Here is a 57369-nt window from a genome sequence, read left to right as displayed (position 1 = left end):
ACCACTGGCTGCACATCACTCAGTACCTGCTCGCCTTCCTTGGTCACGCGGAGCTGGCTGCGGCGGCCATCGGAGGGCAGAGGCACCGCCGCCAGCAGGCCGCGCTTGGTCAGCAGACTGATCATGCGCGCTACCGAGGCTTGGTCTTTGAAAACCCGATCGGCAATGTCGGCCTGGGTGAGGTCGTCGTGCTCCTGAATCACGCGTAGCACCAGCCACTGGTCGATGGTAATGGCAATACCGGCCCGGTCGATGTTGGCTTGCGCCAGCTTCCGGTACTGCCGGATGGCCTTATCGAGCGAGTAAAAGATGACACTGGAGAGCATAAAGGGAATTTCAGGAATGATAACCTATAGATGTATGATATATCATTGAAGTTGCTTTGCTGAGCAAAAAAATATTGGAGATGCTGTGCGCTCTGCCCACTAAGTCTGGTAATCCGTGGTTAATGGCTTTGGAGTACCCAACAAGAAATCCGGCGCCCAATACATCGGACGCCGGATACAGTGGCAGCAATTTGAAGGTTACTGACTGATGGCGCGGCGCTTTTCGTCCTCGGCGCCAGTGGCGCGCTTGCGGGCCGGTGCCACCTCGTTGCTGCCGAACCGGTAGGTGAAGGCCAGGGTAGCCACGCGGGTGTCCTGCGTGGAGCGGAAGGTTTCCTCGAAGACTACGTAGCGGGAGGTGGCCTGCACCGGTGCGGTATAGAGCAGGTCGGTGGCATTGGCCCGCAGTGTGGCGCGGCCGTCGAAAAAGCTTTTCTGGATGCCTATGCCCACCTGCCCGAAGGCATTCACTACCTGAAACGCATACCGCTCCCGGGAATGGTAGCTGCCATTGAGGTCGGCGGTCCAGCCCTTGCCCAGCGTAAATGTGCTGTTGGCATTCAGAATAGCGCCCGGCTGGCCGGCGGGTGGGGCTGTGTCGCCCAGGCTGCCCTCGAAATAGATGAAGAACAGCTCAGCATCGGCGTAGAGCTGCCACCATTTGGTGGGCGCCAGCGGGGCCGTAAGCGTGAAGGCGTAGTAGTGGCGCGTGCGCAGGTTCACGTCGGTGGCCGCTACCAGCAGGCTGGGCTGGGCCAGGTATACGCTCACGATGGGCTGGCGGGCGTAGGCGTAGCTCAGGCCGGTGACGTACTTCTGGCGCCAGGTGTAGGTCAGCTCGGCGCTGTAGTTGGTCTGGGGCAGCAGGTAGGGGTTGCCGGCGCGGTAGGAGGTAGCATCCACGAAGGAGCGAAAGGGGTTGAGCTGGTTGTAGGTGGGCCGGTCGAGGCGGCGGCTCAGCGAAAATCCCACGGCCTGCGTTTCCGAAAGCGTGCGGCTCAAGCTCAGGTTCGGAAAGAGCTGGAAATAGTGCCGGTCGAAGTTTTCGTTGCCAATGGTCTGCCGTCCGGTGGCGTTGGTTTGCTCGGCCCGCAGGCCGGCGGTCAGCGTCAGGGCAGGGCGGGTGCGGGTCAGGCTCAGATAAGCGGCATGGATATTCTCGTCGTAGCTGAAATCGTTCGACTGGTTTGTATCGAGGTAGGTAACGGCGTTTTCGGTGCGGTAGAATATCAGGCTGTTGTTTGACTGCACCCAGCTGGACTTGGCGCCGGCTTCCAGGCGCAGGCCCCGCGGCAACGGCCGCACGTAGTCGGCCTTCACCGACTGAATGGTGAGCGTGCCATCGTGGGTGCCAACAAGGGAAGCAGGAGTGCGAGCCGGTAGCGCGTAGGAGGTAGCCAGATTCAGCAGCCGCGTGATACCAAAGCGGGCCATATCGGCGTCGGCGGTCAGCTCCGGAGTGCCTGCTGAGTCGGGCCGGAACGTATGGCGGAGCGTCAGGTTGCCGGCTACATTGGGCGTGCGCAGATTGCGCAGGTTCCAGGAGCTGTAGCGGGCCGTGGAAGCATTCTGGGCGTTGAAAAACTCCGATGCGTTGGTGCCTTCCCACGGCGAGTTGCTGGCCAGGCCGCTGAGCATGGCGCCCAGCGTGGTTCGTTTGCCCGCAGTATAGTCCAGCCCCGTTTTCCAGGTGTGTGACTGCAGGTGGTTGCGCATTTCATTGAGCTGCTGGCTGCTGGTCTGCGCCTGCCCGTCCTGCAGATAGCGGCGGTTGAAGGTCAGGTTCTGGAAGTTGCGGCGGTCCGTGTAGGCGTAGGTGCCGTAGAGGTTGAAGTGGGCACTGCGATGATTCAGGGAAAAACCGGAAGTATGCTTGCCGTACTGGCCGCGGCCGTAGCTGGCATTCACGCTGCCATTGGTGCCGAAGCGCTGGTCTTTCTTGAGGTTGATGGCAATGATACCGGCACCGCCCTGGGCGTCGTATTTGGCCGGCGGGTTCGTTATCAGCTCGATAGTTTTCACCTGCTCGGCGGGCAGGGCACGCAGCATCGAGGCCAGCTCGGCACCGGTCATCGGTACTCGCTTGCCATCAATGAGCACCAGTACGCCCTGCTTGCCGCGCAGGCTCAGATTGTCGCTGCCGCTTACTGTCACGCCCGGTGCCCGGCCCAGCACCTCCAGCACCGTGTTGCCGGCAGCCAGCGTGTTGCCTTCCACATGCACAATCGTGCGGTCGGGCAGGCGTTCAAAAGCCGGCTTTTGCGCCGTCACGGTCACGCCGCGCAGTTGCTGGGCCGCGCTGGGCGTGAGCGTAACGACCAGCACTGGCCCCACGGCGGCACTGGTTTCCAGCGGCCCCGCCCAGGCCTGCCGGTAGCCGATATGTAGCACCGACAACAGGTAGCGGCCCGCCGCCGGCGGCATGAGCAGAAACTTGCCCTCCGCGTCGCTGAATTCGGTTTTAACGGCCACGGAATCGGTGGCACGGTGCAATACAACGGTAGCGTAGGCCAGGGGAAGGCCTGCGGCTGAGCGCACCACTCCCGGAATTGGAGCAGCAGGTATCTGGGCAGCAGAAACCTGAGGCAAAAAAAGCAGCGCTACTGAGAGGCGCCATATCCAGCCCAGAAAGCTGGTAGAAAAGCGTGTGTGCACAGTCCGGTGGTAAAAAAGTGGAGCGTGCAATAGGTGGCGTGTGGCGAGGCCTCGCAATTCCAGGGCTGGAAAGAAGCAAAGCCGGGTAGAGTATAGAGCGGTTAACTAAACTGTTTTGGGCCTTTACCAAGGCCCGCTTTTGAGTAGTGGAAGGAAAGATAGAAAGAAAGACCGATTTGGCCTCGCAGGTTTTGGGAAAACCGGCAGCCCAGTAGCACGCCGGAACTGAAGCTACATAGCCCAAACAAAACTACCCCGGCCCTAATGGACCGAGGTAGCTCGAAGGCAGTCTATAACAGCAGAACGACGACCTATTTCAGCGCATCCAGCGCTGCCCGCAACCGGGGCAGGGCTGCCTCAATAGATTCCAGCGAAGCGCCTCCCACTGACATCCGGAACCAGGGAGCCGTATCGGAGGTCCCGAAGGCACTGAACGGCACCAGCGCCAGCCGGGCTTCGCTGATGAGGTAGGAGGTCAGCTCCTTTGTGGTGCGTAGTACCTGCCCGGTCGCCGTGGTTTTGCCCAATACATCCAGCTTGGCCGTGAGGTAAATAGCGCCCATCGGCACGATGGAGTCGACGGGGTAGCCAGCGCCTTTTAGCTCCTGCAAACCATGGTGCAGGGTGTCGAGGCTGCGCTGGATGTTGTCCTTGAACTCGTCCACAAAACCGTCGACAGCCGGCGTATTCGGTAGAAACTTAGCTGTGGCTACCTGCTCGGCTTTCGGGGCCCAGGCTCCTACGTGGCCCAGAATGGACTTCATCTTATCGATGACCACCGCCGGCCCGAAGGCGTAGCCCACCCGCACGCCGGTAGCAGCCAGACATTTTGAGATGCCGTCGATGTAGATGACATAGTCGCGCAGCTCAGGGCGCAGGTTTACTGGGTCGAAGTGTCCGGTCTGGCCAAAGGTGAGCATCCAGTAAATCTGGTCGTAGAGCAGGTAAAGAGGCTTTTCGCCGGGCTGGCGGCGCTGGTTCTCCGCCACCACCAAGTCGCAGATGTCCGCCAGGTTTTCTTTGGTGAATACTGTGCCCGTGGGGTTGAGCGGCGAGCAGAGGGCCAGGAGCGTGGCGCCGGCCAAATGCGGAGCCAGCTCGGCGGCCGTAGGCATGAAGTTGTTTTCGGGCGAGGTTTCTACCATCACGGCCTCGGCGCCCGAGAGGTGACAGTAGTGGTTGTTATTCCAGCTCGGCACCGGAAATACTACTTTGTCGCCGGGGTCTACCACGGCGAGGTACGTGGCATAGATGAGAGGCCGGGAGCCACCCGCCACCAGTACGTCGTTGGGGGAATAGGCCAGGCCCAGCCGCTCCTTTGTGAAGGCGGTGGCAGCTTCGCGGAGCGCGGCTATGCCGTTGGCAGGCGGATAGTTGGTATGGCCGGCTTGATACGCTGCCGTAATTTCGTGCTGCAGCTCCGTCGGAATGGGGAAAATAGCCGGGTCGAAGTCACCGATGGTGAGGTTGCATATCTGCTCCCCCTTGCGGATCATGTCGTTGACTTCATTGCCGATTTTGATGATTTCGGAGCCGATAAGGCTGCCGGCCATTCGCGAAACTTGCATGAGGAAGGGGTTTGTGGTCGGCCAAAAGTAAGAGGTGCAGCGGCAAATGCTACGGCCAACGGTGCACAGTAGTGCGGATTTTGCTGAACGCTCTGCCTACCTTGCAGCCCATGCTGACTTTTGAACTTCCGACGCTGGCGGCGCTGCCCGCCGTAGCCGCCCAGGTGCGTGAGGCACTACAGGAGCACTCCATTGTGTGTTTCGAAGGCGAAATGGGGGCCGGCAAAACCACCTTCATCAAGGCGCTCTGCCAGAGTATGGGCGTGCAGGATGAGGTGAGTAGCCCCACTTTTGCGCTGGTAAACGAGTACCGCGACGCGCAGAATCAGCCCATTTACCACTTCGACTTCTACCGCCTCAATGAACCAGCCGAAGCAGTAGGCATCGGGGCGTTGGAGTACTTCGATTCCGGCTATCTTTGCCTGATAGAGTGGCCCAGCCGCATTGAGGCGCTGTTGCCACCAGAGCGGCTGCTCATCACCCTTCATGTCACCGGCGAAGAGTCTCGCACTCTTCAATTAGAAATTAAGAAATAAGGAATCAGACGGAGGCAGCGAGTTGTAAAGAATTCGTTTGTAAAATGCTGAATTTCAGATCTACTACTTTCTAATTCATACCTATCAGAGATGCCCGAAGCAGTACCACCCGGATTTGAGTCGTTGGCCACGAGCCGCGCCTACTTCACGCAGGAATCCATGCTGGCTGTGGAAACCCGGAAGCGTAAGCTGTTTATTGGGCTGCCCCGCGAAACCTCGCTGCAGGAAAACCGCATCTGCCTGACGCCGGAAGCCGTGAAGCATCTGGTGGAAGAAGGACACGAAATTGTGATGGAAAGCGGGGCCGGTGAACCCAGCAAGTACTCCGACCACGACTACTCCGAAGCCGGGGCCACTATTGCTTACTCGCAAAAAGAGGTATACGAAGCCGACCTCATCCTGAAAGTGGCGCCGCCCACCCACGACGAAATCGAGTTTCTGCGCTCCAATCAGACGCTGATATCGGCGCTGCAGTTTGGTACACTCACCTCCGAGTACGTTACGGCCCTCACGCGCAAAAAAATCAGCGCCATCAGCTTCGAGCTGATTAAGGACCCGAGCGGAGCGCGGCCGGTAGTGCGGGCCATGAGCGAAATAGCCGGCTCCACCGTCATGCTGATTGCGGCCGAATACTTGGCGCGCTCCAACGAAGGCAAAGGCATCATCTTGGGCGGTATCACGGGTGTGCCTCCGTCACAGGTCGTGATTCTGGGTGCAGGCACGGTAGCTGAGTACGCTGCCCGCGCTGCTACCGGACTAGGGGCTGAGGTAAAAGTGTTTGATAATCACTTGTATAAACTGCGGCGCCTGAAGCAGAATCTAGGTACACAGCTATACACCAGTACCCTCGATACATTTGCCTTGAGCCAGCAGATCCGGCGTGCCGATGTGGTGATTGGGGCCCTGAACGCCGAGGACGGCCGGGTGCCGTTTATGGTGCCCGAAAGCATGGTTTCCAGCATGGCGCCCGGCTCCGTCATCATCGATGTGAGCATCGACCAGGGTGGCTGCTTCGAGACGAGCGAAATGACCAGCCACAGCAAGCCCGTCTTCCGCAAGTACGACGTGATTCATTACTGCGTGCCCAACATTGCCAGCCGCGTGCCGCGTACTGCCACCAATGCTCTGAGTAACATCTTCACGCCCATTCTGCAGGAAATCAGCCAGCACGGTGGCATCAATGAGGTACTGTTCACGAATGAGCATTTCCGTAGCGGCGTCTACATCTACAAAGGGTCGCTCACCAACGCCACCATTGCCAAGCGCTTCAACATGCGCTATAAGGAACTGGGGCTGATGATTGCCGTGCGTAACTGACAGATGGTTTCGTACAGGCGGAGGGCACAATAGTCAGAAGTCCACCTCACACGTCGTCCGGAAGGCGGGAGAAATTCTGCAGCACATGAACAGCCAAACAGAAGCCGAACTGATAGCCCGGCCGGTACTGGAGTTTACTTCGCAGGAGCTTGCTCAGGCAATGAACCGGTCGTTTGAAGAGTACTTCGTGCCCTTCAACTTTGATGCTGCCAGCTTTGAGCGGCGCTTCCGGAGCGAGCATCTTGACCCCGCTGCCAGCCGGCTCTGGTTTAGGGGCGACCAACTGGTAGGAGTGGTATACCTGGCCCGGCGCGGCTGGACCTGCCGGGTAGCTGGTATGGGGCTAGTGAAGGAAGCGCGTAGCCAAGGCTATGGCCGGACCATGCTGCAAACCGCCATTGAAGAGGCCACGATGCGCGGTGACCGGGAAATGATGCTCGAAGTTTTCACTGAAAACGAGCCGGCTCGGCGCCTCTATGAGCGGCTGGGCTTCCGCAATACCCGCCACTTGCTCAGCTTTAGGCGTATGCCAGCCCCAATTTCCAACATGACTGCCCTTAGCGAACTGGACCCGCTAACGGTTGCGCGGCTGGTAACAACAGAGGGAGAACCGGACTTGCCTTGGATGTTCTCGGCCGAGACTCTTGCGGCTGCGGCGCCACCTGCGCGTGCTTTCCATTTGGCTCACAGCGCCTACGCTGTGGTGCGGCCGGAAGCTGAGCGCAGCCTGCTACTGACGTTGGTAGTGCCGCGTGGCCTACGTCGCCAAGGGTGGGCTACGCGCATGCTGCAGGCACTGGAGGCCGAATTCCCAGGCGTGCCGCTGGTAGCATCGTTGGTGCCGGAGGGGTCGGTGCGCGAAGTATTGCGGGCTGCCGGATGGGAACAGCAGCCCTTGTCGCTCTATGAAATGGTGCGGCCCTTAGGCTAGCCTGCAGAGGGCGTGGCCAGCAGTAGCGTTTTCCAGGCGTCCAGCAGGCGGCCTTCTTCCAAAATTTTCTTCCCTAGCACTACCAGTTCTTGGCGTTGCGCTGCTGGGTCGGCGGCGTGTTTGCTGAGCGTGTAGCTCACCAACGGGTCCTGCCGGAACGCCTGCACCTGCTCGGGAGTGGGTAGGGCCTGCTGCTCGATGTTGGCGAGGCGGCCCAGGTTGTTGCCGGTGAGCAGGTCGGAGGTGCGGATATGCTCCGGGAGCTGGTCGATGCCGATGCCTTTGTTGCGGTTGGGTTTGGGCACGATGAACAGGCTTTCGGGTAACACGCGGCTGTACCAGTCGCCGGCGAGGCGGGCCACAGCATCGAACTTATGCGGGTCGATGCCGGCACCATCGGCCAGTAGAATGTCCTGGCGGAAGTGGGCCTGCACCACCCGGCAAATCACGAGGTTGCCGCCGCCGTTGGAGTCGCCGATGGCAATAATCTGCTCCACCACGCACTCCAGCGACACCGGACACTCCGCCACGCGGGGCGGGCGCACTTTGTCGGAGGGCAGCTCCGTGAGGCCGGCTTTCACAAACTCATTCACGCCCCGCTCATACTCGGTGCTGGCCAACGACATCTGCTCCACCACCGCGTAGTCGCAGATATTAACCACGCATTCGGCCACTTCACGCACGTTGAAAAGCGTGTGCTTCTGGGTGTTGTCACGGACGCGGTTGGCAGGAGAGAAGATAAGTGTGGACGGGTTGGAGCTGAAGACGTTAAAGAACGAAAACGGGCTCAGGTTCACCTCGCCATCAGCCGAAACAGTGCTGACGAAAGCAATAGGCCGGGGCGCCACGGCCCCCAGTAGAAACTGGTGCCACTCGGGGCCGGGCAGCGTGCCGGGCGTGATGGTGCGGAAGGACATACGGTGGGAAGGATGCAGTAGTGAGAAAGTAAAGGTAAGGACGCAACACAGCAGAACCGAAGCGCCGCTCAGAGCACCCATTCGGCGGGCACTGCGGGCTTGCCTTGCACCGGAAGCTGCACAATAAACTCCGTGAACACACCTTCCTGGCTTTCCACGCGAAGAGTGCCGCCATGCCCGCGCGTAATGATGTCATAGCTGACGGCCAGGCCCAGGGTGGAGCTTTCGTTGACGGGCTTCGTAGTGAAAAAACGCTGAAAGATGCTGGCCTGCACGGCCTCCGAAATGCCGGACCCGTTGTCACGAATCCTGATTTCGACATACTCGCCCGCCTGCTCGGTGGTTAGGCTCACTTGCGGAACGTAGTCTTCCTCGCCCAGGCGCTGGCGCTGCTGCACGGCATAGAAAGCCGTGGTGAAAAGACTGACCAGTGCCCGCCCGATGTCCTGCCGCACAATGGGCACTTCCGGTAGATTGGAAGCAAAATGGGGCAGGAGGGCGGCATTGAAGCGCCGATTTTTGAGGCGCAGATCCTGGTAGGTAAGCCGCATGTACTCGTTGGCCAGCATGCTGAGGTCGGTGAGTTGGCGCTGGGCCGGGCTGCTGCTAGAATATTCGAGCATGCCTTCCACAATACCTTCGGCCCGCTGGCTGTGCTTCACGATATGGGCCTGATACTGGCTCAGATTCTGGAACATATCATCAATGATCTGCTGGTCGTCGATGGGCAGCAGCACCTTTGCCAGTTCCTCCCGAATCTCCTGGCACAGATTTACGCTGATGGCAGCGAAGTTCTTGACGCTGTTCATCGGGTTCTGAATTTCATGCGCCACCCCAGCCATCAACTCGCCCAGAGAAGCCATTTTTTCGCGTAGCAGCAACTGGCCCTGGGCCGCCCGCAGTTCCTGCAGCATCTGGGCCAGCCGGTCGCGCTGCTGGGTCAGCTCTCGTTTCTGTTGGCCAATCTGATCATTAAGGCTTTGTAGCTGCTGATTGGCCCGCTTCTGCTGCCGGATGTGGCGGGCCAGCAGCAGCGCCAGCAGCAGCAGCGCCGCCAAAGAGCCCCACAACACGTAGGTTCGCACATCGGCCGTAAAGCGCGTATTCTCATCCTCGAGCTGCCGCAGCCGCTGCTGCTCGGCAAAGCCGATGGCATCGAGCTGCTTGATACGCTGCGGATTGTAGAGGCTGTCCTGTGCCGTGAGCATAATGCGCAGGTATTTCAGCGTGCTGTCGTGCTGCCCTCGCTTCTCAAACGACTCGGAGAGCAGGCGGCTGGTGTGCAGCACTCCCAATATGAACGGCAGCGTCTGGCCCACAACCAGCGCCTTCCGGGCGTAGTAGTGGCTGGAATCGGGCTGCTGAGTGGTATGGTAAAGCTCGGCCAGATACTGGTAGGCCCGGCAACCGCTACGCCGGTCGTTTTCGGCGGCGGCAGCCCGGGCGCTGCTGTGGTAGTAGCGCACTGCTTCGGCCACGTGGCCCTGCGACGCCTGCAGCAGGCCCAGTTCCCGCAGCACGTACGGCAGCGGGTTGCCCCAGCAGCTCCAGCCGCGCGTTCGGGGGGCCGTGGTAAGGGTATAGGCGCGGTTCAGAAAGTAAGCGGCGGAGTCCAGCTGCCGCAGGCCTTCGTAGCTGGCTCCAATGTTGGTCAGCACGCTGATTAGCTGCGAATCGTCCTTAATCCGGCCCTGCTCATAGAGCTGCAGAGCCCGGAAATAGTAGCCCAGAGACGGCCGGAAATCGTCGAGAGCATAGTAAAGCAGGCCGGTCTGGTTGAGGGTGCGGGCTGTGCCTTCCGTATCGTGGCTGTCTTCGTTGAGCTGCAGCGCCTGCAGATTGATGCGGAGGGCGGCCGGCAGATTGCCCCGCTCGCTCATCAGAATGCCGATGCGCGACAGGCACCGCCCTTCGCCCTTGGCGTAGCCGATGCGCCGGGCCAGCCGGAGTCCGCGCAGGGCGTAGTAGCGCACCGAGTCAAAGCGGGAGTAGCGGTAGGAGGCGCTCAGGTCGGCGAGCAGCAGGACCCGGCGGGTGTCGGTGGAGGCCCGGGCCAGCGCCCGCCGCAGCAGGGGCGTCTGCGGGCTTTGGGCAGAAGCCCAGGTAGCCATCAGCAGCCAAAACACAAGCACCACCACCGGAAAGCGTACAATCATGCGTGAAGTTAAAAAGGTTGGCCGCATGCGCCACACTATAGTCTGTTCGTTGGGGATGGTTAGGGGGCCGGCGCGGTCCGTTATCTTCCGGCGCCTTTCCTGCTATCAGTTACTCCTACTGTTTATGCCGCGTACCGCTCTGCTGCTGTTCTTGCTCCTGAACGCCACCGTGGCCTCTGCCCGGTCGGCGGCCGATACTACGCGCCTGCGCCGCCACCTGCTGGCCCTCACCACCACGCCCGCGCCGCGCAACTACCAGCACCTGGCCAGCCTCAACCAGGCCGCCGACTACATCAAAGCGGAGCTACAGGCTGCCGGCGCCCGGCCCGCCGAGCAGCCCTATGAGGTGCAGGGCAGCATCTACCGGAACATTCTCGGCAGTTTCGGCCCCGAAACCGGCCCGCGGCTCATCATTGGAGCCCACTATGATGTGTGCGGGGAGCAGCCCGGCGCCGACGACAACGGCACGGGGGTGGCGGCGTTGCTGGAGCTGGCGCGCCTGCTGGGCCAGCAAAAGCAGTTGGCTTTCCGCATCGATTTGGTGGCGTACACGCTGGAGGAGCCGCCGTTTTTCCGGACCCGACAGATGGGCAGCTTCGTGCACGCCAAGTCCCTGCACGATGCCGGGGTGCCGGTGCGCGGCATGGTGGCGCTGGAAATGCTGGGCTACTACGACGACCAAAAAGGCAGCCAGGATTATCCGCTGGGTCCGCTGAAATGGATCTATGGCAGCCGCGGCAACTACGTAACGGTGGCGCAGAAATTTGGGAACGGCCGGTTCGGGCGGCAGTTTGCGCGGCGCTACAAAGGAGCGGCGGCCCTGCCCGTAAAGCGGTTCAAGGCGCCGGCCTGGCTGCCCGGCATTGACTTCTCCGACCACCTCAACTACTGGCAGTTCGACTATTCCGCCGTGCTGCTCACCGACACGGCTTTCTACCGCAACAAACACTACCACGAGCCTACCGATACGCTGGCTCGCCTGGATATGCGCCGCCTGGGACTGGCCGTAGATGCCGTGCTGGCCGTGGTGCTGGCTATGTAAGCACCGGAGTAGCCTGGCCCACCCACACCCAGCCGGTCTGCACTAGCATGCACTCACCACCCTCGCCGGATGGCCGGAGGCGGTTCGGTTTGCGAAGCGCCCAGGCGGGCCACCCGCCGGGGTAGTCGAACACATCCAATTCCACTTCCCTGGGGTGCGGGTGCCAAGTAAGCTGGTCGGCGCCTGGTAGCAACTGGTATTCCGCTGGTAGGGGAGGGCCCGCTGGATCGGGCTTGCCAAACAGGCTGTGGTACCACTCCCGCCGCTCCCGAATACCTGCTACCACCTGCGAGCTATGCGCAAAGTCGGAATCTACCAGCCAGATGGCCAGATAAAAAGGCTCTGGCTGAGCTCCTAGCTGCCGCTGCCAGTCGAAAAAGGTGGTGAGCAGATGCCGGGCAGCTAACTGCCGCACCCGTTGCGGAGGCTGCCGGTGGTGCCAGGGCCCGAGGCCTAGCTTATTGTAGTCGTAGCCATAGCGTTGCAGCCTTGGTTCTGAAAGTGGCGCCGCAATAACGCTTTGATGTACAAGATGTTTGAGGCGGCGTTTGCTGCCCCGTACCTTCCGGCGGCGTGTAAGGGTCATAGCTGACGAAGATAAAGGGCTTGTAATCGGGCAATACTTGCTAAGTTGGTATATCTTTACTAAAATGCTATAGGTTTATAGTAAGGACTTACTCACTGGTTATATGGCCCAGCTCAGCTGCCCCAAATGCGAATCGAAAGAAGCCACTAAAAGCGGCATTGTAGGCGGCCGGCAGCGGTATAAGTGCAAGAACTGCGGCTACCACTACTCGGTGGCCAAAACGGGCAAGGAAACCAGTCCGTACTACGTCATCAAGGCTTTGCAGCTGTACGTGGAGGGCGTGAGCTACCGCGAGATTGAGCGGCTGCTGGGAGTCAGTCACGTGTCGGTGATGAACTGGGTGAAGAAATACGGCGTGAAGGCCCCCCGCCAGACGGAGTATCATCCGACGTACAAAATCCTTAATCAGAAAGAATTGGCTGAGTTTTTTGCCCGGCCGGAAAACCTGAAAGGAGCGGGCATGATGGTGACTGAGCTGGGCGACAAATACATGATGATTCGCTGGGAACGGTTCCGGCAGGGGTAGCGCGGCTATAGGAATTAGCGGAAGTATAGCAGAAAAGTGACTTCCACGGTGGGATTTATCTATTTGGTGCTGTCGTCTGGTGCCGAAGAGGTGATGGGCGGCATCCTCTGATCTTTCTTCACCACTATTCCCACCACGTCCATGCAAAACGCCCGTTATGCCTTGGTGCTGAGTGCGCTTCTTTCGGGGAGCGGTGCCTTGGCCCAGGTGACGCCCCCGCTCCCAGGACAGCCTGGCCAGCCCGCGCCCCCGCCCGCCGCTCCGCTGCCTCCGGGCCAGCCGGCTCCTGCGGCCCAATCGTCGGTGCCGGTAGCGCCGCCGCCGGCTCCCACGGAATCGGTGCCGTACGGTGCCGGCATGAAGGTGAACCTCTCGCCCGATGGCTCCAAGTACCTGCGCTTCATTACCTGGCACCAGATCTGGACTCGCTACACCAAGAACAACACCGGTACGGAGCGCGCACCGGGCAAGCCCCAGGACGAGCAGGTGGACTTTGCCATTCGCCGTTCTCGTCTGATCATTCTGTCGCAGCTGAATCCGCGCTTTATGATCTATACCCACATCGGCATCAACAACCAGACGGCCGTGAGTGGGGGCTTCAATGCCGCCGCCGACGGCAAGAAGCCTCAGCTGTTCGTGCACGAGGCGGTGGTGGAGTACAAGCTGAACAAATACGTGAGCCTGGGCGTCGGCATGCACTACCAGAACGGCCTCTCGCGCATGACCCGCTCCAGCACGCTCAACTTCCTTACGCTGGACGCGCCGCTTACCAACTGGCCCGTCATCGAAACCATCGACCAGTTTGCGCGTGGTATCGGGGCCTACGCCAAGGGGCGGGCGGGCAAGCTCGATTACGCCTTCAGCGTGAACGAGTCGTTCCTGACCAACCAGGCCGCTAATGCCCTGAGCCTGGGCACGACCGTGGTCAGCGGCACCGGCACCAGCCAACTGGCCACCAGCACCGGCGTGAACCGGGCGCAGTACAATCCGCAGGGGACCAACCACATCTGGCAAGGCTACCTGAGCTACGAGTTCCTCGACCAGGAATCGAACCTGCTGCCTTTCAACGTGGGCACGTACCTGGGCACGAAGCGCGTGTTTAACGTGGGTGCCGGCTTCTTCTACAACCAGGACGGGATGGTGTCGAGGCCCACGGAAAGTACGGTGCAGGTGAACGGGTCGGGCTTCACGCCGGCCCAGATTGCCGCCATCGAAACCAAGAAGGACGACATCGTGCTGCTGTCGGCCGACGTGTTCTTCGACACGCCCCTCAACAAGGAAACCGGCACGGCCTTCACCGTTTACGGGGTGTACTACAACTACAATTTCGGGCCGAACCACGTCCGCTACATCGGGGCCGCCAACCCGGGTTACGGCTCCAATGCCCTGCGCGGCAATGCCGTGCCGCATTCGGGCACCGGCAATATCGGGTTTGTGGAAGCGGGCTACCTGCTGCCCAAGAATCTGCTCGGGCCCAAGGTGCGGGTGCAGCCCTACGCATCCTACATGCTGGCCGCCTATGAGGGCCTGCGCAAGCCCGACGGCGACATTCAGAACACCAACATCTTCGACGGCGGCGCCAACTTCTACCTCGACAGCCACAACGCCAAGTTCACGCTCAACTACCGCGCCCGGCCCGACTTCACCGACCAGACGCTTACGCCCGATGGCCCGGCCCGGGTAAACAGCGTGAAGTACCGCCCCGAAATCACGCTCCAGACGCAGATTTTCCTGTAGCCGCCCGCCGGCAGGAACAGAGGGCCTGCCAGTAGCTGCCTTTCAACACTATTCCAACACTCCCACCAATCAGTCATGAAAGAAAACCTACCTCAGCGCGACGCCGCGGCCTACGCCGGGGCCGCGCCCCTGACCAGTGGCACGCCCGACGATGCCATTGCGCACGACAACAACGCGGTTTCGACCAGCAAAATATGGCAGGTAATCACGGCTTCCTCGGTCGGGACCGTCATCGAGTGGTACGACTTCTACATCTTCGGGTCCTTGGCGGCCATCATCGGGCCGGTGCTGTTCGGCTCCACGGGCAAGATTGAGGACACCATTCTCGGCACGCTGGCCGTGTTCGGGGCGGGTTTCGTAGTCCGGCCGTTTGGGGCGCTGTTCTTTGGGCGCATCGGCGACATGATCGGGCGCAAGTACACGTTTCTGCTCACGCTGCTCATCATGGGCGGGGCCACGTTCGTGACGGGCCTGATTCCGAGCTACGACAAAATCGGTATTGCCGCGCCGGTTATCGTGACCATTCTGCGCCTGCTGCAGGGTCTGGCGCTGGGCGGCGAGTATGGCGGCGCTACCACCTACGTGGCCGAGCACTCCCCGGATAACAAGCGCGGCTACTACACCTCTTTCATCCAGATTACGGCCACAGCCGGCCTGCTGCTGAGCATTCTGGTGATTATTATCACGCGCAAAACCATGGGCGAAGTAGCCTTCAAGGAGTGGGGCTGGCGCATTCCGTTCCTGCTCTCAGGCCTGCTCGTTATTGCCTCGTACTACATCCGTCGTAAGCTGCATGAGTCGCCGCTGTTTGCCAAGGCCAAGTCGGAGGGCAAAACCAGCGCCAACCCGCTGCGCGAGTCGTTCGTGAACCCCGTAAACCGCCGTCTGGTCCTGATTTCGCTGTTTGGCGCTACCATGGGCCAGGGCGTAGTGTGGTACACCGGCCAGTTCTACGCCTACTCGTTCATGCAGAACACGCTGAAGCTGGATCTGGTGGACGCCAGCCTCGTGCTGTGTATTGCGCTGGTGCTGGCCACCCCGTTCTTCGTGTATTTCGGCTCGCTGTCTGACCGGATTGGCCGCAAGAAAATCATCATGATGGGCCTGCTCTGCGGGGCGCTGTTTACGTTCCCGATTTTCTACGGCCTCAAGCAGTTTGCCGGCCCCATTACGGAAGTAACGGCAGCCACCGTCGATGCTACCGGCAAATCCATTCCGGCCGTAATGAAGGCGCTGGACCCCAACCTGCCGGCCATGACGGCCCTCGTGTTCTGTCTCGTACTCTTCGTGACCATGGCGTACGGCCCGATTGCGGCGTATCTGGTAGAGCTGTTCCCGACCAAAGTGCGCTACACCTCGCTGTCGTTGCCCTACCACATCGGCAACGGTGTGTTCGGGGGCTTTGTGCCGCTGATTGCCACGGCCCTCACGCTGCGCGCCGCCGCCTCCGACACGGCGTTCATCAAGGAGCACAGCACCCTGGCCGGCCTCGTGTATCCGGTGGGCATTGCCCTGATCTGCTGGTTTATCGGGCAGGCGCTGATGAAGGACGTGCGCAACGTGAAGCTGATGGACGAAACGGCCGGCGACGCGAAATAGCCTGCGGGCTGCTTTCGAATAAAGTCCGCCGGGCCGTTGGTTCGGCGGACTTTATTATGTTGCTGCTGTGCTGCCACTCTTTCCTTCTTCGTCGCCTATGCCACCCATTTCCTCTCAGGAGCGCCCGGAGCAGCGGCGCGGCCAACGGCTGCTGTTCGTCTCGCTGCTGTTTGCAATACTGCTCAACTTCCCGCTGCTGGCCGTCTTCGACCACGATGGCCGGGTAGCCGGCATTCCGGTGCTCTACCTCTACGTGCTGCTGGCCTGGTGCGCGCTGGTACTGTTGACAGGCTGGCTGGTGAGGAGAATTAGTAATTAAGAATTGAATGAGTATTGCAGGTGCCAGGAGCCGCATAGGTATTTTGTAACCCCACTATACCACCCGACCAACGCCCGTTCACTCACCTTGAAGCCACCTTGAGAATTCTTAATTGCTAATTCTCAACTACTAATTCAAACCGCAATGCCCATCTGGCTCGTCATCGGCTTTTCGTTCGGCTACCTCGCCCTGTTGTTCGGGGTGGCGTATGCGGCGGAGCGGCGGGCCGGTTCGGGGCGGCGCAGTCTCGTCAGCAACCCCTACGTGTACGCCCTGAGCATGGCCGTGTACTGTACCGCCTGGACGTACTACGGCTCGGTGGGGCGGGCGGCGCATTTCGGGCTGGAGTTCGTGGGTATCTACCTCGGGCCTACGCTTATGGCCCCGGCGGCGTGGCTGGTGCTGCGCAAAATCATCCGCATCTGCCGGCTGCAGCGCCTCACCTCCATTGCCGACTTCATTTCGGCGCGCTACGGCAAAAGCGCTTCGCTCGGGGCCCTCGTAACGGTGGTGTGCGTACTGGGTATCGTGCCCTACATTTCGCTGCAGATTAAGGCCATTGCCGTTTCCTTCGACATCCTGACTAAGCCAATCAACACGTTGAGCCTGCCCGTGGAAGATGCCGCGGCGGCCGGCTCGGCGTTCTATACCACCGTGGCGCTGGCCTTCTTTACCATCATTTTCGGGGTGCGCTCCGTGGAAGCCACCGAGCGGCACGAGGGCATGGTGCTGGCCGTGGCGCTGGAAAGTCTGGTGAAGCTGGTGGCGTTTCTGGCGGCGGGCCTGTTCGTCACCTACGGGCTGTTCGATGGGTTTGCGGATGTGTTTGAGCGCGCCGCCGCCGTGCCCGACCTGAGCCGCCTGTTCACGCTGCACGGGGCCGGCACCAGCGGCGCGCAGTGGTTTACGCTCCTGATTCTGAGCATGGCCGCCATTCTGCTGCTGCCCCGCCAGTTTCAGGTGTCGGTGGTTGAGAATGTGAACGAGGACCACCTGCGCAAGGCCATGTGGCTGTTTCCGCTCTACCTCATCGTCATCAACCTGTTTGTGCTGCCGCTGGCCTTCGGCGGGCGGCTGCTGGAAGATACCGGCCGCCTCGACGCCGACACGTTTGTGCTGGCGCTGCCGCTGCAGGCCGGGCATCCGTGGCTGGCGCTGCTTATCTACCTGGGCGGGCTGTCGGCGGCTTCGTCCATGATTATCGTCGAAACCATTGCCCTGAGCGTGATGATGAGCAACCACCTGCTGATGCCCCTGCTGGTCCGGATTCCGACGGCCCGCGCGGAAGGGGCCCGCTGGTTTGCCTACCTCAGCCAGGTAGCCCTGCAGAGCCGCCGACTGGCCGTGGTGCTGGTGCTGCTGCTGGCCTATGGCTACTACGCGGCGGTGGGCCATCTGCTGCCATTGGTCAATATTGGGCTGGTGTCGTTTGCGGCGGTGGCGCAGTTCGTGCCGGTGGTGCTGGGCGGCCTCTACTGGAAGGGTGGCACCCGGCAGGGCGCCACAGCCGGCATTCTGGCGGGCTTTATGGTGTGGTTTTTTACGCTGGTGCTGCCCACTATGGTGGGGCCCGATCTGCTGCCCGAAACGGTACTGAATGAGGGCCTGTTTGGGCTGAGCTGGCTGCGGCCGTTTGCGCTGTTCGGCCTCGAAGGCCTCGACTACCTGTCGCACGGGCTGTTCTGGAGCTGGTTTTTCAATGTGGGGCTCTACGTGGGCGTGTCGCTGTTGCGCGAGCCCACGGCGCTGGAGCAGCACCAAGCTCATGTGTTCGTGGACGTGTTCCGCAACGGCAACGCGTTTGAAGGGCCCGCTGGCTGGCAAAGCGCCGCCCCGCTGCCCGACGTGCGCGCCCTGCTGACCGGGTTTCTGGGGAAAAAGCGTACCAACCAGGCCCTGCGTGCCTTCCAGGACCGTTTTCCGGATGCCCACGCCACCGACGACCTCACCCCGCCCCAGGCCGATCCGCGCCTGCTGGCCTACGCCGAAAAGCTGCTGGCCGGCTCCATCGGCCCCGCGTCGGCGCGGCTGCTGCTGCGCACGTCGGTAGCGGCCGAAGACATCAGCTTCGACAACGTGGTGGGGATTCTCAAGGAAAGCCAGCAGCTGCTCGAAGCCAACCGCCAGCTCCAGAAACAGCAGCGCCAGCTACAGCGCCTCACCCAGCAGCTGCAGGCCGCCTACGACCAGCTGCAGGAGCTGGACCAGCACAAAGACGAATTCCTCTACACCGTCACGCACGAGCTGCGCACCCCGCTCACCAGCATCCGGGCCCTGTCCGAAATCCTGTCCGACAACCCCGACCTGGAGGACGAGGAGCGGCAACGCTTCCTGCTCACCATCACCAAAGAATCGGAGCGGCTGAGCCGGCTGATTACGCTGGTGCTGGACCTGGAGAAGTTTGAGTCGGGGAAGGCGACGCTGGAAAAGAGCCCCGTGGACGTGGCCGACGTGATAACCGATGCCCTGGAAGCCGTGGGCCAGCTGCTGCGCGACAAGCAGATTCAGCTGGACCTGGCCGTGCCACCCGGCCTGCCCAGCCTGCCCGGCGACCGGGACCGGCTGATGCAGGTGCTCGTGAACCTGCTTTCCAACGCCGTCAAGTCGTGCCGCGCCGATGGCACCGGGCGCATTGAGGTAGTGGCCCAGGCCGATGCCGAAAGCCTGCGCATCTGGGTGCAGGACAACGGCAAGGGCATTGCGCCCGAGTTTCACCAACTCATCTTCGACAAGTTTTTCCAGGCCCGCAACCAGACCACGCGCAAGCCTGAAGGCTCCGGCCTGGGCCTGGCCATCACCCGCAAAATAGTAGAGCTGCACGCCGGCCGCATCTGGGTCGAGAGCCAGCCCGACCAGGGCGCGCGCTTCTCCATTGAGCTGCCCGTGAAAGAATAAGCAACCCGCACCGCTCGCACCACTCAACCCGCCCAACCCGCTCCAAACTGCCCATCTACCCGAAAACAAACGAACTGCTCATGCCGACGCCCCACATTCTCATTGTCGATGACGAGCCCAACATTGTGATGTCGCTCGAATTTCTGATGCGCAAAAGTGGCTACCAGGTCAGTATTGCGCGCAACGGCACCGAGGCCCTGGAAGCCGTTGACCACACCGCCTTCGACGTGGTGCTGCTCGATATTATGATGCCCGATGTGGATGGCTACCAGGTGTGCCGCCATATCCGGCAGCACCCCGGCCGCACCAGCACCCGCGTCATTTTCCTGTCGGCCAAAAGCAAGGAGGCCGATATCCAGAAGGGCTACGAAGTGGGGGCCGACCTCTACATTCCCAAGCCGTTCAGCACCCGCCAGCTCATGGAAAAAGTAAAAGAGCTGCTCGTTACGCCCGCCTGACCCCGCGCCGCCGCCCGTCTCATCCCATTTCCCACGCTGCTATGAAACCCGCTACTTCCTACGCTGCCGCCCACGCCGCCAGCCTCGCCGACCCTGCTGCCTTCTGGGCCGGGCAGGCCCGGCAGCTGGCCTGGTTCCGGGAGCCGCCCCGCCCCGTCCTGAGCCAGGATGCTGCCACCGGCTTTTACCGCTGGTTTCGGGGCGGGCAGCTCAATACCGCCTGGCTCTGCCTTGACTACCACGTGCAGAACGGCCGCGCTGAACAGCCGGCCCTGCTCTACGACTCGCCCGTAACCGGCACCAAGCGCGCCTATACCTACCGTGAGCTGCTGGACCTGACGGCCCGGTTTGCGGGCGGCCTGCGCGAGTTGGGCGTAGTGAAGGGCGACCGGGTCATTATTTACATGCCCAACGTGCCCGAGGCCGTAGTGGCCATGCTGGCCTGCGCCCGGCTGGGAGCGGTGCATTCGGTGGTGTTCGGGGGCTTTGCGCCGCCCGAGCTGGCCATCCGCATTGATGACGCCCGGCCCCGCGTGCTCATCTGTGCCTCTGCGGGCATGGAGTTCGACAAGCCCGTGCCCTACAAGCCGCTCGTGGATGCCGCCGTGGCGCACGCCACCCACAAACCCGACTACGTGGTGGTGCTCCAGCGCGACTTTTGCCCCGCCACCCTGCGGCCGCACCCCGCCAACGACCACCCGTTGTCCTCCGAACCCAACCCGTCAGGTTCCGAAGGCCTCCGGTTGTCCTCCGAAGGCAACCGGATAGGTTCGGAGGACCATCGGACCACTTCAGAGGACCATCAGATGTCCTCCGAGCACAACCAGATAGGTTCGAAGGACCATCCAACCACTTCGGAGGACAACCGGACCACTTCAGAGGACCACCGGACCACTTCGGAGGACCATCAGATGTCCTCGAAGGATAACCGGCCGGGGCCCCGCGACGTGGATTTTGGGGAGTTGCTGCGGGCTGCGCCGGTGGAGGCCGTGCCGCTCGATGCCACCGACCCGCTCTACATCCTCTACACCTCCGGCACCACCGGCAAGCCCAAAGGCGTGGTGCGCGACAACGGCGGCCACGCCGTGGCCCTCAAGTACAGCATGTCGGCCATCTACGGGCTGCAGCCCGGCGAAACCCTGTTCACCGGCTCCGATATCGGCTGGGCCGTGGGCCACAGCTACATCGTGTACGGGCCGCTGCTGCACGGCTGCACCACCATTCTGTTCGAGGGCAAGCCCGTGCGCACCCCCGATGCCGGCACGTTCTGGCGCCTGCTCGCCGAGTACAAGGCCAGCGTGATGTTCACGGCGCCTACTGCCATCCGGGCCATCAAGAAGGAAGACCCCGACGGGGCCCTGGTGCGCCACTACGACCTGAGCCACCTGCACCGGCTGTTTCTGGCCGGCGAGCGGTGCGACCCCGCCACCTACGAGTGGGCCGGCCGCACGCTGGGCGTGCCCGTGATTGACCACTGGTGGCAGACCGAGTCGGGGTGGCCGATGCTGGCTACGCTCACCGGCCTTGCTGCTATGCCCGCGCCCGTGCCCGGCAGCGCCGGCCACCCCGTGCCCGGCTACGATGTGCAGATTCTGGACGAAGCCGGCCAGCCCGTACCGGCCGGTACCACCGGCCTGGTGGCGGTGCGCCTGCCACTGCCCCCCGGCTGCCTGCCCACGCTATGGCAGGATGATGCCCGTTTCCAGCGCGGCTACCTCGATACGTTTCCCGGCTATTACCTCTCCGGCGATGGCGGCTACCGTGCCCCCGACGGCCACCTGTTCATCATGGGCCGCGTCGATGACGTCATCAACGTGGCCGGGCACCGCTTCAGCACCGGCGAAATGGAGGAAATCCTAGCCTCGCATCCGGCCGTGGCCGAGTGCGCCGTGCTGGGCATTGCGTGCGAGCTGCGGGGCCAGCGTCCGGTGGGCCTAGTGGTGCTGAAAGACGGCCAGACGGTGGGAGAGGAGCAACTGGAGCAGGAACTCGTAAGCCAGATCCGCAACTACATCGGGGCGGTGGCCAGCTTCCGGCAGGCGGCCGTGGTGAAGCGGCTGCCCAAAACCCGTTCCGGCAAAATCCTGCGCAAAACCCTGCGCCAGCTGGCCGATGGCGAGCAGTTCAGCGTACCTTCCACCATCGATGACCCCGCTATACTGGCGGAAATCGGGGCTGTGCTCCAGCGCCGGGGCATCGGTCAGGCCTTTGAGCAGCCAAACCTGTCCTCCTGAGCGGAGCGCATCAAGCGGCGACGAAGGACCTTATCACGCCGGAACGATTCCGTGCAGCGGGATAAGGGCCTTCGCAAGCTCAGGATGACACCCCCATTCACCTGTCACGATTCACCTGTCACCCGTCACCTGTCACGATTCACCTCATCACCCATCATCTTTCTCCCATGCCCGAAACTCCTGCCAAACACCCCCGCATCCGTAGCATCGAAGGCTACCACGAGGCCTACCACCTCAGCATTCACCACCCCGAAGAGTTCTGGGCCTCGGTAGCCGCGCCCTTCACGTGGCGGCGCAAATGGGACAAAGTGATGAGCTCCGACATGGCCAGCGGCCACAACAAGTGGTTTGAGGGCGCCCGTCTCAACATCACGGAAAACTGCCTCGACCGCCACCTGGCCTCGCGCGGCAACAAGCTGGCCCTCATCTACGAGCCCAACGACCCCAAAACCCGCCACCTGCGCCTTACCTACCGCGAGCTGCACCAGGAAGTCTGCAAATTCGCCAACGTGCTGCACAACAACGGCGTGGAAAAAGGCGACCGGGTGTGCCTTTACATGCCCATGATTCCGCAGCTGGCCATTGCGGTGCTGGCCTGCGCCCGCATCGGGGCCGTGCACTCGGTGATATTCGCCGGCTTTTCGGCCACGGCCATTGCCGACCGGGTGAATGATGCCCAGGCTACCGTGGTGCTCACCGCCGATGGCCTGAACCGCGGCGCCAAGCAGATTCCGGTGAAGCGCGTGGTGGATGAGGCCCTGGAAACCTGCCCCGGCGTTCGCCGCGTGATTGTGGTGGAGCACCTGGGCTGGCCCGTGCACATGGAGGAAGGCCGCGACGTATGGTACCACGAGGAAGCCGCCGACGTGCCCAAAACCTGTCCGGCCGAAGAAATGGACGCCGAAGACCCGCTGTTCATTCTCTACACGTCGGGCAGCACCGGTAAGCCCAAAGGGGTGGTACACTCTACTGCCGGCTATATGGTCTGGACCGACTACACGTTCCGCAACGTGTTTCAGGTAGAAGAAAACGACGTGTACTGGTGCACCGCTGACGTAGGTTGGGTAACAGGCCACTCGTACCTGCTCTACGGCCCGCTGCTGGCCGGCAGCACCTCGCTCATGTTCGAGGGCATCCCCACGTATCCGGATGCCGGCCGCTTCTGGGAAGTCATCGACAAGCACTCGGTCAGCATCTTCTACACCGCGCCCACGGCTATCCGCAGCCTCATGGCCGCCCCCCTCGACAACGTGCTCAGCTACTCGCTCGATTCGCTGCGGGTGCTCGGCTCAGTGGGCGAGCCGATCAATGAAGAAGCCTGGTACTGGTACTACCAGCACGTGGGCAAAGAGCGCTGCCCGGTGGTGGATACGTGGTGGCAGACGGAAACCGGCGGCATTATGATATCGGCCATGGCGGGCATTACACCCTCGGTGCCGGCCCGCGCCGGCCTGCCGCTGCCCGGCGTGCTGCCCGTGCTGCTCAACCAGGATGGCTCCGAAATCGAGGGCAACGACCAGGAAGGCTACCTGGCCATCAAGCAAAGCTGGCCCGGTATCATCCGTACTACCTGGGGTGACCATGAGCGTGCCCGCCAGACCTACTTCACGCCGTATCCCGGCTACTATTTCACCGGCGACGGCGCCCGCCGCGACGAGCAGGGCCTGTACCGCATCATCGGCCGCGTCGATGATGTGATAAACGTGTCGGGCCACCGTTTCGGGACTGCAGAAATCGAAAACGCCATCAACCAGAACTCGCATGTGGTGGAAAGCGCCGTGGTGGGCTACCCGCACGATGTGAAGGGGCAGGGCATCTACGCCTACGTCATCTGCCACGAGGGCGCGGTCAGCAAAGAGGCCGATAAGGTGCACATAGAGGCCAGCATCATCGAAACCATCGTGGCGGAAATCGGCAAGATTGCCAAGCCCGATAAGATTCAGATTGTGACGGGCCTGCCCAAAACCCGCTCCGGCAAGATCATGCGCCGCATCCTGCGTAAAGTGGCCGAAGGCGAAACCAGCAGCCTCGGCGATACCTCTACGCTGCTCGACCCAGCCGTAGTAGATGAGATTATAGCTGGCAAGAAGTAGGCCTGTACCTACCTCACGAAAGCAAAAGAGCCCTCTGCTGGTAGCAGAGGGCTCTTTTGCTTTCGTGAGGTAGCCAGCTAAAGGCGGCTAGTAGCGGCTGAGGTAGTCTTTCTTTTTAGATTTCTTTTTGCTTTTGCCGGAGCTGAGCAGCGCCACAACGCCGGCAGTAGCCAGCGCAATAGTGGCCATTTTGGTGATAAAAGCCGTGCGGTTGTGCTTCCACTCTACTGGGTAGCCTTTCTCGGCGTAGATGTTGGGTACATGGCCGTGCATGAGGTCATCCACCACGCCTTCCACCACGCTTACGCGGTCAGCAACTACCAAGGGTAGCCAGTGGCGGTAGCGGTTTTCGCTATACTTGAAGGCCGCCCGCCGAATCATGCCACTCAGGCCCTTAGGCGGCACAGTAGTGCCATATACTGCCGATATATTGGGACGCTCAATGGAGCGGAGCTTCTCCACTTGGTGGGTAGGCTGCAGTGTGGGCCGGTGCTTGTTGTCGGGGTCTTCGCCCACGTTCATCCGGTCCCGCATCGGGTAGGTGGGGTCGTTCTTCGGGTCAGCGTCTATGCCCCAGCCTTTGATCTGCTTAGGATCTATTGTTTTGTTTTTCATGGTCGGGCAGAATTACTGGTTGGCGGTAGGGGGAAGGAGCACGGTCTTGATGCAGTTGTCCAGCTTGGCGGAGAACATACGGTAGCCATCGGCCACTTCTTCCAGGGGCAGGCGGTGTGTAATCAGGCCTTTTGGGTTGATAATACCGTTCTGCACGTGGTCAATCAGGCGCGGGAGCAGGCGCTTCACCGACGCCTGGTTGGCCCGGATAGTAAGCCCCTTGTTCAGCACGTTGCCAATCGGCACGAGGTTATCAGTAGGGCCATATACGCCCACAATGCTCACCACGCCGCCTTTCTTCACCGAGTTGATGGCCCAGTGCAGCGCCGTGGCCGAGCCCGCCTGCAGCAGTAGCTTGCGGCCCGTAATGGTCTGCATAGTGTTGCCAGCGGCTTCGGCGCCTACAGCGTCAATCACGCAGTCAGCGCCCATCCAGTCCGTAATTTTCTTGATGAACACCACCGGGTCGTTCATTTCCTTGAAGTTGTAGGCCTCGCAGTACGAGTAGTTGCGGGCAAACTCCAGGCGGTAATCTTCCTGGTCGATGATGATGACGCGGCCCGCCCCGAAAAGCCAGGCGCAACGTGCGGCCATAATGCCGATGGGGCCTGCTCCGAATACCACCACCGTGTCGCCGGTCTGGATGCCGGCCATTTCGGCGGCCTGGTAGCCGGTTGGCACCACGTCGGTGAGCAGCACAGCATCATCCAGGTCCATATCAGCCGGAATGACGGTGGGGCCCACGTTGGCGTAGGGAACCCGCGCGTATTCCGCCTGGCCGCCATCGAAGCCACCCGCCGTGTGCGAGTACCCGAAAATTGCGCCTACGGCCGTAGCCTCGGTATTTGATTCGTGGCAGTTGCCGAACATGCCCTGCCGGCAGAAGTGACACTCGCCGCAGGCAATGTTGAACGGTACCAGCACCCGGTCGCCGGTTTTAACCTTCGTCACTTCGGAGCCGACTTCCACTACTTCTCCCACAAACTCGTGGCCAAAAGTAGAGCCCACGCGGGTATCGGGCACGTTGCCGTTGTATAAGTGCAGGTCAGACCCGCAGATGCACGTGCGCAAGACCCGGACAATGGCATCCTGCGGGTGCTTTATTTCGGGCATTGGTTTCTGAACGGCTCGGACCCTCTTGGGGCCACGATATTCCATTGCTAGCATAAGGCTGGGGCTTTAGATTCGGATGACAGTAGTAAGGGGTGCGGAGTTTTGCAGGGAGCTTGCCGAAGCCGGCTGCTCCCAAGAATACCTCCTGCAGCCGTTTAAATTGTACTGCCCTGCCTATTCAAAGTTGCGCCAACGCCTATATGAACTTCTAAATACGTATTTGCACTCACCGCCGCGGTATAAATACGTAGTGCAGACCTTTGCTCTCATGAGCTACAAGCGCAACTGCCCCGCTTCCTTGGGAAACGGGGCAGTTGTTGAGACTGTGTAGCGGAGCGCTAGAGCACTGGGGACGGCAGTATTTTGCCTGTCACCTCGCCGAACCCAATGCGCAGACCGTCCCGCTCGCAGTAGCCGCGCATGGTCACGGTGTCGCCGTCGAGCAGGAACTTACGCTCCGAGCCGTCGGCCAAGGGCAGGGGGCGGGTGCCGCGCCAGGCCAGCTCCAGCATGGAGCCCAGCGAGTCGGGCGTAGGGCCCGAGATAGTGCCCGAGGCGTATAGGTCGCCGACCTGCAGGTTGCAGCCATTGGAAGCCTGGTGCGTGATCTGCTGCGCCATGCTCCAATACATCAGCCCGAAATTGCTGTGCGAAACAGTAGTCTCAGGCCCGCCTTCGGGCTGAATGGCCACTTCCAGGTTCACGTCGAAGTTGTGCTTATCCAGCTGGCGCAGGTAGAGCAGCGGCTCAGGTTCCTGCACAGGCCCAGCCACCCGGAACGGCTCCAGCGCATCAAGCGTCACAACCCACGGCGACACGCTGCTGCCGAAGCTCTTGCCCAGAAATGGCCCCAGCGGCACGTATTCCCAGCTCTGAATGTCGCGGGCGCTCCAGTCGTTGAACAGCACCAGCCCGAAGATGTGGTCTTCAGCATTCTGAATCGGTACTGTGTCGCCGAGCTGCGTGCCTTTGCCCACGATGAAGCCTACTTCCAGCTCAAAGTCCAGCTGCTGCGACGGGCCAAAGGTGGGCGCGGCGGCATCAGGAGCCTTGCGCTGCCCATTGGGCCGCCGGATATCGGTGCCCGACACAACGATGCTACTGGCCCGGCCGTGGTAGCCGATGGGAATGTGGCGCCAGTTGGGCAGCAAGGCGTTGGCCGGGTCGCGGAACATGATGCCCACGTTGGTGGCGTGCTCGATGCTGCTATAGAAATCGGTGTAGTTGTGAGGCTTCACGGGGCGTAGCATCTGCACCTCGCTCTGGCGCAGCAGGCACTCGCGCATTACCTCATCGGCGCGCAGGGCGGCGTTGTCGTGGCGCAGCAGCTCCGAGACGCGCTGGCGCACGGCCCGCCACGCCGGCCGGCCCAGCGCAATGAACTGGTTGAGGGAGCGGCGCCGGAACACCTTGGGCATCTTGGCCCCCAGCTCCAGATCCTCGAAAAAGCCGAACTGCGACACGGCGTACAAATCCAGCACGTACTCGCCAATGGCCACGCCCAGTCGCGGGCCGCGCTCCTCCGTCTCAAACACGCCAAACGGCAGGTTCTGAATAGGGAAGTCGCTGCCGGGGGCAATATCAATCCAGGAGTGCAGAGCGGGGTCGTTGGGGTTAGCCATTCGGTAGATAGTTGGTGGTAGGAGCGGTAAAGGTAACGGGGCCGGCGGAATGCGGGTACGAGAGGCAGAATCCTACGGAGCCGCTATATTGTGCCGCAGCTCATGATACAAATTGCCTCAACTGCTACAGCAGGGTTAGTTTAGGTTATATAACGCTCGTTGTACTTATAACCGAAGCATAGGTTCGACAGAGTTTCGACAGTAGAACTTTGGCTGTTACTTTTATATACTCACGCTATGAAGATGGAAAAAGCAAATTTGATACTATCAATTTGGGGTGCAGGGTTAGCGACTGTGCTTGGTATAATTGAGTTCATAAAGTTCCGCAGAGATCATAGGATAAAATTGATCATAATTTCAACTGTGGAATTGCCATTTGATCAGCTCCAAATATCAATAGTGAATGACGGTCCAAAGCCTGCTACAATTACTCATTATTCAATAAAATTTGGTGCTACATTTTCTTCTTCGGCTGATTTAATATTTAAGCAAATTGATGTTGAAAAAAAGGTGTCTGAAAGTGATAAGTGGACTGTTGTTATTAAGAGTATAGAAATCATAAATGAATTTAAAAGACTGGGTTTGGCACAAAAGCCGTTCTGTAGACTTTGGGCTTCTGTTCAACTCTCAAATGGAAAAACAATCTGGGATAATGTCTATATCAACCCCCAAGTAATTGGAAGGCAATACTATGAGAAAGCTGAACAGTTCATAGCGACTGATCTGTTTTTAGGCTTAGAGCAAATGAATAGTGAATTTTATTCAATTGGTATAAAATGAAGTGCTTATTAAAGCAGTAGCCAACAACTGTTTTACGTTAGTGGGTGCGATGGAATGCAGTACTGGGAACAGTAATGCTGTTCAACATCAGTTTCGGTATAAGGAACGTAGCTGAACAATAGAATAAATTTTTCACTTCGGTTTTTTATCGGTTTTGCGTTCGGCTTGACATTTGGGAAACGTAAAGCCGAACGCAAAACTCAAAAATGCTAGCCTTCAAATTAGCAACCGAGCCATAATAACCACAGCGCCCCGCCCCAACCGGAAAACCGGCAGGAGCGGGGCGCTGCTGTGTGTAACCTAAGAAACTTAAAACTGCGGAGTAGGCACCGGCGCAGGCGACTGAGGGTGGCCGGTCTGGCCGGCGGGCTGGGCCGACATGGGCGTGAGGTTGATGGCCTCCACTGCCCGGATTTCGGGCACGGCTTTCTTCACTGATTCCTCCACGCCAGCCTTTAGCGTCATCGGCGACATGGGGCAGGTGCCGCAGGCACCGAGTAGCTCCAGCTGGAGCACCATGTCGTCGGAAATGCCCAGCACGCGCACGTTGCCTCCATCGGCGGCCAGATAGGGCCGGATGGTGTCCAGGGCCTGCTCGATGCGGGGCAGGAGCGGATGATCTTCTACAGCAGCGGAATGCGTCATGAAAGGAAAAGTAACGCTGAGGGTATTGAATTAGCGGGGCTGCCGGGGCAGACAGCGTGTAAAAGTACTGCTTTTGGCAGGGATACCCGAAACACGAATCGTTTCGGTAAAGTTGCCGGAACTAGCGAGGAGCTTCGGTTTGCGCCGAAATGCTGCCCCTCGCTACTCCCTTAGGATTGCATCTGTACTACCTGGGTGCGTGGCGCAATGGCATTGCGGATGCTCACCTGACGGGCCAGTTCCTCGGCCAGCTGGGCAAAGACGGCGGCGGCCGGCGTGTTTTCCTGCAGGATGGCCGGCGTGCCCAGGTCGCCGTTTTCGCGGATGCTCTGCACCAGCGGAATCTGGCCCAGCATTGGTACCTGGTGCTTTTCAGCCAGCGCTACACCGCCGCCTTCCCCGAAGATGAAATACTTGTTGTCGGGCAGTTCGGCGGGCGTAAACCAGGCCATGTTCTCCACGATGCCCAGTACCGGCACGTTGATCTGAGGCAACCGGAACATCTGCAGGCCCTTCTCGGCATCAGCCAGCGCTACTTTCTGCGGCGTGGTCACGATGAGCGAGCCGGTGACGGGCACGGTCTGCACCATGGTCAGGTGAATGTCGGAGGTTCCGGGAGGCATGTCGAGGAGCAGGTAGTCCAGCTCGCCCCAGTCTACTTCCGTGATGAACTGCTTCAGCGCCGACGAGGCCATCGGACCGCGCCACACAATAGCCGACTCGGCGGGGGCCAGGAAACCGATGCTCATCAGCTTCACGCCGTGCGCTTCCACCGGCTGAATCAGGTTTTTGCCATCGGGACCCTGAAAGACGTGCGGGCGGGCGTCCATCACGCCGAACATGAGCGGCATGCTGGGACCCGAAATATCGGCATCCACGAGGCCCACTTTGGCGCCGGTTTTGGCTAGCGCAATGGCCAGGTTTGCCGTCACGGTGCTTTTGCCCACGCCGCCCTTGCCCGAGGCAATAGCAATGATATTCTTGACGCCAGGCAGCAGGTCGCGGTTCTGGCGCATGCTCGTCACGCGCGAAGTCATCACAATAACTACCTCGGCCTCCGCATCTACCATCGTATGGATGGCCCGCTCGCAGGCGTCGTGAATAAGCTGTTTGAGCGGGCAGGCCGGCGTGGTCAGGACGACCGTAAAGGATACTCGGTTGCCGTCAATTGCCACGTCCTCAATCATGTTGAGCGTGACGAGGTCTTTGCCCAGGTCGGGCTCCTCCACATAGCTCAGGGCCTTGAGGACGGCTTCTTTGGTGATGGGTGCCATGGGATAGTCAGTCGGGAAAATGCGGGTGCAATGCGCAAAGATAACCCGGAAACCGAAGCTGAAGTTGTGCGGCCACTTGCCGGACCGCCGCCGCAGGCAGGATTTCTGTTCGGGCCATACAACCAGCCAGTGAGTATTGCCCTCTATCCGGCAGCTGGCCCTGTAATTCGGTGGAAAGCCGGTATTCTTGCGCGTTCTATTTCTACACTTCAGTTTCCTTATGCTCGTTTCTTCTCGTTTTCGGCGCTACTGTCTGCGCGGAACTGGTGCCCTGCTGCTGGCTGCCACCTTCAGTTCTGGTGCGCACGCGCAAACGCCCACCGATACCACGTTCCAGCGCCTATTGCGCCAAAATCAGTTCAGCCTCACGCAAACGGGCACTCAATTCAGTGGGCCAGGATGGGACAAGCTGCAGCAGGATATTCGCAAAACTGCCTTGGTACTGGTAGGTGAAGACCACGGCATGGCCCAGATTCCGGCCTTCACGCAGGCTGTGGCACAAGTGCTGAAACCTAAAGTGTATGTAGCCGAAATCGACAAGTATCAGGCTCAGGACCTGACCCGCCTGACCGCGCAGCCGGGCTTGCCCACGGCGTTTGTGCAGCAGTACCCAATGAGCCTGTCGTTTTATAGCTGGGCCGAGGAGTTTGAGCTGGCGCGGGCGCTGCGGGCACAGAATACGGCGTTGGTGGGCATAGAGCAACTCGGGTTTGCCTCCACGGGCCGCACGCTAATGCTGATGGCCGAGCAGGTGAAAAGTAAATCCACCCGTGCCTTCCTGCAGCAGCAAGCCACCGCCATTCAAGCCCACGACCGAGCGGCCCTGATAGCCGCCGACTACGGCAAAATTACCATCAACGGCATGCGCTCCACGCTGCTGGACAGCTTGCGGAAAATGACCAGCACCGAGCCGGTAGCGGTGCGCCAGCTGCTGCAGGACCTGGAGGCCAGCGTGAATATTTTCAAGGTCAATGCCTCCGGTAAGCCCGGTGGTCATCAAACGCGCATCAACCTGATGAAACGCAACCTATTGCAGGAGCTGGCGCCGTATCAGAAGGCCGGGCAGCCGCTGCCGCCCATGCTGTTTAAGTTTGGAGCTTATCATCTGGGGCGGGGCCGCAGCATCTGGGGCGACATCTACGACGTGGGCAACGTGGCCGTGAACCTGGCCGACGCGCACGACCAGAAAACGCTGCACATCTTCGTGATGGGCAAACAAGGCAAAAAAGTAACTGGCCAAAACCCAGTGGATTTCAGCAAAAACGCCACCAGCTACACCGCCGCCGACGAAGCCATGCTCAAACCGTTTATGGCTGCCACGCCAGCCGGCGCAGCCTGGCAGGTGTATGATATGCGCCCCTTGCGCCGGGCCATGCTCTATAAAGCAATGCCCGTAGCCGACCAGGAATTGCAAGCCACCATCCTAGGCTACGATTACGTTGTCATCATCCCCGAAACCACTGCCAGCCGGAATTATTAACGTCATAAAGTAAAGCACATCTAAAAGCACGTCATGCTGAGCTTGCCGAAGCATCTCTACCTCTGGCTATTTACTACTGTTGCAACGAAGCGGTAGAGATGCTTCGGCAAGCTCAGCATGACACGCTGTTGTTGTAGGAGGGTGTTCGCACGATGCGGCAGAAACTTCGCCGGACTTCCTGCCTACCTTTGCGGGTAGTATGGCCCGCATTCCCAAAGAACTAGTTGATCAGATAATTCACCAAGCCGACATTGTGGAGGTGGTGGGCGACTTCGTGAGTTTGAAGCGCAAGGGCCAGAATATGTGGGCCTGCTGCCCATTTCACCACGAAAAGTCGCCGAGCTTCTCGGTGGCGCCGGCCAAGGGGCTGTATAAGTGCTTCGGCTGCGGCAAGGCGGGCGGGGTGGTGCAGTTCATCATGGACATTGAGGGCACCAGCTACGTGGAGGCCCTGAAATACCTGGCCAAAAAGTACGGCATCGAGGTTCAGGAAGAGGAAAAGACGCCCGAGCAGCAGCTCGCTCAAAACGAAAAAGACTCGCAGTTCATCGTTTCGAACTGGGCTAAGGACCACTACCACCACCTGCTGCTCAACACCGACGAGGGCCAGAGCATCGGGCTGAGCTACCTGCGCCAGCGCGGCCTCAACCAGACCACCATCAAGACCTTTGAGTTGGGCTACTCGCTTGATCAGTGGGATGACCTGCTCAAAACTGCTCAAAAGGCCGGCTACGAGCAGAAATACCTGGAGAAAACCGGCCTCGTCATTCGCCGCGAAGACGACCAGGGCCAGGACACCGGCCGCCGCTACGACCGGTTCCGGGGCCGCGTGATGTTCCCGATTCATAACGTGTCGGGCCGCGTGATTGGGTTTGGGGCGCGCACGCTCAAGCCCAACGACAAGACGGCCAAGTACCTGAACTCGCCGGAGTCGGAAATCTACCACAAGTCGGATGTGCTGTACGGGCTCTACCAAGGCCGGCAGGCCATCCGGACGGAGGAGCTGTGCTACCTCGTGGAAGGCTACCTCGACGTGCTGAGTCTGCACCAAGGCGACATCAAAAACGTGGTGGCCTCGTCGGGTACCTCGCTCACTGATGGGCAGATTCGCCTCCTGAAGCGCTACACCGACAACGTAACGGTGCTCTACGACGGCGACGCGGCCGGCATCCGGGCCTCGCTGCGGGGTATTGACATGCTGCTGGAAGGCGGCCTGAACGTGCGCGTGGTGCTGTTCCCGGACGGCGACGACCCCGACAGCTACATCCGCAAAGTCGGCGACCAGAAGTTCCGGGAGCATCTGGAGCAGGCCAGCCAGGACTTCATCCAGTTCAAAACTGAACTGGTAAGCCGCGAGGCCGCTCAGGACCCGGTGAAGAAGGCCGAAGCTATCCGGGAGGTGCTGCAAAGCATTGCCAAAGTGCCCGACCCGATTAAGCGGCAGGTGTTTCTGCAGCAGACCTCGCAGGCTTTCGGGATTGATGAGCAGGTGCTTATCACGGAATACAATAAGCTGGTGCGCAACGCTTCCGGCAAGGCGGCCGGCGGCAACAGCGGCGGTGGGAGTGGAGGCAGCACCTCGGCGGGCAGCAACGTAAGCAGTCCGGGCACCGCGCCGGCTTCGCGCCCGGCTCCGCGGCCCATGAGTCCCGAAGAGGAGGCCGAGGCGCTGATGTACGGCGCGTCGCCGGAAGACCTGATGGGCGGGGGCGGCGACTTGCAGACCCTCACCCGCGAGGACCTGGAGCCCGTGCCCGACGTGCTGGAACAATGCGAGCGGGAAGTGGTGCGTCTGCTGCTGCTGTATTCGGCGCAGCCGCTGGCCCCAGAAGTAGCCGTGGCGCAATACCTGCTCCAGCAGCTCGACGACACCTCTTTCAAAACGGGCATCTATGCCGACCTGATGTACTTGTGTCGGCAGGAGCTGGAGCAGGGCCGCTGGCCCGAAGTGCGTACCCTCATCCAGCACAACCGCTCCGATATCCGGAGCATGGTAGCGGAGCTGGCCACGGAAAAGTACGAGCTGAGCCCCAATTGGACCACCCACCAGATTCATGTGCCCCGGGAGCTGGACCTGCTCCAGACCGCCTGCGACAACGCCATTCTGCGCCTCAACAAGGTGAACGTGGAGCGTGAGCTGGCCATCCGGCTGGAAGCCCTGCGCCACCCCCTCGATGATGATACCATGATGGAGCACCTGCAAACCATCCGGCTGCTCAAGCAGATGGACAACCAACTAGCCAATTTGCTGGGCACGGTCATTCCGCGCGGCGCCTAGCCGGCTTGTTTTTGGCGGTTTGTTTGTGATTTTTGGTGCTTGAAACTGGAGCTACCAGGCCAAAGTCGCCCAAAGCCCAACCGACTACCCAATTCCCCCTCAGTGCACATTCTGCAACTCTGTCCGCGCGTTCCGTATCCGCCCACCGATGGCGGGGCTATTGCCATGTACGATGTGGCGGCGGGCCTCGTGCGGGCCGGCCACCGCGTCACGGTGCTGGCCCTGAACACGCCCAAACACCACCAGCCCGCCGATGCCCTCAACCATCTGGGCCCCAACCTGCGCCTAGTAGCCGTGGACGTCGATACGCGCCTCTCCCCGGTGAAAGCCCTGCGTAACTTGATGAGCAGCAGCCTTCCTTATAACGTGGAGCGGTTTGTGAGCGAAGAAGCCGCCACCCAGCTTACCGAGATTCTGCGTACGCAGCCTATTGACGTGGTCCAGATGGAAGGCTCGTTCGTGGCGTGGTACGTGGATGTGGTGCGGCGCGTGGCACCCGGTGTGCCGGTGCTGCTGCGGGCGCACAACGTAGAGTACACCATCTGGCAGATGCTGGCCAGCCGCGAACGGAACCCGCTGAAGCGCTTCTACCTGCGCCATCTGGCCAGCCGCGTGCAGCAGTTCGAGCACGACTACCTGCCTCGCTTCGATGCGGTGGCGGCCATCACGGAGCCCGACCAGCAGCGTCTGCGCCACATGGGTTGCAAAGAACCGGTGGTATTTGTGCCGGCCGGGGTGCACCTGGAGCGTTTTCAGCCCGATCCGGCCATCCGGCCCAAGCCCCGCACGCTGTTTATGATTGGCTCCTTCGACTGGCTGCCGAATCAGGAAGGGCTCGACTGGTTTCTGGCCGAGGTGTGGCCGAAGGCGCACGCGCTGTATCCGGAGCTGGAGCTGCATCTGGCCGGCAAGCAGATGCCGGCCCGGTTCCGGGAGTTGCAGCAGCATGGCATCACGGTGCACGGCTTCGTAGAGTCAGCGGCGGCCTTTATGCAACAGTACGATATTATGCTGGTGCCGCTGCTGAGCGGCGGCGGCATGCGCATCAAGATTATCGAAGGCATGGCCCTGGGCAAATGCATTCTGAGCACTACACTGGGAGCCGAAGGCATTCATGCCCGCGACGGCTACGACATCGTGCTGCGCGATGAGCCCGCCGCCTGGCTGGAAGTGCTGGGCCGCTACTATGAAGGCCACCTGCCCACCGACCTGATCGGCCAGGAAGCCGCCCATACCATCCGGCGGCTTTACGACAACCGCCGCATTGTGGAGAGCTTCCTGGACCTGTACACCATCCTGACGCCTGTACGCGTATGACACTGACCGCGGCCCTCGCGGCCGGCGTACTCTGGGGCAGTCTGCTGCTGGTGGCCCACACCTACGTGCTGTTTCCGCTGCTGCTGGCCCGGCTGGCCCGCACGCGCCGCCAGAATCAGCAGGTGTTTGCGCCAGATGCCCCGGACCTGCCTGCCGTGGATATTCTGCTGGCCGTGTACAATGAGGAGCAGGTGATTGAGGAGAAAATCCGCTCCACTTTCGCCACCACCTACCCGCTCCACAAGCTCACCTTCTACATCGGCTCCGACAACTCACAGGACCGTACTAATGCGCTGGTGGAGCGGCTGGCCGCCAAGCATCCGCAGTTGCGGTTCCGGCCGTTTGGGCAGCGCACCGGCAAGCCCGGCGTAATTGAGGCGCTGGCTCGCGAGGCTACCGCGCCGGTGCTGGTACTCACAGATGCCAATGTGTTTTTCGCCCCCGATACCCTGTATCAACTGGTGAAGCACTTTCGCAATCCGGTAATCGGGCAGGTAGGCGGCAACATCCTCAACCCAGACCACCGCCAGGAAGGCATATCGGGTCAGGAAAAGGCCTATCTGGAGCGCGAAAACCTCATCAAGTATCAGGAAGGCGTTGTATGGGGCGCTATGATTGGTGCTTTCGGGGGCTGCTTCGCGGTGCGGCGTGCCTGCTACCATCCGGCCCCGGCTTCGTTTCTGGTGGATGACTTCTTTATTTCCATGGCCGTGCTGCAGGACGGCTACCAGGCCATCAACGAGCTGGAGGCCGTGTGCTACGAAGACGTGTCGGACAGGCTGCCGGAGGAGTTCCGGCGTAAGGCGCGCATCTCGGCCGGCAACTTCCAGAACCTGCTGGCTTTCCGGCGCCTGCTGTGGCCGCCGTGGCGCGGCGTGAGCTTTGCCTTCTGGTCGCATAAGGTGCTGCGCTGGCTCACGCCGCTGCTGCTGCTGCTCATGCTGCTGGCCAACTCGGTATTGGTGCTGCAGGGCGGCGGCTGGTTCTACCAATTGATGCTGGCCGGGCAGATAGGCGTGCCGCTGCTGTTGCTGCTCGATGCCGGCCTGCGCCGCTTGGGCACTCATTCGCGCCTGTTGCGCTTTATCACGCACTTCTACAGCATGAATGCCGCGTTGCTGGTGGGCCTGTGGCGCTTTCTGCGTGGCGTGCGCACCACGGTCTGGGAGCCCACGCAACGGTTTCAGAAGAGCAAGTAGTCCTGCCTGCTCGGCAAGTCCGTGGCCGATGCGGCTCTACTGTCTGCCTGATGGGGCCAAGGTGAAGTTGGGCCTTATCAGGCAGAACGCGAATCTCGGCAGTTCCCATTTTCGCAATCTGCGTTTGCGTAACTTCGCGGCACTGTTGCTGGTTGTAGCAGCAGCTTCGCGCCGGTTCCCGCCGGAACAACCAACTCCGCGAAGTCCCATTCATCTGTTTTAATCCGCTATGCTGGATTCCATTGAAGAGGCCATTGCCGATATCCGCGCCGGAAAGGTGGTGGTAGTAGTGGACGACGAAGACCGTGAAAACGAAGGCGACTTCATCTGCGCTGCCCGTTGCGCTACGCCGGAAGTCATCAATTTCATGGCCACCCACGGCCGCGGCCTGGTGTGCGCCCCGCTCATCGAAGACCGTTGCGAAGCCCTGGGCCTGGAGCTGATGGTAGGCCGTAACACGGCGCTACACGCCACGCCCTTCACCGTGAGCATCGACCTGCTGAAAAACGGCGTGACCACCGGCATTTCAGCCTCCGACCGCAGCAAAACCATCCTGGCCCTTATCGACCCCGACACCAAGCCAGAGGAGCTGGGAAAGCCGGGCCATATTTTCCCACTGAAGGCCCGGAAAGAAGGCGTACTGCGCCGCGCCGGCCACACCGAAGCCGCCATCGACCTGTCGCGCCTCGCGGGCTTCGAGCCGGCCGGCGTGCTGGTGGAAATTCTGAAGGAAGATGGCGAAATGGCCCGCCTGCCGGAGCTGCGCGAAATAGCCACGAAATGGGGCCTGAAGCTGATTTCGGTGCAGGACCTCATCAAGTACCGTCTCGAAAAGGAAAGCCTCATCACTCGCGACATTTCGGTGCAGATGCCTACCCAGTGGGGCGACTTTGAACTGGTGGCCTACACCCAGCGCACCAATGGGGCCCAGCATCTGGCCCTGGTAAAAGGCGACATCAGCGGCCCCGAGCCGGTGCTGGCCCGCGTGCACAGCTCCTGCGTTACGGGCGACATTTTCGGGAGCTGCCGCTGCGACTGTGGTCCGCAATTGCACCGCGCCATGGCTCAGATTGAGCGAGAAGGCCGTGGGGTGGTGGTTTATATGAACCAGGAAGGCCGGGGCATCGGACTGCTCAATAAGCTGCGGGCCTACAAGCTGCAGGAGCAGGGCCGCGACACCGTGGAAGCCAACCTGGAGCTGGGTTTCGGGATGGATGAGCGCGACTACGGCGTGGGCGCGCAGATTCTGCGCGACCTGGGCGTTTCGAAGATGCGCCTGCTCACCAACAACCCCCGCAAGCGTACAGGCCTCATCGGCTACGGCCTCGAAATCGTGGACACGATGCCCATAGAAATCGAGCCCAATCAGCACAACGAGACGTACCTGACCACCAAGCGCGACAAGCTGGGGCACACCATCCTGAGCAAAGACAGGGGCCCGCACCCGGCCCAGACGGCCGCCGAAATGCTGCCTACAGAGTAGCAGGAGCCAGTGTAGTCTGCTTTGTCTCCATGAAAACGCCCAGAGCTGGAAAGGCTATGGGCGTTTTTTGTGTGGGCGTATTACCGTAGCGTGGGCTGCGCACTTTCTTGTTTGGTGGCGTGTATAGGAAGTATAGCTACAAGGTGTCTTCTGTATATCTTGGGTAGTCTGAAAACGGACCGGCGCATGATGAAATGGTAAAAGCCGGCCTTGCGCTTATCTTGTCCCACCGCCCCGTTCCTATGAAACCCACCTATTTACTCGTCCTGCTGGTGCTGGCCGCCCAACTCCTAACCATTCTGCCGGCACAGGCCCAGAGCCAGCGCCCTATGGTACAGGAGTTTGCTGGCAGCACCATTCTGCTCGCCAACGGCGATACGCTACGGGGCCCTGTTACGCTGCGCCGCGACCAGGACGTGTTGCTTATGGCCCAGCCCGATGGGACCATTACCACCCTGTCGGCTGTTTCCATCAACAGCTTTGCGGTGAAGGGAGAAGAAGTAGACAGCCGCCGCGGCAGCGGCTACTACGACAATTTCTATGATGCGCGCAATGGCTATTTCTATGGCAACCCCATGTACGGGGTGCCTCGGATGCGGCCGGAAACGGAGAATCTGAACCGGGTGCGTGTATTCCGCACCTTTCGCTGGAACCGCGGAAACGACTACAGTGACTTCAAGTCGCCGGCGTTTTTCGAGCAGCTCAGCAATGGCCCCCGGATGCTGCTGCGGCGTGAGTCGCTGGTAGAGCGCACCGTCAACAACGGCCCTTACGGGTATGGCGGTGGCTACGGCTACGGCGGCGGGCGTTACCTCAGCTCCTTCACGCAGGTAAAAGACGATTTCTACCTAGCCACGCCGGCGGGGGGCATTATTCCGCTGCGCAACCCCAAAAAGGACTTGCTGGCCGTGTTTCAGGCCCAGGCGAAGCAGCTGGAGCAATATGCCAAAGACAACAAGCTCAGCTTCACGGTAGCCCGCGAGTTGGCCTTCATCGTGAACTACGCCAACTCGCTGGTGAAGGAATAAGCCGGGTTGGCGGTGTGGCGGGTTGGAGGATTAGAGCATACTGAATCCACTGACCCACCATGCCACCAACCCGCTACCGTCTACAGGTCGCGGCTGCGCAGCACCAAGTAGCTCAGGCCCCAAAATAGCGCCGTGTAGGCCAACGCCAGCGGCAGCGCCTGCGTCGGGAGCAGTGCCAGCGAAGGGCCGGCCACGGTATCCATCAGCTCCTGGCCGGGCATGGGTGTGAGGCTGTTGAAGATTTTGGCTGGCAGATAGCGGTCCAGCTCATCAGGCAGCGAAAGGCGCAGCAGCGGCTCCGCCACCCACAGATACAGCAGAAACACCAGAATGGCGGCTCCACTGCGGCGCACGAGCACGGCCACCAGCGCCGCCAATGACAGTAGTCCCAGCACCTGCACGCCATAGAGCAGCACGGTCGGCAGCCCGGCGGCGGCCTGATCGGCGGTGCCGGCGGCGCGCGTCAGGCCAAAGTAGAAGCCTATGCCCACTACCACCAGCGCCGCAAAGCCAGCCAGCAGCCCTGACACGGCGAGCTTGCCCTGTACCAGCTCGCCTACGGATGCTCCGTCGATGACCTGCTGGCGGAAGGTGCGGAACTGAAATTCGTCGGTGATAAGAATGATGAACAGCACGCCCAGCAGCATGGTAAAGTAGCTGGCCACGTACGCCAGCTTGCTCCACAGCGCCGGAAACACGTACAACGACTCGCCCAGTTTCTGGCCGTTCACTGTCAGGCTGCCACCGGCCGACACAAACAGCAGCAACAGTACCGCGTAGGCCAGCAGAATAATCCAGACGGTACGATAAGGAAGAATCTTGCGAAGTTCGGCGCGGAAAAGCATAGGAATTATGGTTGGATGCTGATGGTCAGTTGTTCGTTGCTGGCAGGTAGAGTTGTCACTTGCCAGTAGGTCGGGGGGGGGGGATGGATGGTTCTGAAAGCAGAAGGTTTCTCCTTTGCAATCAGCAACCGGCAATCAACCACCCGCTACTACCGGGTTAGCTCAAGAAACTGCGCCTCCAGGCTGCGGTGGCGGATTTCGAGGCCGGCCAGCACAATACCCTGCTCAAACAAGGCCCGATTGACATCGGCCGGACCATGGCTGGCCGCAACAGCGGCGCTCAAGATGCCGCCGGTTTCCGGGCGCACATCCGATACCCACGGCAGGGCGGCCAGCGCCTGCTGCACCAGCGCGGCCGGAGTGTCGGGAGCAGGCCGGAGCAGCACCCGGTCGGCGGTGGCCAGGATGTTGCTGACCGGCCCGGCTGCCCGAAGCTCGCCGCGCTGCAGCACCGCTACGTGGGTGCATACTTTCTCTATCTCATCGAGCAGGTGGCTGGCCAGAATGATGGTTTTGCCCTCGGCTGCCAGGCGCTGCACCAAGCTGCGCACTTCGGCAATGCCCTGCGGATCGAGGCCGTTGGTAGGCTCATCGAGCACCAATACTTCGGGGCTGCCGAGCAGGGTAGAGGCCAGGGCCAGCCGCTGCTTCATGCCCAGCGAAAAGCCCCGGAACGCGTCGTGCTGGCGCGTGCCCAGGCCCACGGCGTCCAGTGCCTGATCTACGCTACGCGTATCGGCCTGCTTCACGTCGGCGGCCAGCAGCAGGTTTTGGCGGGCCGAAAGGTAGGGGAAGAAGTTGGGCGTTTCGAGCAGCGCTCCAATGCGGCGGCGGTTAGCGGCCGTCGGTTCCTGCCCAAACCAGCGCACCGTGCCGCTCGAAGCCCGCAGCACGCCCAGCGCAATGCCCAGCGTAGTGGTTTTGCCGCTGCCATTCGGGCCCAGCAGGCCATACACGCTGCCCGGCTCCACCTGCAGCGTCAGGCCCTTTAATGCCGTAGTGCCGCCGTAGGTTTTGGAAAGGTTTTCAAGTTCGAGGATGGGCATGTGGGCAAGCTAGAGAGAAGAGAGAGGAGGTTGCAATATCAGACCGTCATTTCGCACGTTAGAACGTCATTCCGAGCGCAGCCGAGGGATCTCGCGTGTTGAGCTGAGGTTGTGGTGGTACTTATTACCACACTAGCGAGATTCCTCGGCTGCGCTCGGAATGACTTCAAGCGGCGGCCAATCGGCGCCTTACTCCACCGTCGGGAGCGGGCCGCCCAGCCAGCGGGCCACGGGGTAGCGCAGGTGGGTCTTTTCGTAGTTCGGCGACTGGCGGTATACCCAATCCAACTGGGCCGCGCCGCTGGCCGCGAAGGCCGGGTTTTGCTGCTTGAGTTTTTCCAGCCGTTCCCGTAGCGCTGGGTCCTGGCGGAGTAGGGTGGCCGCTACATCCTCGAACACGTAGTCGGAGAAATACTCTTTCTGCTGCAGAATGCCGTCGAAAAAGCCCCAGGCAAAAAATGAGTCGGTGGCCTGCGGCTCCAGCGTTTCGATGAGGTAGCGGGCCGCGGGCTGGTCGAGCAGCGCCACGTAGTCGCCCTGGCGGAAGGCCAGCGGCTGCTGGGTGGGGCGCACTTCTACTGCAGTGTGCAGGTAGTGGCCTTCGTAGGGCCGCTGGCCGGTTTTGTAGTCCTGGATGTGGTAGACTTCGGCCGTGAGCGTGGTGTCGCGGCGCAGGCGGCGCAGCTGCACGCCCGAGAGGCGCAGGCGCTCCAGCACCTCGCCCCAGGCCTGCGGAATGAGGTAGGCCGCCGGCCGCTGCACCTGCACAGTGGGCCGGAACGTGTTGTAGTAGGGAATCTGCCGGGAGAAAGGCGCTTTCCGGTCGTAGTAGAGGCGGGACTGGCCGCTCACGTCGCTGGGTTTCATGCGGCCCTCGTAGCCCAGAAACATGGTTTTTTCGGCGGCAGTAGTGTCCAGCTTCCAGGCCAGTGGGAAGGTGGCTTGCGTTTGCTGCTGCTGCCGGGCGTCGGTGCGGGCCTGAGCCAGCGCGTCTTTCTGCTGCGCCACGGCCTGTACCAGCAGCTCCAGGAAATCGTACTGGGCCTTCACGCGGGGCGCATACGCCTTCAGCATGTGCGTTTCCGTCACGAAGCCGATGGTGTTGAACAGCGTGGTATAGCCGGTGGAGTAGCGGGGCGTTTCCAGAAACCCCGTCAGCCCCCGCGCATCCGGCGTGCGGCCCTGGAAGTCCACGTAGGGCGTCATCGGGGTTTTGCGCTTGGCCATGCCGCCGTAGAGGGCGGGCAGCAGTTGGCTGCGCATATACTGGCTCAGGGCCGGGTGCAGTTTGTCGGGCTGCGTGGCAATGAGCGTCATGGTGTGCTGGTAGTCGGCGCCGTTGGAGGTGTGCGTGTCCACGAACACATCGGGCTGCCAGCGCTGAAACAGTTGCGCAAACGAGCGGGCATTGCGCGAATCCTGCTTGATGTAGTCCCGATTCAGGTCGAGGTTGCGGGCGTTGCCGCGGAAGCCGTACGATTCGGGCCCGTTCTGGTTGGTGCGGGTCGTGGAGTTACGGTTCAGCGAGCCATCCACGTTATAAATCGGGATGATAACCAGTGTGATGTCCGTGAGCTGCTGCCGGAGCTTTTTCTGCTGCACATAGTCGCGGGCCAGCATCATGGCGGCGTCAATACCTTCTGGCTCGCCGGGGTGAATGCCGTTCTGGATAAACACCACGCGGCGCCCTTTGGCCCGCACCGAAGCCGGGTCGGCGTCGCCGTCGAGGCTGACCACGACTTCGTGCAGCGGCAGGCCGTTGTCGGAGAAGCCGGCCGCGCGCATCGTTATTTCGGGGTAGGCGGCATCCAGCTTCTGATAGTAGCGGATGCACTCGGCGTAGGTAGTGGTGGTGGTGCCGTTGCCCAGCTCGTAGGGCGTGCGCCAGTCGGTTTTCGGCGGAGCCGAGGTCAGCAGGAGGGTAGAAAGCAGAACGGAGAGCATGCGGCAAAGGAAGGAAAACCAAATGGCTTCCGGTGCATGCAGCGTCTCATTCCGGCTAAATCAGATAAACAGTGCCGCCGATTAATACAGCCGCCGCAGCGTGCGCGACGGAAACAGCATCTGGTCGAGGCTGTAGCGGCCGGGACCGGTGAACAGCAGCCCCAGAAACAGAAACGCCGATTCCAGCGCGTGCGAATAAGCCCCGAAGGCATCACCAGAGCTGACGTGCATGATGGTGGCCATCATCATGGTGCCCAGCAGCAAGGCGCAGGCCAGCCGAAAAAACAGGCCCAGGGCCAGCAGCTGCCCACCTACTGCTTCTGCTACGGCGGCCAGAAACCCCCAGAACACGGGCGCAAAGTCCAGCCCCACCAGCTTCATGACGCCTCCTACCTGTGCCCACATTTCCGGGCCACCAACGAGCTTGGGGTAGCCATGAATGGTGAACATGACCCCGATACCTACTCGCAGAAGCAGCAGACCAAAATCGTGGGTGCGGTAGCGGTTTTCAAACAGAACCATAGGGCGTACAGGAGGCCGGCGTGACGAATTGGGTAAGGCCGCAGAAAGGAATACGGCTTGCGTTGGCAAAGTACAAGAAATATCATGTACTACAATCCCTTGCCCGCGTCCTCTACTGGTAAAGTAATACCCCTGTAATGCGGGCGGCGGGCGGTATGTCGGCGGAACTCATTTCCTCGGGGTGCTTGTCGGGTAGTGAGTTCGGGTCGATGACCCAGGCTATCTTCACCTCGCCCGATACGGCGGCAAACCCGGCGGGCGTGTTGCGGACTTTGGTGAGGCCCAGATTCTGGCGGGCCGCCCCAAACGGCGAGCCTACCCCGATGCCTTCGGCCGTGCGGTATTGCGGGTCGTAGAGGCGGATGCGGCGCAGCCGGTAGCCAGTGGCCGAGTCGCCGATGAGGTGCAGGATGGAGGCCGGAGCATTGGGCTGCTGGGCGTCGCGCATCTCGTAGGCCGGCCGCAGCGTGCCTTGGTCATTGTAGGTGGTAGCACGGAGCAGGGCCGGCGAAATCAGCTTTTTGATCTGGGCTTCGCGCATTCCCAGTCGCAGCCGCCCGGCCTGCCCGGGACTGATAAGATGCAGAGAGTCAGGAAGGAGGGCCCCTGCGGACGTGCCCGGCTTCTTTTCTACCGCCGTTGACCCGGACCGGAGGGCCGACGGGTCGGTGGCGCCGGCAGGAGGCACGAAGGGCGGGGCGCCGGACTCAGAAGCGGTGCGGGAGTCGCAGGCGGTGAGCAGGCTGGTCAGTAGGGCCACGGAAAGCGCCGGTACAAACAGGGATATTCGGTTCAGCATCCTCTGCATACGGCCACAGCCGCGTGTGCGTTAGCCCGGCTGGCCGTTCGGCTGGCTGGTTGCTGTACGCCGCGGGCCGCCGCCCATCGGCTGCGTACCTTTGGCATCCATTCCGTTCACCACACTGTTCTGCCCGTGACTAGCACAAACCGCAAACCGCTGATTCTGATTTCCAACGACGACGGTATTACTGCGCCCGGCATTGCCACGCTGGTACGCGTGATGCGCCGCATCGGTGAAGTGGTGGTGGTAGCCCCCAACTCGCCGCAGTCCGGCATGGGCCACGCCATTACCATCGGTACTTCGCTGCGCCTCGACCCTAGCACCATTTTCGAGGGCATTGAGTCATATGAGTGCAGCGGCACGCCTGCCGACTGCGTGAAGCTGGCCAAGCACCACGTGCTGAAGGACCGCCAGCCCGACCTGGTGGTGTCCGGTATCAACCACGGGTCCAACTCGTCGGTGAACGTACTGTACTCGGGCACGATGTCGGCGGCCATTGAGGCCGCTATTGAAGGGCTGCCGGCCATCGGGTTTTCGCTCTGCGAATATGGCCACAACGCCGATTTTGAGCATGCCGAAGCCTGGGTAGAGCACATTGCCCGGCAGGCGCTGGAACACGGCGTTCCGACCGGAACGGCTCTGAACGTTAATATTCCCAAGAAGTCGGAGGCGCCTATTGCCGGTATCCGGATCTGCCGCCAGGCCCGCGCCAAATGGCAGGAGGAGTTCGACCTGCGCCACGACCCGTACAAGCGCCCTTATTACTGGCTGATCGGCGAATTCGTGAACCTCGACCAGGGCACCGATACCGACGAGTGGGCGCTGGCCAACAACTTCGTCTCCATCGTGCCCTGCCAGTTCGATCTGACGGCGCATCACGTCATCGGGAATATGAATGCCGGCTGGCAGCTCGGCCCCAGCCTTCCGGTTCAGGAGAAGCCTGCGCCACACCTGGGCAGCGCCACGCCCGCTCTCGGCGAGTCGGCGGAAGGGCTGGGGTAAGGGACAGGAAAAGCAAACGCCGCCCGTTGAACCCACGCAGGGTTTGGCGGGCGGCGTTTTCATTGGTTTTCAGCCAGCCAGGTGGTATGTTGCTGTCGTCGGGCTGCTATCTTTCGCGCTAGGTAGCTCGGTAATAGCAGTCTGCGGGTGATGATGAACAGGATAATGCGCTTCGGTGTACTGGTGCTCGGCCTGCTGGCGGGCAGCGTGGCCGGGTTTGGGCAGCCAGCTGGCAGCGGTAGCCCGTCAGCGGCTGAGCTGAAGAAAAATATTGCTCTCGTTTCCAGCAAGGGCGAGGAGGATGGCGGCTTGCTGATTGCCAAAACGGCCCGGCAGGTAGCCCTCTACCTGTTATTCCACGAGCTTTCGGCTGCCGAGGCCAGGAAGCTAGGCTTGTATTTGTCCGTTGACTCGAAAGATGCCGCGCAGTTTCGGGTATATCTATTCAACTACCATTCGGGTGGCACTCGTGGGCAGGTGAATGTGCCTGTGATGCAGTGGAAAAACCAGGCAGGGCAGCTTTTTTCCTATGCGCCGGCGCTGGAAGCCGGGTTTTATGAAATCCACAAGCTGAAAAGCTCCGGCCGAAAGCTCTATCTGCTGCTGGCCGACGAGCAGGGCAGCAGCCGCTGCATGCAGCGAATCGCATACGTGATGGAGCTGAAGGGAAATTATCTGCTACTCGACGCGCCAGCCTTCGACCAAAGTCCTTATCTAAGCCTGTGCGACGTGTCGATGGAGTTTGACGTCCGTCAGCAGCTATTACGCCTCGATGTAACCGAGTTTGACTTCGAGTATTATGAGCCTCAGGATGAACCCCGCCGGTTACTGGCGCGCTGGGGCTTTCGAAGCCTGGAGGCTACTCCCCGGCTGACGCTGAAATTCAACGGGCAGCGTTTTACTAAGCCATAGGCCCCCATTGGTTTTCCTGCGGAAGCAACAGCTGGCTTACTGTGCCTTACAGGCGGGGGTGCTGCGAAGTTGGCGGCCCCGGCCGGACGCGCCGCAGGGCCTGCCCGGTTGTGCGGTGCAGTACGGGCACATTGCCGTGGGCAATAACAGTGTGTGGCGCGGGGGGCCTATGCGTCAGGAGCCAGCCCAGCAGCAGTATAGCAGCCAGCCCCAGCAATAGCAGCAGACTCGTTTTCATGAGGTGGCAGGAAACAGGTGGAAACACGAAGCTACCTGCTTCTGCATGAAGACTATATGAGGAATTTGGCTTCAGCTAGCTGCCGCCGACTGCTGGCCCGCGCCAAATTCCAGCACGAACGTCGTGCCTTTGCTCACTTCTGAGGTAGCCGTGAGCGTAGCTTCGTGGAAGGTGGCAATAGTGAGGGCAATGGGCAGGCCCAGGCCGTAGCCTTCGGGGGCCGCCGCGCCGGCCGCCTGAAACCGCCGGAACCGGTCGAAAAGATGCGGCAGGTTTTCGGGCGCAATACCGGGGCCCGTGTCGGCTACGGCCAAGCGGTAGCCGTGGCCGGGGAGGGGCTGGCCGGTTACGGTGATGTTGCCACCCCAGCGGTTGTACTTGATGGCGTTGCTGACCAAATTGAACAGGAGCGTAAACAGGAGCGTGTGGTTGCCGCGGGTCAGCACGTAGTCGGGCTCCAGCTGCACGCGCAGGTGCAATTCGCGCTGGGCCAGCCGGTCATCCAACTCGTTGATTACCTCGGCCAGCACCGCCGAAAGCGACACGGTGTCCTCGCGCAGGTACTGCTCATTTTCGATATTGGCAATGAGCAGCAGCGTCCGGACGGTGTTGCGCAGGCGATACAGCGTTTTCTGCGAATCCACGATTTTGAGCGAGTGCGCATGGCTGAGCTCGGGGTCCTGCAGCATGTTCTCGAACCTCGACTGCAGAATACTGACCGGCGTCAGCAGCTCGTGCGACACATTGCTCATAAACTCCCGCTCCTTTTCAAACGCCGATTGGATCTGGCGCATCATTTCGTTGAGGCTGTCGTCGAGGCGGCGGAAGTCGGTGGTGGAGGTGGGAATGGGGGCAAACGGAAAAGCCGAAGGGTGGCGCACGTTGCGCAGCTTGCGCGTAATCAGCTCACCCAGGGGCCGCAGCAGAAAGCGCGCAAAGGCGGCATCCGTCGCAATGGTCAGCAGGGCCCCGATGATAAGCACCCACAGCGCCAGCCGCCGCAGCGTATCTTCCAGCAGCTCCACCGTGGCCAGCGACGAGCCGATTTCGAGCCGGTAGGGGCGGCCCTGGGCCAGGAAACGGTAGCTCAGAATCCGGAAGTCTTCCACTTGCTTATCCACCTGCCGCTGCTCATCGAAAACTTTTTCCTCTGGCAGCGCCACGGCCGGGCCCTGTTCCGGAGTGAGCGTAATGTATTCCTGCTTCAGAATATTGTAGTCGGCATAAGCCTCATCCTGCTCCTGCCGCACAAAAGCGGCCAGTCCGTCGCGGGCAATGAGGCTTAGAACTTCCTGTTTCTTCTCATGTAGGCGCTGGTCGGTGTGCGACACGGCCACCCGGCTCACTACCGGCGGAATCACCAGTGCCCCCAGTAGCACCAGCAGCAGCTTTGAGAGGGCATTAAAGAGGGCGAGTTTCGCTTCTAAGCGCATAGCCGGATGGTGGAGTGAGGGCTGCTTCGCTCACTAAGCGAGAATTGGAGGGGCCACAAAGGGCTGTGTTGCTGGACGGGCGGCAGTAGCAGATGACGGCCGCCTACTCCGCCACCCGATAGCCGATACCGCGCACCGTTTCCAAAAAATCGGCGGGGGCGAAGGGCGTGAGTTTCTTGCGGATGTTCTTGATGTGCACATCAATGTAATTGGAATCGGAGTCGTCTTCCAGCACGTTGCCCCAGAGGTGCTCCCCCAGCTGCAGGCGCGTCAGAACCCGGTTTTTGTGCAGCACTAGGTAGTGGAGCAGGTCAAACTCCTTTTTGGTGAGCGGCACTTCCTGCTCGCCGTGGCGCAGCACGCGTCCCGTTACATCCATCTGAAAGCCCTGCCCAAACGCAACCTCCTGGCGCTTCAACCCAAACTTACGGCGCGTGATGGCCTGCATTCGGCTCTGCAGCTCCAGTAGCGAGAAGGGCTTGGGCAGATAATCGTCGGCGCCCAAGTCGAGGCCTTTGATCCGGTCGTCTAGGTCGCCGCGGGCCGTAAGAATGATAAATGAGGCTTCCTGCTGGTCGTTTTGGCGGGCTTCGCGGAGCAGGGTCAGGCCGTCGCCGTCCGGCAGGCCCAGGTCCAGCAGCACAAAGTCGTAGCTGTTCACGAAGACCTTTTCGGACGCATCGGCGAAGGAAAAGGCGGAATCGACGATGTATTGGGACTGAATCAAAAACTGCCGCATTTCTTCGTGCAGGCTTTTCTCATCTTCAACAATCAGGACGTGCATGGAGCATGTAGCTTAAATGGTGCTGCAACATACGAGCCGCAGCCGTGAAGAGTACATGAAGTAGACCACCAGAAGGCCACCTACCGGAAAACATAGGTTCCGGCTGGTTGCCGGGCCGAAGCTTACCGCTGCAGGTACGCCCCCAAATCGGAAATCGACGCAATACCCAGCGTGGCGGCCTGTTGCCGGCGCATGAGCAGGGCATACGTGTTGTTGAAGCCCAGCGGCGCCAGCCATTCCAGCCCGTAGCGTCGCCGGAAACCCAGCTGCACATACCGGAACACTGCGTCGGCATTGCCACCCAATGAGTCGACGACGGCAGGTGGCGGCTGCAGCAATACCAGCAGGCCCGTGCCGGTGTATTCCGGATACATGTCGATGGCGCCGGTACGCAGGGCTTCAAAGCAGATAGTAGTGCCGCCCAGTCCGGTTTTGGTGCTGACGTCGAGTGAAGTATAGCCCCGGATAAGCGCCGCGTACAGTTCGGTCAGGATGTATTGTTCGGCAAAAATCTTGGAACCCAGCCGCACGACGGCAGCATCTGGGGCCAGCGGCCGGGGTGCCTGCCACAGCCCGCGCCGCCGCAGAAACTGCAGGGCCACTGCCTTCGGCTCCTGATGCAGATAATCGACGCGGTAATTGAGGTCCGTCATTACGGAGTCGGAAAGCTGCCCGGTGAGCTTCGCAAACACGGCGCGCAGTTCCGGATGGGCTGCCAGCAGCTGCGGCCGCACCACCGGAGCGGCATAGTAGGGCGGAAAAACGCGTCGGTCGTCGTGAAGCACCTGCAACTGGTAGGCCTTGATGCGTCCATCCGTGGAGTAGCCATCAATCACATCGACGTTGACATTGCGGGCCGCTTCGTACACCAGGGCCGGAGCCAGCACCACACTAGGCAGATGGCGCAATCCATACGCCTGCCGCAGCCCCGGTAGTCCGTCGGCACGCCCCACAAACTCCGGGCTGAAGCCGGCTAGCAGCTTGCCCGTGGCTCTGGGCAGCAGGTAGAGGCCCGCCAGCAGCGGCAGCGCCACCAGCAGGGCACGGCCCACCCGCGTCAAGTTTCGTACTGAGAGGCGCTGCACGCCGGCCAGCGCCGCATCGAAAGCCAGTGCCAGCGCCGCCGCCGGAATAGCACCCGCCAGAATCATGACCGGGTTGTTGAGAGCAATGCCGCCAAAAATGAACTCCCCCAGGCCACCAGCCGCCACATAGGCTGCCAGCGTCGCCACACCCACATTGATAACCGCTGCCGTCCGGATGCCCGCAAACAGCACGGGCAAAGCCAGCGGCAGCTCTACCCGGCGCAACAGTTGCCCATCGGTGAGGCCCAGGCCGCGGGCCGCATCCACCACGGCAGCCGGCACGCCCTGAACACCCGCTACCGTGTTGCGGATGATGGGCAGCAGCGCATACAGGAACAGAGCCAGAATAGCGGGCCAGTGGCCGATGCCCATAAGTGGAATCAGGAACCCCAGCATCGCAATGCTAGGAATGGTTTGGAGGATGCCAGCGGCGCCCAGCACCCACGGTGCCAGCCGGGGCCGGCGCGTAAGCCAGAGCCCTAGCGGCACTCCTACCAGCACACCCAGTAGCAGCGACGCCGCCGTCAGACCAATGTGCTGCAAGGTTTGCTCGCCCAGCTTTCCAGCCTGCGCCAGCCAGAAGGAGAAGAGGTCAGTGAGTAGTTTCATGAGCGGCGCAGGTGCTGAATGGCTTGGCCAAAAGCCCCCATCAGGGACGAAATAGTGAGGCTTATTGGCGAGCCGGTATCGGCAGACCGCACGAAAAGTACCTGCTCCTCAGCCAGAGTAGTCAGTTCAGATGCATTGCTCAGCGCCTCAATGGCTTCCTGTATCGTTGCTGTAGGTGGAATGGTGTTACGGTTTGATAGTGAATTATTTGTTGAACCAGAGACTAAATAAGGTAGCAGGTCGGTAAGGCGCAGCGTGCGTAGCTGCAACGCCAGTTGCTCGGCTGCGAAGAACCGGCGCACAAAATCGTTGGCTGGGCTGAACAGCAACTCCTGGGGCGTGCCCAACTGCTGGACCTGCCCGGCGTCAAGCAGCAGAATCCGGTCGGCCAACTCGAAGGCTTCTTGCACATCGTGCGTGACCAGCACCATGGTTTTGCGCCGCAACTCCTCCAGTTCCCGAAACTCACGTCGGATGCTGGTCCGTGTAATCGGGTCGAGGGCGCCGAAGGGCTCATCGAGCAGGATAAGCGGCGGGTCGGCGGCCAGCGCGCGGGCCAGGCCCACCCGTTGTTGCTGCCCGCCCGAAAGTTGGTGCGGATACTGATTAGCGTATCGGGCCGGGGGCAGGTGCAGCCTGTTGAGTAGCTCCTCGGTACGTGTTGCTATTGAGGCCGGCGCATGGCCAAGCAGGCGGGGGACTACCCCCACGTTCTCGGCTACGGTATAGTGCGGCAGCAGCCCAACCTGTTGAATCACGTAGCCAATGCCCCGCCGCAGTTGCTCGGGCCGCGGGTGGCGCACATCCTGCCCAAATACTTCCACCGTGCCGCTGTCGGGCTCCACGAGGCGGTTGAGCATGCGCAACAGGGTAGTTTTGCCGCAGCCGCTGGGACCCAGCAGCACCAAGGTTTCGCCGGGAGTTAACTCAAACGAAACGTCCTGCACCACCGCGTGGCCATCGTAGTGCTTGCTAAGGTGCTGGGCGCGGATGGCAGGAGTAACGGGAGGCACCATATAGTCAGGTTGGGGCCAGACACAGGAGCAAATACGGCTGGCCAGCGTAAGGTAGAAGGGAAACCCGATATTTAGGGCTGGATAGCCGCTTCCCACCCCAGCTACCCTGCAGGGCTTTGCCGCCGCCGGGTAGCCTTCCATCTACATCTTCCCGCATCCCGCTATGAGTTTTCCGCGCCGCCCTCTCTACTTTCTGCTGCCGCTGCTTGTACTGCTACTGAGCAGTAACTGCGGCCTGCTTACGCCGCAGCACGACCGTTACGTAACTATCGTGTATGTAGTGCGGCACGCCGAAAAAGACCTAACCCCCGGTCTAACTGACCCACCCCTGACGGCGGCCGGACGGCAGCGGGCAGTAGCGTTGCGGGAGAAAATATTCGAGCAGGCCCGGCCCAGCATCATCTTCACTACCAATACGGCCCGCACCCGCGCCACGGTGCAGCCCCTAGCAGACCTGATGAAGCTGACGCCCCAGACCTACGACGCGCGGCAGCTACCTGCCCTGGCCCGCCAGATCCGGCGCGACCACCGGGGGCGGGTGGCAGTGGTAGTGGGGCACTCCAATACTATTCTTGAAACGGTAGAAGCGCTAGGCGCCCGCCGGCCGGTAGCAAGCGTCCCGGATGAGCAGTACGGCTACCTGTTCAAAGTGAAAATACCGCGCGATTCTACGCAGGCCGCAACAGTCGAAACGCAGATGTATTAGGCTGGGGCAGGGGCTAGATGCTGCAACCTGCCATCTTTTTCGGCTACTTTACCCATCCGTATTCCTGTGAAAAGCGCCCAAATGCCTTTTCACGCTTCTTTTATTCCGCATGCGAAACATCTTCCGTCCCTTCGCCCTGGCCGGTATGCTCCTGGCCGCGGCCGGGTCTGCCACGGCGCAGTCTGCTGCTGCCACCTCTTCCAAAACCGACTCGCTGAACATTCGCAAGCTCTATGATGAGGCCCTGCTGCGGGGACAGAGCTACGCCAACCTGCGTGACCTATGCACCCGCATTGGCGGGCGCCTGAGTGGTTCGCCACAGGCAGAACAGGCGGTGCAGTGGGGCAAAACGGAAATGGAGAAGATAGGCCTGGACCGGGTATATCTGCAGGAGGTGATGGTGCCACACTGGGTACGTGGAGCCAAGGAAAGGGCGCGCGCGACGGGCGCAAAAGGCAAGGGCATTGACTTTAACGTGTGCGCGCTGGGCGGCTCAGTAGGCACCAATGGCAAATTGAAAGCCCAGGTAGTAGAGGTGAAGAGCATGGCAGAGCTAGCTGCATTACCCGCTGATAAAGTGAAGGGTAAGATTGTGTTCTTCAACCGGCCAATGAACCCAGCCTATGTAGAAACCGGCCGTGCCTATGGGGAGGCCGGCGACCAGCGCCGTAGCGGTGCGTCCGAAGCAGCCAAGCGTGGTGCCATTGGCGCATTAGTGCGCAGCCTCTCGCTGGCCCACGATGACTATCCGCATACGGGTACCATGCGCTACGAGGATGGGGTGACGCAGGTGCCGGCCGCGGCCCTCAGCACCAACGGGGCCGACCAGCTCAGCCAGTTGCTCAAAGCCGACTCCGACCTAACCTTCGAGCTGGAAATGGCCTGCCAGACGCTGCCCGATGTGAAGAGCTATAACGTGGTGGGTGAAATCCGCGGCTCCAAATATCCTGATGAAATTATTACGGTGGGAGGCCACCTCGACTCCTGGGATCTGGCGCAGGGTGCTCACGACGACGGCACTGGCTGCGTACAGAGTATGGAAGTGCTACGCCTGCTGAAAGCCACTGGCCTGAAGCCGGAGCGTACGGTGCGCGCCGTGCTCTTTATGAACGAGGAAAACGGGGTGCGCGGCGGCAATAAATATGCTGAAGTAGCTAAGTCGGCCAATGAGAAGCACTTGGCGGCTATGGAGTCGGACGGCGGCGGATTTACGCCGCGGGGCTTCAATATTGAGGCCGACGCCGCTACCGTGCGGAAAGTGCAGCGCTGGCAGCCGCTCCTCCAGCCCTATGGCAGCGCCGAGTTCAATGCTGGCCATGCCGGTACTGACATCGGCCCGCTGAAAGGCCAGGCCAAAGCCCTCATCGGCTTCGACTGCGACTCCCAGCGCTACTTCGACATTCACCACGCCGCCACCGATACTTTCGATAAAGTCAACCGGCGTGAGCTAGAGCTGGGCGGTGCCAGTATGGCCGCATTGGTTTATCTGCTGAGCAAGTATGGGCTGTAGAAGGCGTGTTGCTGATTACTAGGCTGCTCAATTGTCCCTCATAGGTACCTGAAGAAATTTCGGAATGGACCCTGACTACCAAGCGCATTTGTATATGCAGGAGCAGTTGGAGGCTTTTGTGGCTGCTTTCACTGAAAGGCACTCTTCCGCTAGAAGGCACTATCTGCCACAAGGCGAAGTGTCCAAAAAAGCCGCAAAGCGCAGCGCAAGACACCGTCACATAAACCCTATGCTTGGCATGGATGGTTTGGGGAGAGAGTTAGATATTCGGTATTGCAAGCAGCTACCCAAAGGCGGCAAACAGCATGACATTGAATTTGTGCTGAAAGCAATAGCTAAGTATAAATTGAAGGTGTGTTATATCATGTCTCCCATGGTGGGCTATCATCAACAGACAATGCCTATTGAGGAGGCGCTGGATGCAATTGTCGGCACATGTAGCACTACTATTATCTCATTCATACGTGGCAAAGTTGCTTACTTCGAAGGCCACTCAATAGGAGAAAGGTTTTTGTGTATCAAGGAGGATAGGGCCTATTAATTTTCGTGTGTTGTGCATTTTAGTTGCTACAAACTACATGCGAAGCCATACAAAAGAGTCTGCCACCTTGTACCTGCTGGCGCTGCTGCCTCCCGAGCCGGTGCGGCAGCAGGTGTGGGAAATGAAGCAGGAGCTACACCACCGCACCGGCAGCCGCAATGCCATCCGGCTGCCACCGCATATCACGCTGCTGCCACCTATGCGCCAGCCGGATACCTTCACTACCGAAGCCAGCGTAGTGCTTCGTGACTTTGCGGCTTCGCAGGCGCCGTTTGCAGTAGGGATGCAAGGCTTTAACTGGTTCGGGAGCCGCACGCTGTTTGTGGAGGTGCGAGTGGCGGAGGCGCTCCGGCAGTTTCACGCAGCACTGGTAGCGCATTGCGCCCAGTACCTGCCGGCCGTGCCGCAGGAGCCGCGCCCCTTCACGCCCCATATGACCTTAGCCACCCGCGACCTGCCCGAAGCCCAAGTGCCTGCGCTACGCCAGGAATTTGCTGCTCGCTGCTATGAAGCCACTTTTCCGGTCTCTACATTCGAATTGTTTCGCCACAACGGCCAGCAATGGGTAGGAGTAGAGACATTTCAGCTGACTGGCCAGCCATAAAAAAGCCGGCTGCTTCACTAGGAGCAGCCGGCTTTTTACTTGCACGTAAGCAATGTATTAAGCACAGATAGTAGCGGACACTGCGCTACTCCACCAGGCTAGTTGGCTTCCAGAATCTGGAACAACTCATCAAGCTTAGGCGTCAGGATGATTTCGGTGCGGCGGTTCAGGGCCTTGTTCGTTGGGGAGTCGTTGGCGGCCACTGGCACAAACATCGAGCGGCCCGAAGGCGTCACTTGGCCGGCGGCCAGGCCTGCCTCGGTTAGAATGCGGGTAATTTCAGTGGCCCGCAGTACGCTTAGGTCCCAGTTGTCTTTAGCGCCACTCACCACGCCCTTCAGCGGCACGTTATCGGTGTGGCCTTCTACCAGCACATTCACATCCTGGTTGCCTTTCAGCGCTGTAGCCAGCTTTTTCAGGGCATCCTGACCTTTGGGGTCTACTTTGGTTGAGCCTGATTTGAACAGAAGCTGCTCCGAGAGCGACACGTATACTTTGCCGTTCTTGACATTCACCTGCAGGTCCTGGGCATTGAACCCAAGCAGGGCATCCCCAACTTTTTGGCGCAGGGCCTTCACAGCCGCGTCTTTCTGGTCCAGAATGCGCTGCATTTCAGCAATACGCTGCTCTTTGGAGCGCAGATCAGCAGAAAGAGCCGAGTTGGCCTGCTGGGCGCCGCTCAAGTTGTCATTCAGCTGATTTACCTGCTGGTTTTTATTGAGCAGGCTGGAGCGCAGCGCCTCTTCGTTGCGGGCTTTTTCCTGCTCAAGTGCTGTTTTCTGGGCCTGAAGCTGGTCACGGGACGAGGAGAGGGACGCATTTTGCTGCTGGAGCGCCGCAATTTCTTTGGCGTTGCAGCCGCCGAGCAGCAGCGAACCGGCACTTAGAACCGTGATGAGAGAAGCACGCATGGGGAGCATATACATAAAAATGAAGCAGAAAGGTGAGAAACAGCACAGCAGATGCTGTTGGGCTTCAAACGGACAGCCGGAGTATGGAGTTGCCGGCTGGGCCAGTGCTGTTGGGTTTCTGGTTATCTTGCCCTCCCAGCTACACGGCGGGCCAGTTGCTTAGTGAGGAAGGATGGCAGCCCGCCTTCGATTTACGTAGACAACCCTGTTGAGCCTGGCGCCCGGCGTGCCCGGCCCCTACCTGCCAACTTGGTCTTCTACCTTTCTCTTATCTATCCTTGCTATTGCGGCCTCTTCCTTTCCTTTTCTTTCTGCTGAGTCTGGCCTCAACTGGTAGCGCCGTTGCACAGGCAGCGCCATCGGTAGCGCACTATTGGGTAGAGCTTCGCGACAAAGCCGGTGTCCGGTTTGACGCCGCTACGTACTTCGTGCCCGAGGCGCGGGCCCGCCGCCAGCGTCAGCACCTACCCGCCGCCGATAGCACTGACTTTGCTGTTCGTCCCGATTATGTACGTGCCGTGCGCCGGCATTCAGATTCAATTTTGCTGGTAAGCCGCTGGTTCAATGCCGTGGCCTGCCGTGCCACCCCGGCGCAGGCTGCGGCGCTGGCCCGCCTACCCGGCGTGCGCCAGGTGCGGCCTCTGGGCCATACGGAGTTGGTGGTGGCGGCTCGCCCGGTAGCGCCAGGCAAGGAAGGCCATAAAACCATCAGCACCACCGACCGGCTGCTGGCGCGCCGTCAGGTGCGCACGCTTGGCTCTGATGCCTTCGGCCAGGCCGCGCTGGATGGCAAGGGGCTGCGTATTGCGGTGTTCGATGTCGGCTTCAATGGCGCCGACCAGCATCCGGCTTTTCGGGAGTTGTTTGCCCAGAAAAGGGTAGTGGCTACCTACGATTTTGCCCGGCATACTACCGCCGTATTTCATGGCGGCAGCCACGGCACCGAGGTGCTGGCTTGCCTGGCAGGCCGCCTGCCCGATGGCACACCATTGGGCCTAGCTACTGGCGCCGACTACCTGCTGGCCCGTACCGAACGGATGCACCGCGAGATATATGCCGAAGAGCTAGACTGGCTGGCCGCTGTGGAGTGGGCTGACCGCAACGGTGCCGACATCATCAATTCGTCGCTGGGATACACGGCCCGGCGCTATTTTCCGGAAGAAATGAACGGCCGCCTGAGCCTAGTGGCGCGGGCTGCCAACCTGGCGGCCCGCAAGGGCATGCTGGTGGTGAATGCTGCCGGTAACGATGGCGACAACGAAGACTGGCGCACAGTGGGCACCCCTGCCGATGCAGATTCGGTGCTGGCAGTAGGCGGGCTCGACCCTGAAACAGGCCTTCACCTGAATTTCAGCGCCTTTGGCCCCACTGCCGACCGCCGCCTGAAGCCTAATGTAGCTGCATTTGGTACCGTCCTGACGGCGGCGCCAGGTGGCTACTCCCGCGTCGATGGCACCTCATTCGCCAGTCCGCTCGTGGCCGGGTTTGCGGCCTGCGTGTGGCAACAGCAGCGTGGCCTTACTGCTATGCAGCTGTTTCAGAAGCTGCAGGAATCGGCCTCGCTCTACCCGTATTACGACTATGCGCATGGCTACGGGCTGCCACAGGCGGGCTTCTTTCTGCAGAAAACGGCTGCCACACATGCCACGAAAGTAGATTTTGTGGTCGAAGACAGCATTCTGGCTGTTAACATTCGCCCGGAAGCCACCCGCCTCATGGTGCGGACGCTGCCATTCTACGCTGATTCCTTGGGCGCACTGCCTGATGCCAAGCGCGTGCCCCGGGTAGGGCGCGAAGAGCCCCGCCCACTGAACCAGGGCCAGACACAGTCGGTAGTGGTGCCGGAATCGGAGCCGGTAGCGCTGGCACTGCCGGCGGCTGGCTACCTCTACTGGCACGTAGCGGATGCGCGTGGCGTGTTGCGCCGCTACGAAGTGGTGGAAGTGAGCCAGCGCGCCATTTTGCGTATTCCGCGCCGTACGCTCCAGCCCGGCGACGTAGTGCGGGTATATTACTTGGGCACCACCCATAGCTATCCGGTTTTATGAAGCTCTCTAAGAGTACACTCATCGTTGTGTTGGGGCTCAGCCTGCTGGCAGCGGCCAAAGGACAGGCCCAGCGCGTACTGCT

The 57369-nt window shown here is 60.8% G+C and carries 49 protein-coding genes (2 of these 49 only partly in view); 27 read left to right on the top strand and 22 right to left on the bottom strand.

Annotation, left to right across the window (positions count from 1 at the left end; all coding sequences use genetic code 11):
* The 3 genes from IC231_RS18065 to IC231_RS18055 all read right to left on the bottom strand — a co-directional run.
* Positions 1–326, bottom strand: the 5' portion of a protein-coding gene (locus IC231_RS18065; protein ID WP_190785873.1) for a MarR family winged helix-turn-helix transcriptional regulator. The gene continues 115 nt to the left of window position 1, outside the view; 326 of the gene's 441 nt are visible here — the first part of the coding sequence; the start codon lies at positions 324–326; its stop codon lies beyond the left edge, outside the window.
* A gap of 198 nt (positions 327–524) precedes the next feature.
* Complete coding sequence (locus tag IC231_RS18060; protein ID WP_190785872.1) at positions 525–2981, bottom strand: outer membrane beta-barrel protein; 2457 nt, start codon at positions 2979–2981, stop codon at positions 525–527.
* A gap of 311 nt (positions 2982–3292) precedes the next feature.
* Entirely contained in the window at positions 3293–4549 is a 1257-nt protein-coding gene (locus IC231_RS18055; protein ID WP_190785871.1) for a pyridoxal phosphate-dependent aminotransferase, read from the bottom strand.
* Between the two features lie 110 nt (positions 4550–4659).
* Between IC231_RS18055 and tsaE the strand changes: the two genes are divergently transcribed.
* The 3 genes from tsaE (at position 4660) to IC231_RS18040 (ending at position 7333) form a co-directional block, all read left to right on the top strand.
* Positions 4660–5085, top strand: a complete 426-nt coding sequence (gene tsaE, locus IC231_RS18050; RefSeq protein WP_190785870.1) for a tRNA (adenosine(37)-N6)-threonylcarbamoyltransferase complex ATPase subunit type 1 TsaE — start codon at positions 4660–4662, stop codon at positions 5083–5085.
* Positions 5086–5175: 90 nt separating this feature from the next.
* The gene (locus tag IC231_RS18045; protein WP_185886408.1) at positions 5176–6402 is read left to right on the top strand and encodes an alanine dehydrogenase; all 1227 of its coding nucleotides are present in this window, start codon (positions 5176–5178) and stop codon (positions 6400–6402) included.
* An 85-nt stretch (positions 6403–6487) separates the two neighbouring features.
* Positions 6488–7333, top strand: coding sequence for a GNAT family N-acetyltransferase (locus IC231_RS18040; protein ID WP_190785869.1), 846 nt, complete (start codon positions 6488–6490; stop codon positions 7331–7333).
* Here the strand turns inward: IC231_RS18040 and IC231_RS18035 are convergent.
* Positions 7330–8250 (bottom strand): flavin reductase family protein, encoded by a 921-nt coding sequence (locus tag IC231_RS18035; protein ID WP_190785868.1) that lies wholly within the window; start codon positions 8248–8250, stop codon positions 7330–7332. The genes IC231_RS18040 and IC231_RS18035 overlap by 4 nt on opposite strands.
* A 68-nt stretch (positions 8251–8318) precedes the next feature.
* Positions 8319–10406 carry an ATP-binding protein gene (locus IC231_RS18030; RefSeq protein ID WP_190785867.1) on the bottom strand — a complete coding sequence of 696 codons (2088 nt, stop codon included), beginning with the start codon at positions 10404–10406 and terminating at the stop codon, positions 8319–8321.
* 124 nt (positions 10407–10530) lie between these two features.
* On the opposite strand from IC231_RS18030, the gene IC231_RS18025 reads away from it, so the two are divergent.
* Positions 10531–11448, top strand: coding sequence for a M28 family peptidase (locus IC231_RS18025; RefSeq protein ID WP_190785866.1), 918 nt, complete (start codon positions 10531–10533; stop codon positions 11446–11448).
* Here IC231_RS18025 and IC231_RS18020 read toward each other — a convergent pair.
* Positions 11441–12034, bottom strand: a complete 594-nt coding sequence (locus IC231_RS18020; RefSeq protein WP_190785865.1) for a hypothetical protein — start codon at positions 12032–12034, stop codon at positions 11441–11443. The two genes, IC231_RS18025 and IC231_RS18020, sit on opposite strands and share 8 nt — an antisense overlap.
* A 103-nt stretch (positions 12035–12137) precedes the next feature.
* Here IC231_RS18020 and IC231_RS18015 point away from each other — a divergent pair, with 103 nt between their 5' ends.
* The 8 genes from IC231_RS18015 to acs all read left to right on the top strand — a co-directional run bounded on the left by IC231_RS18015 (position 12138) and on the right by acs (position 23895).
* Positions 12138–12560: an IS1/IS1595 family N-terminal zinc-binding domain-containing protein gene (locus tag IC231_RS18015; protein ID WP_190785864.1), complete on the top strand. Its 423-nt coding sequence runs from the start codon at positions 12138–12140 to the stop codon at positions 12558–12560.
* A 141-nt stretch (positions 12561–12701) separates the two neighbouring features.
* Positions 12702–14297, top strand: coding sequence for a porin (locus tag IC231_RS18010; RefSeq protein ID WP_211539173.1), 1596 nt, complete (start codon positions 12702–12704; stop codon positions 14295–14297).
* A gap of 75 nt (positions 14298–14372) precedes the next feature.
* On the top strand, positions 14373–15896 hold the full coding sequence (locus IC231_RS18005; RefSeq protein ID WP_190785863.1) for an MFS transporter: 1524 nt from the start codon (positions 14373–14375) through the stop codon (positions 15894–15896).
* 97 nt (positions 15897–15993) lie between these two features.
* Positions 15994–16215, top strand: a complete 222-nt coding sequence (locus tag IC231_RS18000; RefSeq protein WP_190785862.1) for a hypothetical protein — start codon at positions 15994–15996, stop codon at positions 16213–16215.
* 144 nt (positions 16216–16359) lie between these two features.
* Positions 16360–19110, top strand: coding sequence for a sensor histidine kinase (locus tag IC231_RS17995; protein ID WP_190785861.1), 2751 nt, complete (start codon positions 16360–16362; stop codon positions 19108–19110).
* Positions 19111–19190: 80 nt separating this feature from the next.
* The gene (locus IC231_RS17990) at positions 19191–19568 is read left to right on the top strand and encodes a response regulator transcription factor (RefSeq protein WP_190785860.1); all 378 of its coding nucleotides are present in this window, start codon (positions 19191–19193) and stop codon (positions 19566–19568) included.
* Positions 19569–19609: 41 nt separating this feature from the next.
* Complete coding sequence (locus IC231_RS17985; protein WP_190785859.1) at positions 19610–21802, top strand: AMP-binding protein; 2193 nt, start codon at positions 19610–19612, stop codon at positions 21800–21802.
* A gap of 167 nt (positions 21803–21969) precedes the next feature.
* The gene (gene acs / locus IC231_RS17980; RefSeq protein WP_190785858.1) at positions 21970–23895 is read left to right on the top strand and encodes an acetate--CoA ligase; all 1926 of its coding nucleotides are present in this window, start codon (positions 21970–21972) and stop codon (positions 23893–23895) included.
* A gap of 87 nt (positions 23896–23982) precedes the next feature.
* On the opposite strand, the gene IC231_RS17975 is transcribed toward acs, so the two are convergent.
* The 3 genes from IC231_RS17975 to fahA all read right to left on the bottom strand — a co-directional run bounded on the left by IC231_RS17975 (position 23983) and on the right by fahA (position 27245).
* A complete protein-coding gene (locus IC231_RS17975; RefSeq protein WP_190785857.1) occupies positions 23983–24510 on the bottom strand; it encodes a hypothetical protein in 528 nt (175 codons plus the stop codon).
* A gap of 12 nt (positions 24511–24522) precedes the next feature.
* Positions 24523–25677 (bottom strand): zinc-dependent alcohol dehydrogenase, encoded by a 1155-nt coding sequence (locus tag IC231_RS17970; RefSeq protein WP_190785856.1) that lies wholly within the window; start codon positions 25675–25677, stop codon positions 24523–24525.
* A 284-nt stretch (positions 25678–25961) separates the two neighbouring features.
* Entirely contained in the window at positions 25962–27245 is a 1284-nt protein-coding gene (gene fahA / locus IC231_RS17965; protein WP_190785855.1) for a fumarylacetoacetase, read from the bottom strand.
* Between the two features lie 243 nt (positions 27246–27488).
* Between fahA and IC231_RS17960 the strand changes: the two genes are divergently transcribed.
* Positions 27489–28025, top strand: coding sequence for a hypothetical protein (locus tag IC231_RS17960; protein WP_190785854.1), 537 nt, complete (start codon positions 27489–27491; stop codon positions 28023–28025).
* Between the two features lie 309 nt (positions 28026–28334).
* Here the strand turns inward: IC231_RS17960 and IC231_RS17955 are convergent, their stop codons facing one another.
* Positions 28335–28670, bottom strand: a complete 336-nt coding sequence (locus IC231_RS17955; RefSeq protein WP_185886393.1) for a NifU family protein — start codon at positions 28668–28670, stop codon at positions 28335–28337.
* Between the two features lie 170 nt (positions 28671–28840).
* Positions 28841–29944: an Mrp/NBP35 family ATP-binding protein gene (locus tag IC231_RS17950; protein WP_190785853.1), complete on the bottom strand. Its 1104-nt coding sequence runs from the start codon at positions 29942–29944 to the stop codon at positions 28841–28843.
* A 220-nt stretch (positions 29945–30164) separates the two neighbouring features.
* On the opposite strand from IC231_RS17950, the gene IC231_RS17945 reads away from it, so the two are divergent.
* The 6 genes from IC231_RS17945 (at position 30165) to IC231_RS17920 (ending at position 38729) form a co-directional block, all read left to right on the top strand.
* Positions 30165–31424 (top strand): hypothetical protein, encoded by a 1260-nt coding sequence (locus IC231_RS17945; RefSeq protein WP_190785852.1) that lies wholly within the window; start codon positions 30165–30167, stop codon positions 31422–31424.
* Positions 31425–31623: 199 nt separating this feature from the next.
* On the top strand, positions 31624–33702 hold the full coding sequence (gene dnaG, locus IC231_RS17940; protein WP_190785851.1) for a DNA primase: 2079 nt from the start codon (positions 31624–31626) through the stop codon (positions 33700–33702).
* 102 nt (positions 33703–33804) lie between these two features.
* Entirely contained in the window at positions 33805–35019 is a 1215-nt protein-coding gene (locus tag IC231_RS17935; protein WP_190785850.1) for a glycosyltransferase family 4 protein, read from the top strand.
* Complete coding sequence (locus IC231_RS17930) at positions 35016–36218, top strand: glycosyltransferase (protein ID WP_190785849.1); 1203 nt, start codon at positions 35016–35018, stop codon at positions 36216–36218. Before IC231_RS17935 ends, IC231_RS17930 begins: the two co-directional genes overlap by 4 nt.
* 229 nt (positions 36219–36447) lie before the next feature.
* On the top strand, positions 36448–37701 hold the full coding sequence (locus IC231_RS17925) for a bifunctional 3,4-dihydroxy-2-butanone-4-phosphate synthase/GTP cyclohydrolase II (protein WP_190785848.1): 1254 nt from the start codon (positions 36448–36450) through the stop codon (positions 37699–37701).
* Positions 37702–37943: 242 nt separating this feature from the next.
* Entirely contained in the window at positions 37944–38729 is a 786-nt protein-coding gene (locus tag IC231_RS17920) for a hypothetical protein (protein ID WP_190785847.1), read from the top strand.
* 80 nt (positions 38730–38809) lie between these two features.
* Here the strand turns inward: IC231_RS17920 and IC231_RS17915 are convergent, their stop codons facing one another.
* The 5 genes from IC231_RS17915 to IC231_RS17895 all read right to left on the bottom strand — a co-directional run bounded on the left by IC231_RS17915 (position 38810) and on the right by IC231_RS17895 (position 43885).
* Positions 38810–39574, bottom strand: a complete 765-nt coding sequence (locus IC231_RS17915) for an ABC transporter permease (RefSeq protein ID WP_190785846.1) — start codon at positions 39572–39574, stop codon at positions 38810–38812.
* A 149-nt stretch (positions 39575–39723) separates the two neighbouring features.
* Positions 39724–40620 (bottom strand): ABC transporter ATP-binding protein, encoded by an 897-nt coding sequence (locus IC231_RS17910; RefSeq protein WP_190785845.1) that lies wholly within the window; start codon positions 40618–40620, stop codon positions 39724–39726.
* 189 nt (positions 40621–40809) lie between these two features.
* Positions 40810–42564, bottom strand: a complete 1755-nt coding sequence (locus tag IC231_RS17905) for a M14 family metallopeptidase (protein WP_190785844.1) — start codon at positions 42562–42564, stop codon at positions 40810–40812.
* A gap of 81 nt (positions 42565–42645) precedes the next feature.
* Positions 42646–43086, bottom strand: a complete 441-nt coding sequence (locus IC231_RS17900) for a DoxX family protein (protein ID WP_190785843.1) — start codon at positions 43084–43086, stop codon at positions 42646–42648.
* A gap of 112 nt (positions 43087–43198) precedes the next feature.
* Positions 43199–43885 carry a hypothetical protein gene (locus tag IC231_RS17895; RefSeq protein WP_190785842.1) on the bottom strand — a complete coding sequence of 229 codons (687 nt, stop codon included), beginning with the start codon at positions 43883–43885 and terminating at the stop codon, positions 43199–43201.
* A gap of 135 nt (positions 43886–44020) precedes the next feature.
* Here IC231_RS17895 and surE point away from each other — a divergent pair, with 135 nt between their 5' ends.
* Positions 44021–44890 (top strand): 5'/3'-nucleotidase SurE, encoded by an 870-nt coding sequence (surE, locus tag IC231_RS17890; RefSeq protein ID WP_190785841.1) that lies wholly within the window; start codon positions 44021–44023, stop codon positions 44888–44890.
* Positions 44891–45040: 150 nt separating this feature from the next.
* On the top strand, positions 45041–45802 hold the full coding sequence (locus IC231_RS17885; protein ID WP_190785840.1) for a hypothetical protein: 762 nt from the start codon (positions 45041–45043) through the stop codon (positions 45800–45802).
* Between the two features lie 46 nt (positions 45803–45848).
* On the opposite strand, the gene IC231_RS17880 is transcribed toward IC231_RS17885, so the two are convergent.
* The 5 genes from IC231_RS17880 to IC231_RS17860 form a co-directional block, all read right to left on the bottom strand.
* Complete coding sequence (locus IC231_RS17880; RefSeq protein ID WP_190785839.1) at positions 45849–46040, bottom strand: hypothetical protein; 192 nt, start codon at positions 46038–46040, stop codon at positions 45849–45851.
* A 71-nt stretch (positions 46041–46111) separates the two neighbouring features.
* Positions 46112–47473 carry a sensor histidine kinase gene (locus IC231_RS17875; protein ID WP_190785838.1) on the bottom strand — a complete coding sequence of 454 codons (1362 nt, stop codon included), beginning with the start codon at positions 47471–47473 and terminating at the stop codon, positions 46112–46114.
* Positions 47474–47576: 103 nt separating this feature from the next.
* Positions 47577–48257 carry a response regulator transcription factor gene (locus IC231_RS17870; protein WP_185886376.1) on the bottom strand — a complete coding sequence of 227 codons (681 nt, stop codon included), beginning with the start codon at positions 48255–48257 and terminating at the stop codon, positions 47577–47579.
* A 122-nt stretch (positions 48258–48379) separates the two neighbouring features.
* Complete coding sequence (locus IC231_RS17865) at positions 48380–49951, bottom strand: ABC transporter permease/substrate-binding protein (RefSeq protein ID WP_190785837.1); 1572 nt, start codon at positions 49949–49951, stop codon at positions 48380–48382.
* Positions 49948–50967 carry an ABC transporter ATP-binding protein gene (locus IC231_RS17860; RefSeq protein WP_190785836.1) on the bottom strand — a complete coding sequence of 340 codons (1020 nt, stop codon included), beginning with the start codon at positions 50965–50967 and terminating at the stop codon, positions 49948–49950. The genes IC231_RS17865 and IC231_RS17860 overlap by 4 nt, the downstream gene beginning before the upstream one ends.
* Positions 50968–51130: 163 nt before the next feature.
* Between IC231_RS17860 and IC231_RS17855 the strand changes: the two genes are divergently transcribed.
* The 4 genes from IC231_RS17855 to IC231_RS17840 all read left to right on the top strand — a co-directional run bounded on the left by IC231_RS17855 (position 51131) and on the right by IC231_RS17840 (position 54328).
* Positions 51131–51673: a histidine phosphatase family protein gene (locus IC231_RS17855; RefSeq protein WP_190785835.1), complete on the top strand. Its 543-nt coding sequence runs from the start codon at positions 51131–51133 to the stop codon at positions 51671–51673.
* A gap of 109 nt (positions 51674–51782) precedes the next feature.
* Positions 51783–53183: a M20/M25/M40 family metallo-hydrolase gene (locus tag IC231_RS17850; protein ID WP_211539171.1), complete on the top strand. Its 1401-nt coding sequence runs from the start codon at positions 51783–51785 to the stop codon at positions 53181–53183.
* Between the two features lie 64 nt (positions 53184–53247).
* Positions 53248–53724 (top strand): hypothetical protein, encoded by a 477-nt coding sequence (locus IC231_RS17845; RefSeq protein ID WP_190785834.1) that lies wholly within the window; start codon positions 53248–53250, stop codon positions 53722–53724.
* Between the two features lie 37 nt (positions 53725–53761).
* Positions 53762–54328, top strand: a complete 567-nt coding sequence (locus IC231_RS17840; RefSeq protein WP_190785833.1) for a 2'-5' RNA ligase family protein — start codon at positions 53762–53764, stop codon at positions 54326–54328.
* Positions 54329–54426: 98 nt separating this feature from the next.
* On the opposite strand, the gene IC231_RS17835 is transcribed toward IC231_RS17840, so the two are convergent.
* Positions 54427–55239 carry an OmpA family protein gene (locus IC231_RS17835; protein ID WP_185886370.1) on the bottom strand — a complete coding sequence of 271 codons (813 nt, stop codon included), beginning with the start codon at positions 55237–55239 and terminating at the stop codon, positions 54427–54429.
* Positions 55240–55523: 284 nt separating this feature from the next.
* On the opposite strand from IC231_RS17835, the gene IC231_RS17830 reads away from it, so the two are divergent.
* Positions 55524–57287 (top strand): S8 family serine peptidase, encoded by a 1764-nt coding sequence (locus IC231_RS17830; RefSeq protein WP_190785832.1) that lies wholly within the window; start codon positions 55524–55526, stop codon positions 57285–57287.
* Positions 57284–57369, top strand: the 5' portion of a protein-coding gene (locus IC231_RS17825; RefSeq protein WP_190785831.1) for a hypothetical protein. The gene runs 637 nt beyond the window's last position; 86 of the gene's 723 nt are visible here — the first part of the coding sequence; its start codon is at positions 57284–57286; its stop codon lies beyond the right edge, outside the window. Before IC231_RS17830 ends, IC231_RS17825 begins: the two co-directional genes overlap by 4 nt.

It is taken from the genome of Hymenobacter duratus (assembly GCF_014698995.1).
GTDB lineage: Bacteria > Bacteroidota > Bacteroidia > Cytophagales > Hymenobacteraceae > Hymenobacter > Hymenobacter duratus.
The sequence above is the reverse complement of the archived record's forward strand: the minus strand, read 5'-3'. Positions and strand labels throughout refer to the sequence as shown.

What these genes read in the sequence shown, in the direction of transcription:
- IC231_RS17925 (WP_190785848.1), top strand. Translation starts at nt 36,448, where the DNA reads ATGCTGGATTCCATTGAAGAGGCCATTGCCGATATCCGCGCCGGAAAG.
- IC231_RS17885 (WP_190785840.1), top strand. Translation starts at nt 45,041, where the DNA reads ATGATGAACAGGATAATGCGCTTCGGTGTACTGGTGCTCGGCCTGCTG.
- IC231_RS18040 (WP_190785869.1), top strand. Translation starts at nt 6,488, where the DNA reads ATGAACAGCCAAACAGAAGCCGAACTGATAGCCCGGCCGGTACTGGAG.
- IC231_RS17970 (WP_190785856.1), bottom strand. Translation starts at nt 25,677, where the DNA reads ATGCTAGCAATGGAATATCGTGGCCCCAAGAGGGTCCGAGCCGTTCAG.
- IC231_RS18020 (WP_190785865.1), bottom strand. Translation starts at nt 12,034, where the DNA reads ATGACCCTTACACGCCGCCGGAAGGTACGGGGCAGCAAACGCCGCCTC.
- IC231_RS17860 (WP_190785836.1), bottom strand. Translation starts at nt 50,967, where the DNA reads ATGGTGCCTCCCGTTACTCCTGCCATCCGCGCCCAGCACCTTAGCAAG.
- IC231_RS18010 (WP_211539173.1), top strand. Translation starts at nt 12,702, where the DNA reads ATGCAAAACGCCCGTTATGCCTTGGTGCTGAGTGCGCTTCTTTCGGGG.
- IC231_RS17905 (WP_190785844.1), bottom strand. Translation starts at nt 42,564, where the DNA reads ATGCTCTCCGTTCTGCTTTCTACCCTCCTGCTGACCTCGGCTCCGCCG.
- IC231_RS17975 (WP_190785857.1), bottom strand. Translation starts at nt 24,510, where the DNA reads ATGAAAAACAAAACAATAGATCCTAAGCAGATCAAAGGCTGGGGCATA.
- IC231_RS17900 (WP_190785843.1), bottom strand. Translation starts at nt 43,086, where the DNA reads ATGGTTCTGTTTGAAAACCGCTACCGCACCCACGATTTTGGTCTGCTG.
- IC231_RS17875 (WP_190785838.1), bottom strand. Translation starts at nt 47,473, where the DNA reads ATGCGCTTAGAAGCGAAACTCGCCCTCTTTAATGCCCTCTCAAAGCTG.
- IC231_RS17910 (WP_190785845.1), bottom strand. Translation starts at nt 40,620, where the DNA reads ATGCCCATCCTCGAACTTGAAAACCTTTCCAAAACCTACGGCGGCACT.
- dnaG (WP_190785851.1), top strand. Translation starts at nt 31,624, where the DNA reads ATGGCCCGCATTCCCAAAGAACTAGTTGATCAGATAATTCACCAAGCC.
- IC231_RS17880 (WP_190785839.1), bottom strand. Translation starts at nt 46,040, where the DNA reads ATGAAAACGAGTCTGCTGCTATTGCTGGGGCTGGCTGCTATACTGCTG.
- IC231_RS17850 (WP_211539171.1), top strand. Translation starts at nt 51,783, where the DNA reads ATGCGAAACATCTTCCGTCCCTTCGCCCTGGCCGGTATGCTCCTGGCC.
- IC231_RS18035 (WP_190785868.1), bottom strand. Translation starts at nt 8,250, where the DNA reads ATGTCCTTCCGCACCATCACGCCCGGCACGCTGCCCGGCCCCGAGTGG.
- IC231_RS17945 (WP_190785852.1), top strand. Translation starts at nt 30,165, where the DNA reads ATGCTCGTTTCTTCTCGTTTTCGGCGCTACTGTCTGCGCGGAACTGGT.
- IC231_RS18045 (WP_185886408.1), top strand. Translation starts at nt 5,176, where the DNA reads ATGCCCGAAGCAGTACCACCCGGATTTGAGTCGTTGGCCACGAGCCGC.
- IC231_RS17870 (WP_185886376.1), bottom strand. Translation starts at nt 48,257, where the DNA reads ATGCACGTCCTGATTGTTGAAGATGAGAAAAGCCTGCACGAAGAAATG.
- IC231_RS17920 (WP_190785847.1), top strand. Translation starts at nt 37,944, where the DNA reads ATGAAACCCACCTATTTACTCGTCCTGCTGGTGCTGGCCGCCCAACTC.
- IC231_RS18015 (WP_190785864.1), top strand. Translation starts at nt 12,138, where the DNA reads ATGGCCCAGCTCAGCTGCCCCAAATGCGAATCGAAAGAAGCCACTAAA.
- tsaE (WP_190785870.1), top strand. Translation starts at nt 4,660, where the DNA reads ATGCTGACTTTTGAACTTCCGACGCTGGCGGCGCTGCCCGCCGTAGCC.
- IC231_RS17845 (WP_190785834.1), top strand. Translation starts at nt 53,248, where the DNA reads ATGGACCCTGACTACCAAGCGCATTTGTATATGCAGGAGCAGTTGGAG.
- IC231_RS17930 (WP_190785849.1), top strand. Translation starts at nt 35,016, where the DNA reads ATGACACTGACCGCGGCCCTCGCGGCCGGCGTACTCTGGGGCAGTCTG.
- IC231_RS17915 (WP_190785846.1), bottom strand. Translation starts at nt 39,574, where the DNA reads ATGCTTTTCCGCGCCGAACTTCGCAAGATTCTTCCTTATCGTACCGTC.
- IC231_RS17840 (WP_190785833.1), top strand. Translation starts at nt 53,762, where the DNA reads ATGCGAAGCCATACAAAAGAGTCTGCCACCTTGTACCTGCTGGCGCTG.
- IC231_RS18030 (WP_190785867.1), bottom strand. Translation starts at nt 10,406, where the DNA reads ATGATTGTACGCTTTCCGGTGGTGGTGCTTGTGTTTTGGCTGCTGATG.
- fahA (WP_190785855.1), bottom strand. Translation starts at nt 27,245, where the DNA reads ATGGCTAACCCCAACGACCCCGCTCTGCACTCCTGGATTGATATTGCC.
- IC231_RS17865 (WP_190785837.1), bottom strand. Translation starts at nt 49,951, where the DNA reads ATGAAACTACTCACTGACCTCTTCTCCTTCTGGCTGGCGCAGGCTGGA.
- IC231_RS17955 (WP_185886393.1), bottom strand. Translation starts at nt 28,670, where the DNA reads ATGACGCATTCCGCTGCTGTAGAAGATCATCCGCTCCTGCCCCGCATC.
- IC231_RS18025 (WP_190785866.1), top strand. Translation starts at nt 10,531, where the DNA reads ATGCCGCGTACCGCTCTGCTGCTGTTCTTGCTCCTGAACGCCACCGTG.
- IC231_RS18005 (WP_190785863.1), top strand. Translation starts at nt 14,373, where the DNA reads ATGAAAGAAAACCTACCTCAGCGCGACGCCGCGGCCTACGCCGGGGCC.
- IC231_RS17895 (WP_190785842.1), bottom strand. Translation starts at nt 43,885, where the DNA reads ATGCTGAACCGAATATCCCTGTTTGTACCGGCGCTTTCCGTGGCCCTA.
- IC231_RS18055 (WP_190785871.1), bottom strand. Translation starts at nt 4,549, where the DNA reads ATGCAAGTTTCGCGAATGGCCGGCAGCCTTATCGGCTCCGAAATCATC.
- IC231_RS17950 (WP_190785853.1), bottom strand. Translation starts at nt 29,944, where the DNA reads ATGGCACCCATCACCAAAGAAGCCGTCCTCAAGGCCCTGAGCTATGTG.
- IC231_RS17960 (WP_190785854.1), top strand. Translation starts at nt 27,489, where the DNA reads ATGGAAAAAGCAAATTTGATACTATCAATTTGGGGTGCAGGGTTAGCG.
- IC231_RS17985 (WP_190785859.1), top strand. Translation starts at nt 19,610, where the DNA reads ATGAAACCCGCTACTTCCTACGCTGCCGCCCACGCCGCCAGCCTCGCC.
- IC231_RS17835 (WP_185886370.1), bottom strand. Translation starts at nt 55,239, where the DNA reads ATGCGTGCTTCTCTCATCACGGTTCTAAGTGCCGGTTCGCTGCTGCTC.
- acs (WP_190785858.1), top strand. Translation starts at nt 21,970, where the DNA reads ATGCCCGAAACTCCTGCCAAACACCCCCGCATCCGTAGCATCGAAGGC.
- IC231_RS17990 (WP_190785860.1), top strand. Translation starts at nt 19,191, where the DNA reads ATGCCGACGCCCCACATTCTCATTGTCGATGACGAGCCCAACATTGTG.
- IC231_RS17855 (WP_190785835.1), top strand. Translation starts at nt 51,131, where the DNA reads ATGAGTTTTCCGCGCCGCCCTCTCTACTTTCTGCTGCCGCTGCTTGTA.
- IC231_RS17995 (WP_190785861.1), top strand. Translation starts at nt 16,360, where the DNA reads ATGCCCATCTGGCTCGTCATCGGCTTTTCGTTCGGCTACCTCGCCCTG.
- IC231_RS18000 (WP_190785862.1), top strand. Translation starts at nt 15,994, where the DNA reads ATGCCACCCATTTCCTCTCAGGAGCGCCCGGAGCAGCGGCGCGGCCAA.